Origin of the sequence: Mucilaginibacter polytrichastri (assembly GCF_001911425.1) — a bacterium.
Taxonomy (GTDB): Bacteria; Bacteroidota; Bacteroidia; order Sphingobacteriales; family Sphingobacteriaceae; genus Mucilaginibacter; species Mucilaginibacter polytrichastri.
Genome location: NZ_MPPL01000001.1, coordinates 2,857,882 through 2,915,552, shown reverse-complemented (window position 1 = coordinate 2,915,552; position 57,671 = coordinate 2,857,882). Strand labels below are relative to the sequence as shown.

The 57,671-nt window shown below is 41.9% G+C and carries 54 protein-coding genes (1 of these 54 running past the window's edge); 27 read left to right on the top strand and 27 right to left on the bottom strand.

Annotation, left to right across the window (positions count from 1 at the left end):
- Together RG47T_RS12395 and RG47T_RS12390 are read right to left on the bottom strand one after the other, a co-directional pair.
- A protein-coding gene (locus RG47T_RS12395; protein WP_074489761.1) for a glycosylasparaginase crosses the window boundary here: on the bottom strand, positions 1-700 show its 5' portion. The gene continues 308 nt to the left of window position 1, outside the view; only the first 700 of its 1,008 coding nucleotides appear in the window; it begins with the start codon at positions 698-700; its stop codon lies off the left edge, out of view.
- 70 nt (positions 701-770) lie between these two features.
- A complete protein-coding gene (locus RG47T_RS12390; RefSeq protein WP_074489760.1) occupies positions 771-2,108 on the bottom strand; it encodes a dihydroorotase in 1,338 nt (445 codons plus the stop codon).
- 140 nt (positions 2,109-2,248) lie between these two features.
- Here RG47T_RS12390 and RG47T_RS12385 point away from each other — a divergent pair, with 140 nt between their 5' ends.
- The 7 genes from RG47T_RS12385 (at position 2,249) to RG47T_RS12355 (ending at position 11,129) form a co-directional block, all read left to right on the top strand.
- Positions 2,249-3,589, top strand: a complete 1,341-nt coding sequence (locus tag RG47T_RS12385) for a DEAD/DEAH box helicase (RefSeq protein WP_074489759.1) — start codon at positions 2,249-2,251, stop codon at positions 3,587-3,589.
- Positions 3,590-3,595: 6 nt separating this feature from the next.
- Entirely contained in the window at positions 3,596-3,868 is a 273-nt protein-coding gene (locus tag RG47T_RS12380) for a hypothetical protein (RefSeq protein WP_074489758.1), read from the top strand.
- A gap of 9 nt (positions 3,869-3,877) precedes the next feature.
- Complete coding sequence (gene gldC, locus RG47T_RS12375) at positions 3,878-4,207, top strand: gliding motility protein GldC (RefSeq protein ID WP_074489757.1); 330 nt, start codon at positions 3,878-3,880, stop codon at positions 4,205-4,207.
- 5 nt (positions 4,208-4,212) lie between these two features.
- Positions 4,213-4,629: a hypothetical protein gene (locus RG47T_RS12370; protein WP_074489756.1), complete on the top strand. Its 417-nt coding sequence runs from the start codon at positions 4,213-4,215 to the stop codon at positions 4,627-4,629.
- An 88-nt stretch (positions 4,630-4,717) separates the two neighbouring features.
- Entirely contained in the window at positions 4,718-8,158 is a 3,441-nt protein-coding gene (locus RG47T_RS12365) for a response regulator (RefSeq protein ID WP_074489755.1), read from the top strand.
- A 4-nt stretch (positions 8,159-8,162) separates the two neighbouring features.
- Positions 8,163-8,996 (top strand): CheR family methyltransferase, encoded by an 834-nt coding sequence (locus tag RG47T_RS12360; protein WP_074489754.1) that lies wholly within the window; start codon positions 8,163-8,165, stop codon positions 8,994-8,996.
- 192 nt (positions 8,997-9,188) lie between these two features.
- Positions 9,189-11,129 (top strand): hybrid sensor histidine kinase/response regulator, encoded by a 1,941-nt coding sequence (locus tag RG47T_RS12355; RefSeq protein WP_074489753.1) that lies wholly within the window; start codon positions 9,189-9,191, stop codon positions 11,127-11,129.
- On the opposite strand, the gene RG47T_RS12350 is transcribed toward RG47T_RS12355, so the two are convergent.
- Complete coding sequence (locus tag RG47T_RS12350; protein ID WP_074489752.1) at positions 11,130-11,615, bottom strand: methylated-DNA--[protein]-cysteine S-methyltransferase; 486 nt, start codon at positions 11,613-11,615, stop codon at positions 11,130-11,132.
- A gap of 123 nt (positions 11,616-11,738) precedes the next feature.
- Here RG47T_RS12350 and RG47T_RS12345 point away from each other — a divergent pair, with 123 nt between their 5' ends.
- The 8 genes from RG47T_RS12345 to ccsA all read left to right on the top strand — a co-directional run bounded on the left by RG47T_RS12345 (position 11,739) and on the right by ccsA (position 19,745).
- On the top strand, positions 11,739-12,422 hold the full coding sequence (locus RG47T_RS12345; protein WP_074489751.1) for a heme exporter protein CcmB: 684 nt from the start codon (positions 11,739-11,741) through the stop codon (positions 12,420-12,422).
- Positions 12,423-12,433: 11 nt separating this feature from the next.
- Positions 12,434-12,829 carry a DUF7674 family protein gene (locus RG47T_RS12340; RefSeq protein ID WP_074489750.1) on the top strand — a complete coding sequence of 132 codons (396 nt, stop codon included), beginning with the start codon at positions 12,434-12,436 and terminating at the stop codon, positions 12,827-12,829.
- A gap of 76 nt (positions 12,830-12,905) precedes the next feature.
- Positions 12,906-14,096 carry a carboxypeptidase-like regulatory domain-containing protein gene (locus tag RG47T_RS12335; RefSeq protein ID WP_083627394.1) on the top strand — a complete coding sequence of 397 codons (1,191 nt, stop codon included), beginning with the start codon at positions 12,906-12,908 and terminating at the stop codon, positions 14,094-14,096.
- Between the two features lie 117 nt (positions 14,097-14,213).
- Entirely contained in the window at positions 14,214-14,888 is a 675-nt protein-coding gene (locus RG47T_RS12330) for a cytochrome c biogenesis protein (protein WP_354524829.1), read from the top strand.
- A 1-nt stretch (position 14,889) separates the two neighbouring features.
- Positions 14,890-15,099, top strand: coding sequence for a CcmD family protein (locus RG47T_RS12325; RefSeq protein ID WP_074489748.1), 210 nt, complete (start codon positions 14,890-14,892; stop codon positions 15,097-15,099).
- Positions 15,100-15,142: 43 nt separating this feature from the next.
- Positions 15,143-16,576, top strand: a complete 1,434-nt coding sequence (locus tag RG47T_RS12320; RefSeq protein ID WP_074489747.1) for a Glu/Leu/Phe/Val family dehydrogenase — start codon at positions 15,143-15,145, stop codon at positions 16,574-16,576.
- Between the two features lie 251 nt (positions 16,577-16,827).
- A complete protein-coding gene (locus tag RG47T_RS12315) occupies positions 16,828-17,238 on the top strand; it encodes a cytochrome c maturation protein CcmE domain-containing protein (protein WP_074489746.1) in 411 nt (136 codons plus the stop codon).
- Positions 17,239-17,243: 5 nt separating this feature from the next.
- Positions 17,244-19,745: a cytochrome c biogenesis protein CcsA gene (ccsA, locus tag RG47T_RS12310; RefSeq protein WP_074489745.1), complete on the top strand. Its 2,502-nt coding sequence runs from the start codon at positions 17,244-17,246 to the stop codon at positions 19,743-19,745.
- Positions 19,746-19,799: 54 nt separating this feature from the next.
- Here the strand turns inward: ccsA and RG47T_RS12305 are convergent, their stop codons facing one another.
- Both RG47T_RS12305 and RG47T_RS12300 read right to left on the bottom strand, forming a co-directional pair.
- Complete coding sequence (locus tag RG47T_RS12305) at positions 19,800-20,465, bottom strand: hypothetical protein (RefSeq protein ID WP_074489744.1); 666 nt, start codon at positions 20,463-20,465, stop codon at positions 19,800-19,802.
- Positions 20,465-21,385: an alpha/beta fold hydrolase gene (locus RG47T_RS12300; protein WP_074489743.1), complete on the bottom strand. Its 921-nt coding sequence runs from the start codon at positions 21,383-21,385 to the stop codon at positions 20,465-20,467. The genes RG47T_RS12305 and RG47T_RS12300 overlap by 1 nt, the downstream gene beginning before the upstream one ends.
- A gap of 84 nt (positions 21,386-21,469) precedes the next feature.
- Between RG47T_RS12300 and RG47T_RS12295 the strand changes: the two genes are divergently transcribed.
- The 5 genes from RG47T_RS12295 to RG47T_RS12275 all read left to right on the top strand — a co-directional run bounded on the left by RG47T_RS12295 (position 21,470) and on the right by RG47T_RS12275 (position 24,118).
- Positions 21,470-22,237, top strand: a complete 768-nt coding sequence (locus RG47T_RS12295; protein WP_074489742.1) for a Rossmann-like and DUF2520 domain-containing protein — start codon at positions 21,470-21,472, stop codon at positions 22,235-22,237.
- A 35-nt stretch (positions 22,238-22,272) separates the two neighbouring features.
- A complete protein-coding gene (locus RG47T_RS12290; RefSeq protein WP_074489741.1) occupies positions 22,273-22,605 on the top strand; it encodes a 2Fe-2S iron-sulfur cluster-binding protein in 333 nt (110 codons plus the stop codon).
- Between the two features lie 96 nt (positions 22,606-22,701).
- A complete protein-coding gene (gene iscX, locus RG47T_RS12285) occupies positions 22,702-22,941 on the top strand; it encodes a Fe-S cluster assembly protein IscX (RefSeq protein WP_074489740.1) in 240 nt (79 codons plus the stop codon).
- An 8-nt stretch (positions 22,942-22,949) separates the two neighbouring features.
- Positions 22,950-23,462, top strand: a complete 513-nt coding sequence (locus tag RG47T_RS12280) for a KdsC family phosphatase (protein ID WP_074489739.1) — start codon at positions 22,950-22,952, stop codon at positions 23,460-23,462.
- 74 nt (positions 23,463-23,536) lie between these two features.
- Positions 23,537-24,118: a Maf family nucleotide pyrophosphatase gene (locus RG47T_RS12275; RefSeq protein WP_074489738.1), complete on the top strand. Its 582-nt coding sequence runs from the start codon at positions 23,537-23,539 to the stop codon at positions 24,116-24,118.
- Positions 24,119-24,290: 172 nt separating this feature from the next.
- Here RG47T_RS12275 and RG47T_RS12270 read toward each other — a convergent pair whose 3' ends face one another.
- Positions 24,291-26,276, bottom strand: a complete 1,986-nt coding sequence (locus RG47T_RS12270; protein ID WP_074489737.1) for a M1 family metallopeptidase — start codon at positions 26,274-26,276, stop codon at positions 24,291-24,293.
- A gap of 269 nt (positions 26,277-26,545) precedes the next feature.
- On the opposite strand from RG47T_RS12270, the gene RG47T_RS25555 reads away from it, so the two are divergent.
- On the top strand, positions 26,546-26,950 hold the full coding sequence (locus RG47T_RS25555) for an ABC transporter permease (RefSeq protein WP_083627393.1): 405 nt from the start codon (positions 26,546-26,548) through the stop codon (positions 26,948-26,950).
- A 108-nt stretch (positions 26,951-27,058) separates the two neighbouring features.
- The gene (locus tag RG47T_RS12265; RefSeq protein WP_083627392.1) at positions 27,059-29,005 is read left to right on the top strand and encodes an ABC transporter permease; all 1,947 of its coding nucleotides are present in this window, start codon (positions 27,059-27,061) and stop codon (positions 29,003-29,005) included.
- Positions 29,006-29,075: 70 nt separating this feature from the next.
- Here RG47T_RS12265 and RG47T_RS12260 read toward each other — a convergent pair whose 3' ends face one another.
- The 3 genes from RG47T_RS12260 to RG47T_RS12250 all read right to left on the bottom strand — a co-directional run bounded on the left by RG47T_RS12260 (position 29,076) and on the right by RG47T_RS12250 (position 32,303).
- Complete coding sequence (locus tag RG47T_RS12260) at positions 29,076-30,002, bottom strand: Ppx/GppA phosphatase family protein (protein ID WP_074489736.1); 927 nt, start codon at positions 30,000-30,002, stop codon at positions 29,076-29,078.
- A 138-nt stretch (positions 30,003-30,140) separates the two neighbouring features.
- Complete coding sequence (locus tag RG47T_RS12255) at positions 30,141-31,391, bottom strand: ABC transporter permease (protein ID WP_074489735.1); 1,251 nt, start codon at positions 31,389-31,391, stop codon at positions 30,141-30,143.
- A 3-nt stretch (positions 31,392-31,394) separates the two neighbouring features.
- A complete protein-coding gene (locus RG47T_RS12250) occupies positions 31,395-32,303 on the bottom strand; it encodes an ABC transporter ATP-binding protein (RefSeq protein WP_074489734.1) in 909 nt (302 codons plus the stop codon).
- Between the two features lie 88 nt (positions 32,304-32,391).
- Between RG47T_RS12250 and RG47T_RS12245 the strand changes: the two genes are divergently transcribed.
- Positions 32,392-33,759, top strand: coding sequence for a Fic family protein (locus tag RG47T_RS12245; protein ID WP_074489733.1), 1,368 nt, complete (start codon positions 32,392-32,394; stop codon positions 33,757-33,759).
- Positions 33,760-33,800: 41 nt separating this feature from the next.
- Here the strand turns inward: RG47T_RS12245 and dnaJ are convergent, their stop codons facing one another.
- From dnaJ to RG47T_RS12220, 5 genes are all read right to left on the bottom strand, one after another.
- On the bottom strand, positions 33,801-34,976 hold the full coding sequence (gene dnaJ / locus RG47T_RS12240; protein ID WP_074489732.1) for a molecular chaperone DnaJ: 1,176 nt from the start codon (positions 34,974-34,976) through the stop codon (positions 33,801-33,803).
- 104 nt (positions 34,977-35,080) lie between these two features.
- Positions 35,081-35,701, bottom strand: a complete 621-nt coding sequence (locus RG47T_RS12235) for a nucleotide exchange factor GrpE (protein ID WP_245770814.1) — start codon at positions 35,699-35,701, stop codon at positions 35,081-35,083.
- A 186-nt stretch (positions 35,702-35,887) separates the two neighbouring features.
- Positions 35,888-36,571 (bottom strand): cell division ATP-binding protein FtsE, encoded by a 684-nt coding sequence (locus RG47T_RS12230; protein ID WP_074489731.1) that lies wholly within the window; start codon positions 36,569-36,571, stop codon positions 35,888-35,890.
- 5 nt (positions 36,572-36,576) lie between these two features.
- The gene (locus RG47T_RS12225; RefSeq protein ID WP_074489730.1) at positions 36,577-36,780 is read right to left on the bottom strand and encodes a fructose-6-phosphate aldolase; all 204 of its coding nucleotides are present in this window, start codon (positions 36,778-36,780) and stop codon (positions 36,577-36,579) included.
- Positions 36,781-36,946: 166 nt separating this feature from the next.
- Positions 36,947-37,969 carry an aldehyde dehydrogenase family protein gene (locus tag RG47T_RS12220; protein WP_074489729.1) on the bottom strand — a complete coding sequence of 341 codons (1,023 nt, stop codon included), beginning with the start codon at positions 37,967-37,969 and terminating at the stop codon, positions 36,947-36,949.
- Positions 37,970-38,072: 103 nt separating this feature from the next.
- Between RG47T_RS12220 and RG47T_RS12215 the strand changes: the two genes are divergently transcribed.
- Entirely contained in the window at positions 38,073-38,426 is a 354-nt protein-coding gene (locus RG47T_RS12215) for a 4Fe-4S dicluster domain-containing protein (protein ID WP_074489728.1), read from the top strand.
- Between the two features lie 134 nt (positions 38,427-38,560).
- Positions 38,561-39,319: a C40 family peptidase gene (locus tag RG47T_RS12210; protein WP_074489727.1), complete on the top strand. Its 759-nt coding sequence runs from the start codon at positions 38,561-38,563 to the stop codon at positions 39,317-39,319.
- Here RG47T_RS12210 and RG47T_RS12205 read toward each other — a convergent pair.
- From RG47T_RS12205 to RG47T_RS12150, 12 genes are all read right to left on the bottom strand, one after another.
- Complete coding sequence (locus tag RG47T_RS12205; protein WP_074489726.1) at positions 39,316-40,218, bottom strand: WD40 repeat domain-containing protein; 903 nt, start codon at positions 40,216-40,218, stop codon at positions 39,316-39,318. The two genes, RG47T_RS12210 and RG47T_RS12205, sit on opposite strands and share 4 nt — an antisense overlap.
- A gap of 2 nt (positions 40,219-40,220) precedes the next feature.
- Positions 40,221-41,114: a class A beta-lactamase, subclass A2 gene (gene bla, locus RG47T_RS12200; RefSeq protein WP_074489725.1), complete on the bottom strand. Its 894-nt coding sequence runs from the start codon at positions 41,112-41,114 to the stop codon at positions 40,221-40,223.
- A 15-nt stretch (positions 41,115-41,129) separates the two neighbouring features.
- A complete protein-coding gene (gene hisIE, locus RG47T_RS12195) occupies positions 41,130-41,717 on the bottom strand; it encodes a bifunctional phosphoribosyl-AMP cyclohydrolase/phosphoribosyl-ATP diphosphatase HisIE (protein WP_074489724.1) in 588 nt (195 codons plus the stop codon).
- 64 nt (positions 41,718-41,781) lie between these two features.
- A complete protein-coding gene (gene hisF, locus RG47T_RS12190) occupies positions 41,782-42,534 on the bottom strand; it encodes an imidazole glycerol phosphate synthase subunit HisF (RefSeq protein ID WP_074489723.1) in 753 nt (250 codons plus the stop codon).
- A 210-nt stretch (positions 42,535-42,744) separates the two neighbouring features.
- On the bottom strand, positions 42,745-43,494 hold the full coding sequence (locus RG47T_RS12185) for a 1-(5-phosphoribosyl)-5-[(5-phosphoribosylamino)methylideneamino]imidazole-4-carboxamide isomerase (RefSeq protein WP_074489722.1): 750 nt from the start codon (positions 43,492-43,494) through the stop codon (positions 42,745-42,747).
- Between the two features lie 4 nt (positions 43,495-43,498).
- Positions 43,499-44,089 (bottom strand): imidazole glycerol phosphate synthase subunit HisH, encoded by a 591-nt coding sequence (gene hisH, locus RG47T_RS12180; protein ID WP_074489721.1) that lies wholly within the window; start codon positions 44,087-44,089, stop codon positions 43,499-43,501.
- Between the two features lie 98 nt (positions 44,090-44,187).
- Positions 44,188-45,336 (bottom strand): bifunctional histidinol-phosphatase/imidazoleglycerol-phosphate dehydratase HisB, encoded by a 1,149-nt coding sequence (gene hisB, locus RG47T_RS12175; RefSeq protein WP_074489720.1) that lies wholly within the window; start codon positions 45,334-45,336, stop codon positions 44,188-44,190.
- Positions 45,333-46,379, bottom strand: a complete 1,047-nt coding sequence (gene hisC / locus RG47T_RS12170) for a histidinol-phosphate transaminase (protein WP_074489719.1) — start codon at positions 46,377-46,379, stop codon at positions 45,333-45,335. The genes hisB and hisC overlap by 4 nt, the downstream gene beginning before the upstream one ends.
- A gap of 156 nt (positions 46,380-46,535) precedes the next feature.
- Complete coding sequence (gene hisD / locus RG47T_RS12165) at positions 46,536-47,825, bottom strand: histidinol dehydrogenase (protein WP_074489718.1); 1,290 nt, start codon at positions 47,823-47,825, stop codon at positions 46,536-46,538.
- A gap of 108 nt (positions 47,826-47,933) precedes the next feature.
- Positions 47,934-48,785: an ATP phosphoribosyltransferase gene (hisG, locus tag RG47T_RS12160; protein ID WP_074489717.1), complete on the bottom strand. Its 852-nt coding sequence runs from the start codon at positions 48,783-48,785 to the stop codon at positions 47,934-47,936.
- A gap of 208 nt (positions 48,786-48,993) precedes the next feature.
- Entirely contained in the window at positions 48,994-50,514 is a 1,521-nt protein-coding gene (locus tag RG47T_RS12155; RefSeq protein ID WP_074489716.1) for a hypothetical protein, read from the bottom strand.
- 14 nt (positions 50,515-50,528) lie between these two features.
- Positions 50,529-51,023, bottom strand: a complete 495-nt coding sequence (locus RG47T_RS12150) for a D-glycero-alpha-D-manno-heptose-1,7-bisphosphate 7-phosphatase (protein ID WP_074489715.1) — start codon at positions 51,021-51,023, stop codon at positions 50,529-50,531.
- A 378-nt stretch (positions 51,024-51,401) separates the two neighbouring features.
- Between RG47T_RS12150 and gltB the strand changes: the two genes are divergently transcribed.
- Positions 51,402-55,928 (top strand): glutamate synthase large subunit, encoded by a 4,527-nt coding sequence (gltB, locus tag RG47T_RS12145; RefSeq protein WP_074489714.1) that lies wholly within the window; start codon positions 51,402-51,404, stop codon positions 55,926-55,928.
- A gap of 2 nt (positions 55,929-55,930) precedes the next feature.
- A complete protein-coding gene (locus RG47T_RS12140; RefSeq protein WP_074489713.1) occupies positions 55,931-57,409 on the top strand; it encodes a glutamate synthase subunit beta in 1,479 nt (492 codons plus the stop codon).
- 44 nt (positions 57,410-57,453) lie between these two features.
- Here RG47T_RS12140 and RG47T_RS12135 read toward each other — a convergent pair.
- Positions 57,454-57,671: hypothetical protein (locus RG47T_RS12135; protein WP_216351049.1), on the bottom strand; the 218-nt coding region annotated here is incomplete at its 5' end.

The following is a 57,671-nucleotide window of genomic DNA, read 5'->3' as shown; positions in this document are numbered from 1 at the left end:
ACAAACCCGCACCAATAATCGGGCTGTCGCCTACGCGGCCATGCAGTTTCCAGGCCATGCCGCTGGTGGTACATGCCCCGGATATATTGCCTTTAGCATCCAGTGCCAGCATACCTATGGTATCGTGGTTATATTTATTGCCCAGTTTATAATCTTTGTTTTCGCTATTAATTGTGGGCTCGTATTTCGCGGTCTTCAGCCATTCTTTCCACGCTTTTTCAGATTCGGGAGTTAATAGCTTTTCGTTTTTAAATCCGTTTTCAACAGCAAACTGGGTTGCGCCATCGCCTGCCAGCATTACGTGCGGGGTTTTCTCCATCACCAGCCGGGCTACAGATATCGGGTGTGCAATGTTTTCCATAGCGGCTACAGAACCGCAATTGCCTTGCTCGTCCATAATGCAGGCATCAAGGGTAACGTGGCCATCACGGTCGGGATATCCGGCACGGCCAACGCTGTGGTTTTTCATATCGGCTTCGGGTATTCTGGCCCCGGCTTCAACGGCATCCAGGGCACGGCCACCCTTTTTAAGTATGCTCCAGGCACCCTGATTGGCTGCTACACCAAAATCCCAGGTAGAAATTACTACAGGTAGGGGTGATTTTAAAGGCTCTTTTGTTTTAGCTAAAACTTTGTCAGTGAGTGTAGTTAGATAAGCGCTTGCAGCAGTAAGCGTAATGAATTTACGGCGATTTAACATGTAGCCTAAGTTATAAGTTTACGGTTATAACCTAAAATTATATCACAATAAAGATACGTTGGGTGTTGTATTATCGCTCAAAAGTTAATCGGGTGCCAGATCCAACTTCAACCAGGCTGCCGTTTTGGTAAGCTAACTTGCCCGATACAATGGTATGCACCACTTTAGAATTGAAGGTAGTGCCCTCAAACGGGCTCCAGTTACATTTGTAAAGAATGTTCTCTTTGCTTACTGTCCATGGGTTATTCAGATTTACCAATACCATATCTGCCCAGTAACCTTCGCGAATAAAGCCACGTTTTTCGATCTGGAAACAGGTGGCCACATTGTGTGCCATTTTTTCAGCAATTTGTTCTAGCGTGATCTTGCCCTGGTGGTAAAGTTCCAGCATGGCAGGCAAAGCATGTTGTACTAATGGGCCGCCGGAAGGGGCCTGCATGTAAGTTTGCGCTTTTTCTTCAGTAGTATGTGGGGCATGGTCGGTGGCAATTACATCAATACGCCCATCTAAAACGGCCTTCAGGATACCATCGCGGTCTTCTGCCGATTTTATGGCCGGATTCCATTTAATAAGGTTCCCTTTGGTTTCGTAATCTTCGTCGCTAAACCAAAGGTGATGTACACAGGCCTCGGCGGTGATCCTTTTCTCGCGCAGCGGAATGTTATTACTAAACAGATGCGTTTCTTTTTCGGTAGAGATATGCAGAATATGCAGCCTGGTATTGTGTTTTTTGGCCAGCTCGACTGCCATCGATGATGACAGATAACAAGCGTCTACGTTACGAATCTTTGGATGAAATTTAACCGTTAAATTAGCTTCGCCAATCAGTTGTTTATAATGTTCGAGGTTAGCTTTAATAGTTGCCTCATCCTCGCAATGGGTGGCAATCAGCATGGGAGACTCTGCAAATAAATGCTCCAGCGTTTTGGGGTTATCAACCAGCATGTTACCTGTAGATGAACCCATAAATACTTTAATACCACAAACCTTGCTGGTATCGGTTTTTAGCACCTCGTCGAGATTATCATTAGATGCGCCCATAAAAAACGAGTAGTTGGCTAATGACTTTTGCGCCCCAATCTGGTATTTCTGCTCCAGTAATTCCTGGGTTAGGGTATTGGGCACGGTGTTAGGCATCTCCATAAAAGAGGTAATGCCGCCTGCTACAGCCGCGCGCGATTCGGTATAGATTTCGCCTTTATGGGTTAAACCCGGTTCGCGAAAATGTACCTGGTCATCAATACAACCCGGCAACAGGTGCAGGCCTTCGGCATTAATTTCCTGATCGGCTTTTACATCAATATGTCCGTCAATCCGCTCAATAATGCCGTCTCTGATTAGCAGGTCGGCAGTAAACTGTTTATTTTCGTTAACAATGGTGGCGGATTTGATGAGGATTGATGACATAGTACAAAGATAGTTTAAGAGAGTCAAGAATCGAGAATCAGTAATGAAGATTTTTGAAAAGCTAACATGTTGGATGAGTGATTTGTCCCGACTCTTGATTCCCGATTCCTGACTCCCTATAAAAACCCTATCTTTGCCAAATGGGTGTAGTTTTTGAAGATTTTGATTTTAACCGGCAGATATTGAATGCAATTGCCGATGCCGGTTACACTGAGGCTACGCCTATACAAGAGAAAGCGATCCCGCCGTTGTTGAACGGGCAGGATGTTTTGGGGATAGCGCAAACCGGTACGGGTAAAACCGCGGCTTATGTGCTGCCCATTATTATGAAGCTTAAATATGCACAGGGCGAGCACGCGCGGGCATTAATTATTGCGCCGACACGCGAGCTGGCTATGCAGATAGAAGAGAATGTAAAGGCTTATGCCAAATACACCGATCTGCGCACGGTTATTTTATACGGTGGCCTTGGCCCTAAGCCACAAATTGAGGCGCTAAAAAAAGGTGTTGATATTATTGTAGCCACCCCGGGCCGCTTTATGGATCTGTATTTAGCCGGCCATATTGTTACCGCAGGTTTCAAATTTCTGGTACTGGACGAGGCTGATAAGATGATGGATATGGGCTTTATGCCACAGATCAATCGCATACTAGAGGTGGTACCGCGTAAAAGGCAGAACCTGTTGTTTTCGGCAACCATGTCTGACAGGATTCAGATGCTGGCCGGTAACTTCCTGGAGTTTCCTACAGTTATTGAGGTTACGCCACAGGCTACGGCAGCTACTACGGTAGCGCAAAGCATCTATATGGTGCCGGGTATGAAAACCAAGATCAATTTGCTGCGATACATGCTGGACCATACCGAGAACATCCAAAAGATGATCATCTTTTGTAAAACCCGGGTTTCTGCAGAAGATGTATATAAATTTTTAGTGCGTAAGTTCAGTGAGAAAGAAGTAAAGGTATTGCATGCCAATAAAGGCCAAAATACCCGGATCAACTCTATCAATGCGTTTAAAAATGACGAGGTAAAAATACTGGTAGCTACAGATGTGGCGGCCCGTGGTATTGATGTAAGTAACGTAAGCCACGTTATAAATTTCGATGTCCCCGTAGTTATCGAAGATTATGTACACCGTATTGGCCGTACCGGCAGGGCATATAACCTGGGTGAGGCAATTACCTTTTGTATGCCGTCTGAAGATTATTACATGAAGAAGGTGCAAAGGCTTATTAAGCAAACCATTTTAATTAATGAGTTGCCTGCCGATGTATTTGTTGAGCAGCCCGGTTATGAGGAGCGCCAGGCCCAGGCTAAGGAAATTGATATGCAAAAGCGGAAGGATGACCCTGATTTTAAAGGAGCTTTCCACGAGAAAAAACTATCAAACACCAAAGAAGGTGCCGATGCTAAAAAGTTGTATCTTAAAAAGCTGAAAGACGCTTCGAAAAAGAAATACTATAAGCCAAAAAGAAAATAATAAGCAATGAAATTTAAAATTACGCCGTTAAATTTTTGTACAGCATTTTTTCTGCTGCTGGCAGGTTACGTTTGGGTATATGGCGGCGGCAAGGTAACCGGGGGCGTATATGCCCATTTTACAAATACCATAGCTCTTATATTTTTGCTGTTTGCGTTTGTTGTGTCATTTCTGGATATAATTTTGCGCAATTTCTTTCCCGAGCTTAAAAAATTGTGGATTGTGGAACTAAGCTTTATAACTTTGACTGCAATACTATTTTTAATACTTAAAAAGTAAATACTTTTAATGAAAACTGCTGAGATAAAACTGACCATCGAATTAGACGATAATAACGTACCTGAAAATATTTTATGGGAATCCACCGACTCTGAAAACAAGGAAGCGCTACCTGTAAAATCAATGATGCTGGCCCTTTGGGATAATAGCTATAAAAATACCCTGCGTATTGACCTTTGGACCAAAGATATGCCTGTTGATGAAATGAAACGTTTCTTCTACGAAACCCTGCAAACCATGGGCGATAGCTTTTTACGTGCAACAGGCGAAACCAACATTGTAGAAGACCTGCGCGACTACTGTGTACATTTTGCCGAAAAAATGGAAATTATTAAATAATTAAGATGTTACCCCGCTCTTTTTTATCATTTGCCGGCTTTGTAGCAATTATAGCAGGTACCTTTTGCCCGCTGTTAAGGCCGCTTCGCCTGTTTAACTGGAATATATACGATTTAAATAAACCCTATGGCATCATCGTACTGGTGATAGCCATAGCGGGTTTAATAGCGCTGATTGCAAAAGCCAATACCATTGTAAAAGCAACCGCCTGGACATCATTAATTTTAATGGTGCTGCTGTTGCTTGCCGCTTTTATGAAAGTGCATACCGCCTTTAGTTTTATACCATTTAAAGGTATATCTGCTGCGCTTAGCCGCATGATTAAATTTAAATGGGGTTGGTGGGTTTTATTTGCAGGTGCCGTAGCCGCATTAATTGGCAGCAGAGGCCGCGAAAAAAATGTTCAGTACCAAAAGTTGTAAAGATCGCGATTACATCATACGTAGAGTGGCTATATAGTTAGTAACACTTTACTATATTAGTGCATTATTACAACTCTCAAATTTATCGATGATTAAATTATCCTTTCGTCAGCAGGTGTTCACCGGCTTTGGCTTATCTATATTTTTAGTTTTATTCGTCGGTTTGTTTTCCTACAAAAGCATTAAGCAATTGCAGGAAAACCAAACCGAGATGGAATATAGTCAGCAATTGATTAATACATCAGACCATATCCTGCAATTATTAATTGATGCCGAAACTGGTATGCGGGGCTATGTGGCCACTGATAAGGAAGTATTTTTAGACCCGTACAATGCCGCTTTACCCCGGCTTTCCGTTGATCTGAGCAAGATTAAAGAGCTGGAAGCAGGGAATAAAAGCCAGGTTAAGGATTTAGAATTACTGACTACTTTAACCTACAAGCAGTTAGATTTGCTGAAAACAAACGTTGATAATCGCGATAAAATAGGGTTGGAAGAAATAGTTAAGCGCGATTATTTGCTTAACGGTAAACAGGTGATGGACAACATCCGTAACACCATTATCCGTATTAACACCAGGGAGCAACAAGCGCTCAGCGATCGAAAAACAGCAACAGAAAAAGCTGTTCAGCTTACTATCATTACTATTGTAGGTGGTTCTACCGTGTTTTTCTTCATTATTCTGGGTATGCTATACTATATACTTGGTACGTTTAAAAAGCAAAAAATTATTGAGGATGAGATCAAGGAATCAAATACACAGCTTGAAGTAGTTTTAACAGAAAACAGAGCTCAAAACTGGCAGCTAACAGGTTCTGGCATATTGAATGAGAAGATGCAGGGCCAGCAAACAGAATTAGAACTAACCCAAAATATACTGGCCGAGGTTTGCGATTATACCAAAGCTATTACGGGTACGCTATATCTTTTTGATGATAAAGAAGATGTACTGAAGTTAAGCGCCTGGTATGCATTTCATGATTTGAGCCTGATTAAAAAGAGCATTAAGCTTTCAGAAAGCTGGTTGGGCCAGGTAGCTAAGGATAAGAAAGCAGCCACTATCAAAGGCAGCTTAAACCAAAAGCTGGAACTAGAAACATCGATCATCAGCCAGGAATTGGCCGAAATATTTATTGTTCCGTTATTTTTTGATAAACGCCTGATGGGGGTGATGGAAGTTGCTTACCAGGAAACTATCCATGAAGCGGTTAAGGCCTATATATTAAGTGTAGCTAATGATATTGGCGTAGCCATAAATACAGCCCGAGCCCGTACCATTATGCAGGATCTGTTTGAGGAAACCCAGCAGCAGGCCGAAGAACTGGAAGCACAGCAAGAAGAAATGCGTGTTACCAATGAAGAGCTGCTAAACAAAACCGAAATGCTGCAGGCATCTGAAGAAGAGCTGCGCGTACAGCAGGAAGAACTAAGATCTATTAATGCCGAACTGGAAGAAAAGGCCAGCTTGCTGGAAGAGAAAAACCAGGCGGTAGAAGAAGCCCGCAGAGATATCACCGAAAAGGTTAACCAACTGGAAACCACAGGCCGATATAAGTCTGAGTTTCTGGCCAACATGAGTCACGAACTGCGCACACCGTTAAACAGTATACTGGTGTTGGCGCGTATACTTAAAGATAATAAAGCCGATAACCTGTCAGACGATCAGATTAAATATGCCAGTGTAATATTTAACGCCGGCAATGATCTGCTTACGCTGATCAATGATATTCTCGATCTGGCTAAGATAGAATCGGGCAAAATAGAGTTACAAAATGAGCGTACTTCTGTAGAAGGTATTGTTGGAGACATGGAATTGCTGTTTGCAGAAGTGGCCGGCAATAAAAAGATCAGCTTTAAACGCGAAGTGGGCGATGTGCCAGACTTTATATTGGCCGATAAGATGCGGGTAGAACAGGTACTTAAAAATCTGCTTTCTAACGCATTTAAATTTACGCCCGAGCGTGGCGAGATTATTATTAAAGCCATGCCCGGGGCACTGGAAGATACTATAGCCTTCAGCATTAAAGATTCGGGCATAGGTATACAGCCGGATAAACAGAAACTTATATTTGAAGCATTTCAGCAGGAGGATGGTTCAACCAGCCGCAAATATGGCGGTACTGGTTTAGGCTTGTCCATTAGCCGCGAGCTGGCAGCTTTATTGGGTGGTTCAATTACCTTGGAAAGTGAACCAGGCAAGGGTAGCGAATTTACGTTTAACCTGCCTGTAAAAGGTGTGTTAACATCGGTTATAGACGAGGAGGACGATGTGCCTACCGTACAAAGCTTTACAGCGCCGCTGGAAATGCCGAAGCTGGCCAAAATATTATCTACCGACCCTGATAGGCAACCGCTGGTGGTAATTGTGGAAGACGATCGTAATTTCTCTGAGATATTACAAAACTATGCCAGTGAATATGGTTACCAATCCATACTGGTAAATGAAGGTACAGATGCCGCTGCAATTATTGCCGAAAACAAGCCGGATGCTGTGATATTAGACATTATGCTGCCGGGTAAGGATGGCTGGCAGATATTAAAAGAGCTGAAGCAAAACCCGGAAACAAAGGATATACCGGTACACATGATGTCGGCAGGCGAGGCAGCAGCTAAGCGTGTAAAAAGCGAGGGTGCCATCAGCTTTATGAAAAAACCTATTAACACCGAAGCTCTAAATAAGCTTTTTGCCGATATTATTGAACAAAGCAGCACAGGTGTTAAACAAATATTGCTGGTTGAAGACCATGAGGCCCAAAGTGATGCATTAAAAGAATTAATGCAGAAACAAGGCATTGCTGTAGCACAGGCTTACACAGGTGAGGCTGCCTTTAAAATGCTGCATGAAAATGATTATCAGTGTGTAATATTGGATTTAAACCTGCCCGATATTTCGGGGCTTGATTTGCTCGATAAAATTAAAGCGATTGAGCGGTTTACTTCGTTGCCTATTATTATCAATACCGCAATGGAGCTTGATAAAAATTCAGTAAGCAGGCTTATGCAATATGCTAATGCCATGGTAGTGAAAACAAGTAAATCATCAGACCGGCTAATTGACGAGGTAAACCTGTTTTTACATAAGCTTAATACTGGTACAGCCCAAGCTGCACCGGCTAATAAAGTACGCCAGATAACAACGGGTGGTAAAGCTACGCTAAAGGGCAAAAAGGTGTTGCTGGTAGATGATGATATGCGTAACATATTTGCACTAAGCAGCGCATTGCAGTCATATGATTTGGAGGTTGAAATTGCCAACGATGGTGAAGAAGCATTAACCAAACTGGAAAGTTTAGCACAGGTAGATATTGTGTTAATGGATATTATGATGCCTGTAATGGATGGATATGAAGCCATGAGGCAGATAAGAAAGCAAAACAAATGGGCCAAATTACCCGTAATAGCACTTACGGCCAAGGCTATGAAAGACGACCGGGAGAAGTGTATAGCCGCAGGCGCAAATGATTATATTACAAAACCTGTTGATGTAGACAGGCTGATCTCGCTAATGCAGTTGTGGTTGGATAATTAAAACAATGGATACCCATTTTACAGACAATATAAATACTGCGCAGATCGGTGATCTGGTTGATTTGATTAAAAAGATCCATGGGTTTGATTTTTCACAGTATTCTAAGGCATCTTTTAAACGGAGGGTAGTACGTGTAATGCAGCTTAAAAAGCTGGATTATGTAGATCTGAAACAGTTACTTGTAAATAATGAGGATTTCTTTTATGATTTTTTAAAGGAGATTACGGTGAACGTTACTGAGATGTTTCGCGATCCTTTATTTTATAAATCTGTTTATAAAGATGTAATTCCCTATCTTTCGTCTTATCAGCATATTAAGTTATGGAGTGCAGGGTGTTCAACGGGCGAGGAAGTTTATTCGCTTGCAATTTTATTACAAGCGGCCGGTTTAAAGAATAAATATTTTATTTACGGCACAGACGTTAATGCCGATGTGTTAAATGTAGCCCGCAAGGGGATATATACTTTGCGCAAAATAAAAAGCTTTGCAGAAAGCTATCAGCTTACAGGTTTGCCCGGTTCTGTTACAGATCATTTTACGATGATGTATGATGCTGCCAGTATCCGTACCGAATTGAAGCAGAATACCTTGTTTTCGTTGCATAATCTAATTTCTGACCAGGTATTTAATGAGTTCCAGATGATTAGCTGCCGCAATGTATTCATCTATTTTGAGCAGGAACTACAAGAGAAAATACTTGATCTTTTTTACCGTAGCTTGTGTCCGCTTGGTTTTTTATGTCTTGGGAGCAAAGAAACTATCAGATCTGAAAGTTTTAAGCGTAAATTTAAGGTGATTAATAAAAAAGAAAATATTTATCAAAAAGTAGGGATTTAAAAAAAAAGACGATTTGTGAAAATAATCGTGATTATAGCAAACCATTTTTGATAAAATATCGTACATATAATAGTATATTAAACAAATATTTAAAAATCAAGCTATTACATTAATAATATGGTAATGATTATATCTGCTCATCACTATTTATTATTGCGATTGATGGCTTTTTTTGACCCCAATCACTTTTAAATGTCTTTAATCAACATACTGATCGTTGATGATCGTGAAGAAAATATCGTAGCACTAGAAGCCCTGCTTCAGCGCGACGATATACAGCTATTTACGACCACTTCGCCAAACGAAGCTCTTAAACTGGCGTGGGATAATCAAATCTCCATTGCGCTGGTTGATGTGCAAATGCCAGAAATGGATGGCTTTGAGTTGGTAGAGATGCTTAAATCAAACCCGCGTACTCGTGATATACTGGTGCTTTTTGTAACAGCTATTTCTAAAGAAACCAAATATGCTGTTAAAGGTTTGGGTGCTGGTGCAGTAGATTATTTGTTTAAGCCGCTGGATCCGTACGTAACATCGGCCAAGGTTGATTCATTTATACAATTGGCCCGCAGCCAGAGCGAATTAAAAAGGAAGAACGAAGAATTGCAGAACTATGCCATTGTGGTGAAAAACTCTGCAGATATTATATGTACGGTTAACGCCGAAAGTCTTAAAATTCAATCAATAAATCCGGCTGTAGAGAAAATTACAGGCAGGGTACCCGCATCGCTTATTGGTAAAAATATTACCTCGCTGGTATCTGATGCAGAACGGCCCTCGTTCAGAGATCATTTGATGAATATTATTGCAGACCGCACGGCTTATGGTGTTTTTGAATGTATGTTTGAAGCACTTAACAGAACTTTTAAATGGGTAGAATGCCGGGTAAGTTACCGAGGCCAAACCTTGTTTGTTAATATTAGTGATATTACCAACCAAAAGAATTATCAGTCGGAGTTGATCCGTTCTAAAGAAGTGGCAGAATATGGCCGTAAGGTAAAAGAGAACTTTTTGGCCAACATGAGTCACGAGTTGCGTACACCTGTAAATGGTATAATCGGGCTAACAGATATGCTGCGCAAAACAGAGATGAACGATCAGCAAATGGGCATGATCAGTTTACTCGAAACCACTTCACAGTCTCTGTTAGGTGTAATTAATGATGTGTTAGACATATCAAAAATTGAAGCAGGCAAGTTTAGTATAGTACGTACATCTAACGATGTACACAATATTATTAAATCTGTTTATGCCTTGTTGAAGTATAAAGCAGACGAAAGAAATATTGAGTTTGTATTAGATATAGAAGCAGCTGTACCGCATTTTATTATGGTTGATTCGTTACGTTTGAACCAGATTTTAATGAACCTGCTTAGCAATGCCATTAAGTTTACCGAAAGTGGTTTTGTAAAATTAAGTGTAAAAGTACTGCAAACACACCTGGATAAAACAAAGCTGCAATTTAGTATTGAAGATAGCGGTATTGGTATTTCTAAAGATCGTATTGCGCGTATTTTCGACTCATTTGAGCAGGCCGATGATGATACTGCTGCTAAATATGGTGGTACCGGCTTAGGTTTGGCCATTGTAAAAAAGCTGGTAGAACTTAAAGGTGGCGAACTTGATGTAACCAGTGTACCTGGAAAAGGCAGTACGTTTAGTTTTACAAATTGGTATAATTTAGCTGCACGCCCTAGTGAAGTAAAAACTACCAAACCAAGTGTTAAAAGCTTGCAACCATTTAATAATGTTAAGGTGCTGGTGGCAGAAGATAACCTGGTGAATCAGTTTATGCTTTCTAAAATATTAAAAGACTGGCATGTTACTATAGATTTGGTTGATAATGGCCGTAAAGCCATTGATAAGCTAATGGAGAATGATTACGACCTGATATTAATGGATACACATATGCCTGAAATGGATGGTTATGCAGCAACAAGACATATCCGCAACGAATTTAGCGAACCTAAGAGCAGCATCCCAATCATCTCGTTATCAGCAGCATCTTTCGATCATGAGCAGGAAGAAGCCCTGGCTTCGGGCATGAACGAGGTACTGGCCAAGCCATTTCAGCCCTATCAACTGCACGAAAAAATGCGTAAGTATTTAAACATACTACAGGTAGAGCAATAGTTACAAAGCCAACTTAACCTGGCCTTGCCCACATACTTGGGCTTCATGCTCTAATAGCCATTGCTTGCGCCGCAAGCCGCCTGCATACCCGGTAAGGCTGCCATCAGACCCGATAACCCGATGGCAGGGCACAATGATCCATAACTTATTTTTACCATTGGCGGCAGCAATAGCCCTGATGGCTAAAGGGTTTTCCATTTGTTTGGAAAGCTGTGCATAGCTAATGGTTTTACCGTAGCCTATTTGTAAAAGATGCTGCCATACATCCTGCTGAAAAATGGTTCCTGGTTGTTGCAGCGGCAGGTCAAATACCTTGCGATCGCCGGAAAAATATTCATCCAGTTGCTTAATTGCTAGCTTTAGGAGGCTATGATCTCCTGTGGGCGCATCTGATTTTACGGGGTCAATAATAACTGAAGTTATAAATTCATCATCAGCAGTAATTTGCACTGTTCCCAGGGGAGTAAGATGATGGGCGGTGTACATGTTGCTAAGATAGGTTTATAAAGTAAAAGGTTATTAGTCAATAATCTGGGTTAGTTACTAAATGGAAAAATAAATCCGAAATCGAACATCCGACCTCCGAAATCAAAACAATATCTTTACAGCATGCAACTCCTCAGTCAAACCAAGCATCTGCTTAAAAAGGAAATCCTGCTCGAGTGGCGGTCTAAGTACGCTTTTAACGGGGTACTGTTGTATATTGTATCAACCGTATTTGTATGTTATATCGCGTTTAACTTAAGCGCCGGTTTTGCCCAAAGCCAGGGATACGCAGTAGTTTGGAATGCGCTGTTCTGGATTATTATGCTGTTTGCCGCGGTTAATGCCATGGCTAAAAGTTTTATGCAGGAGAGCAAGAGCAGGTTATTATACTATTATTCTATAGCCAGTCCGCAGGCTATTATCCTTTCTAAGATCATTTACAACGTGTTATTGATGAGCTTGCTGAGTGTGCTGGCGTTAATCGTGTACATGCTCTTTTTTACCAATACTCTTGGCGACGCTTTTTTCTACTTTGTAGTGGTGTTATTAGGCAGCATTAGTTTTGCTACCGTATTTACTATGATCTCGGCTATTGCGGCCAAGGCAGGCAATGGCGGTACGCTGATGGCTGTTTTAAGCTTTCCTGTAATTATCCCGGTGATCCTGCTGTTGATCCGTACCAGCAAAATAGCCATGGACGGCCTGGAACGAAGCTTAAGTTATGGTAACATAGGCATATTATGCGCCATTAACGTAATTGTGGTAGCGGCATCCCTGATATTGTTCCCATATCTTTGGCAGGATTAATCTTTTAATAAATGGATGAAGAAAATTTTATCTCTCAGCTTATAGGAGAGTTTCCTGAGATTAAAGATGATATTCTCGATGAAGATAATTTGGGGCTTATTTCATTGCAAATTATCTCATTCAAAGTATTTACACAAAAAGCTATTGATGCTGAAGATTTAAAATTAGTTAAAAGGTGCTTTTTGTTTGTTGATCGCGTCTTTGATGCCGTGAGTCCATCAACTAACAATTCACTGGTTATTTCTTATTTAGTTAAATTAGTTTTCAAAGAGAATTGTCAAGCAATAAATCTCCTTTCATTTAAATTGTCAAAAGTTATAGTTGAGTACAATCAAGCCTTCTATGTTGGTTCTGAAAATAATAAACTAAATAGGTTTATAAGAAACTTCGATTTAGACCAATCGTAAAATGTTAATATTTCTATTAGGTTCACCAACACTTCATTTTCAATAGCTATACTTGTTGTAAATTCCGGTTAATACTATGCGTTCATTACTAATGCTGTTTATGGGTTTCTTTCTGGTAGTTAATTGCCAGGCCCAAAACGGGACTATTACAGGTAAGGTTACAGTAAAATCCAGCCATGCCCCATTGGCCAAAGCCAGTGTATTTTTAAGTAATGCCACATTTGGCACCGTTACCGGCGAGGATGGTAGCTTTACCCTGAGTGGTGTACGGCCCGGGCAGTACGAACTGGTAGTAACCACCGTAGGTTACGAAGATTATATGCAAACCATATTAGTGGGAGCCAAGCCCGTAACTGTGGAGGCAGAAATGGTTCCTAAAGTTACCGAACTGCGCGAAGTGGTAATTACCAGCGGCGGCAGCTGGAAGAGGAACTACGACAACTTTGTACACGACTTTTTAGGTACTTCTGAGGATGCCAAAAAATGCCGAATCCTTAACCCAAAAGATCTTAACCTGCTGAATCATAAAACTAAGCGTTATTTAGAAGGCTATTCGTATGATTTTTTGGATATTGATAACTATGCCTTGGGTTATAAGGTAAAAATTTTACTAAAGTCATTTAAAACAGATTATCTGAACCATATTATATCTTGGACGGGCAAGGTACTATACCAGGAACTACCCGGCACGGCCGAGCAGAAAAAGAAATGGGCAGCCCGACGGGAAGAACTGTATTATGGTTCTGCTATGCATTTTTACAGATCACTTGCCACCAATACAATGGATAAGGATGGCTTTGTGATCAGGATACTACAGCGTAAGCCCAATCGCAAACGGCCCGAAGAGGAGGTGATACAGCAAAAGATTGATAAATTTAGAATGACTAACCGCGATTCACTCAACTACTGGGTAGGCCTGTCAGAACTTTCTAAATATGATGAAAACTTAATCCGCCAGCCACTTAAGGTAGAAGACGTGTTGCATAAAACAGAAGACCCGGGAGTGTTTGCTATAGCCTTCCCCAAATATCTGTATGTAGTTTATACCCGCAGGCGCGAAACCGTTTATTTTAAAGATCTGTTTCGCCCACTTGATATGGAAAACTTCGAAACCAGTATCATAAACCTGTACGGCAACTATGCATTTTTTGATACCAATGGTATTGTGCTTTCGCCGGATAGTACCATGCTCGAAGGGGCGTGGTCGTTATCAAAAGTGGCCGAAATGTTACCGGTGGATTATGTGCCTGCTGATACCAAAAACTAACTTTTATTATAACTTAACACAGCAATAGGCAGGTAACAATATTACTATTGTAAATCTTCTATGCACGCATAATAAAATTGTGTTATTTGCTTAGCTTTGCTGCGTTTTTCTAAACAAATGAAGTTTATTTATCAAACCTGGTGGAAAGTACTTACCGTACTTGTTATCCTTTACACGTTAGTTGCAGGCCTGCTTTTGGGAGTACCCCGGCTGCCCATTATGCACGAAACCATCCGAAATGTTTATTTTCACGTACCTATGTGGATGGCCATGTTTACAGTCTTTACCATATCGGTGGTTTACAGCATCAAATACCTGATGACAGGCAAACCCGAGCACGATCTTATTGCAGTTGAATGCGCCAATACAGGTGTGTTTTTCTTTGTAGTGGGTTTGGTTACCGGTATGATGTGGGCCAAGTATACCTGGGGCGAATATTGGAGCAACGACCCTAAGCAAAACAGTGCAGCTATTGCCTTTTTGCTTTATTGTGCCTACCTGGTGTTGCGTAACTCTATCGATGAAGAACAAAAACGCGCCAAAATTTCGGCAGTATATAACATATTTGCCTTCCCGGTAATGGTGGTGCTAATTATGATATTACCGCGCATGACAGATTCATTACACCCCGGCAATGGTGGTAACCCTGCCTTTGGTAAGCTGGATCTGGATAACCGCATGCGTGTGGTGCTTTACCCTGCGTTTATAGCATGGAGCTTTATGGGCGTATGGATAGCCTCGGTTCGCTACCGCATCAGCCTGATTGAATACAAAAAAAATGCGATTGAATAATATGAAGAAAATTGCCCTTATAGTACTGCTGCTCATCAGTTTTATACCTGTTTTTGCCCAGCCGGGCCAGGATGTAGAGATGGCAGACACGCTTCGCAGTAGTGGTAGAATATATGTTGTGGTAGCCACCATAACCATTGTTTTTATTGGATTGGCTATCTATTTATTCACAATTGACAGGCGTTTGAAAAAACTTGAAAACGATAAATAGTTTTCACTGTATTTAAACCAATTATATACTCAATATTTTAATTATGGCTAATAATATGAATGCCGCATACGGGGACACCCACTTTTTTGGAGACGTATGTAAAAACTTTGATTACGCAGCCCAATTCACCAAACATGATGCAGGTTTGTTAGATCAGATTAAATCATGTAATAGTGTTTACCGTTTCCGTTTCCCTATCCGTAAAGGAAACGGTTTCGAGGTTATTGATGCATGGCGTGTAGAGCACTCGCACCACCAGTCGCCAACCAAAGGCGGTATCCGCTACAGCGAAATGGTTAATGAGGACGAAGTAATGGCGCTTGCTGCCTTAATGACCTACAAATGTGCCATTGTAAATGTGCCGTTTGGTGGTGCAAAAGGTGGTATCAAAATCAACCCAAAAAACTATACCGTACAAGAGCTTGAAAATATAACCCGCCGTTATACAGTAGAGTTAATTAAAAAGAATTTCATCGGTCCAAGTATCGACGTACCCGCACCAGATTATGGATCGGGCGAACGCGAGATGAGCTGGATTGCCGATACATACGCAACCATGAACCCGGGCCAGCTGGACGCTTTGGGCTGCGTTACCGGTAAACCAATTGCATTGCACGGTATTGCCGGTAGAAGAGAAGCTACCGGTCGTGGTGTGGCGATTGCCATCCGTGAGTGTGTGAGCGTTGGTGAGGATATGCAAAAGATTGGCCTAACCGCTGGTATTGCCGGTAAAAGGGTAATTGTACAGGGTTTAGGTAATGTGGGCTTTTACTCAGCTAAGTTTTTGGCCGAATTTGGTGCCATCATCGTTGGCCTTTGCGAGTTTGAAGGCGCTATCTACAACGATAACGGTTTAGATGTTGAAGCCGTATTTAATCATCGTAAAGAAACCGGATCTATTTTAGGATACCCTGGTGCAAAAGAATTTAAAAACTCAGGAGAAGGCCTAGAGCAACCATGTGATATATTAGTACCTGCAGCGCTGGAGAATCAGATTACTGCTGAAAACGTTGGCCGCCTGCAAACCAAAATTATTGCAGAAGGTGCCAACGGGCCAACCAGCCCCGAAGCGGAGGCTGCATTTTATGAAGCTGGTGGTATGATTATCCCGGATATGTATGCTAACGCCGGTGGTGTTACCGTATCATATTTCGAATGGTTAAAAAACCTTTCGCACGTGGCATTTGGCCGTATGAACCGCCGTTTCGAAGAAAACTCGAATCTTAACCTGGTTAACATGGTTGAGGGTATTACAGGTACTTCATTAACGCCTTTACAACGTACTACGATTATCAAAGGTGCATCTGAGTTAGAGTTGGTAAACTCTGGCTTAGAAGACACCATGATCCGTTCATACCACGAGATCCGCGAGATATTCAAAGGCGAAAGCAAAATTGATACTTTGCGTACCGCTGCATTAGTAGGCTCTATTAATAAAATCGCAGTGTCATACCAAAATTTAGGTATCTGGCCGTGATCTTTTAATAGAATCAAGAAATAAGAATCAAGATAGAAAAGCCGCTTTGCATTGCAGAGTGGCTTTTTTTGATGGATAATTTCACAAATTTGTCAATGCAATGACAAATTTGTCAGGCGCCCCGGTTCTTTACTCGCTTTTGAATTAATTACCAAAGAACGATTCTAAATAAGAGATATGTGCTGTAATAAACATTATTAGCCACACGTTTTGTATTTTTGCAGTTCAGTTTTCAGGAAACCAAATTATTCATGAAAAAAAGTTCAATCATCGGCATCATCGTAATTGCTGTCGCAATAGCGGTTATCATCAGTACATATTCAAGCTCCAGTACATACGGTTCTTTTAAAGATGCTGCAAAAACAACGAGTTCGTTACAGGTTGTTGGCCATTTAGTTAAAGACAAACAACTGTATTACGATGCCCACAAGGATGCCAATTACTTCTCTTTTTACATGACCGATAACAAAGGCCAGGAGTGTAAAATTGTTTTTACGGGTACCAAACCACAAGATTTTGAGCGTTCGGAGCAAATTGTATTAACCGGCCAAATGCAGGGTAATGAGTTCCATGCTTCAAAAATTTTGATGAAGTGCCCGTCTAAATACACGCAGGATAAAGTAGAGATCACAGAAACCAAAGCCAAAACGGCTAATATTTAATTTGAATGGATACAGCTTTTAAAGGCGAACACCTTTTACCGGGCCACTTAGGCCAGTTCTTTATTATTTTAGCATTCGGTTCTGCGCTTTTATCGGCCATCAGCTATTACTTTGCAACTACCTCCACTAATAAGCTCGACAAATCGTGGTTCTTTTTAGGGCGAATAAGCTTTTTTGTGAACAGCCTCTCTGTAGTAAGTATTGGTGCATGTTTATTCTACATCATTTACAATAACCTTTTCGAATACCATTACGCCTGGGCGCACTCATCGCGTAAGTTGCCTGTATATTACATCATTTCCAGTTATTGGGAAGGGCAGGAGGGTAGTTTCTGGCTGTGGGGTTTCTGGCAGGCGGTTTTAGGTAACCTAATGATCTGGAAAGCCAAGACTTTTGAAAAACCGGTGATGACGGTTATTGCCCTATCACAAACCTTACTGGCTTCTATGCTTATAGGTGTGGAGTTATTTGGTACACGCGTAGGTAGCTCGCCGTTCATCCTGTTACGCCAGGCTATTGAAGGGCCAATTTTCAGTCGCCCGGATTATCTTACTTTTATAAAGGATGGTAACGGTTTAAACCCGCTGCTGCAAAATTACTGGATGGTTATCCACCCGCCAACCTTGTTCTTAGGCTTTGCATCAATGGTAATTCCGTTTGCTTATGCTGTAGCAGGTTTATGGCAGCGGAGGTATAAAGAGTGGGTTCAGCCTGCTATATCTTATGCTTTGTTTGCCGTAATGGTATTAGGTACTGGTATTATTATGGGTTCATTCTGGGCTTATGAATCATTAAATTTTGGCGGTTTTTGGGCCTGGGACCCGGTAGAGAATGCTTCGGTTATCCCGTGGTTAACCCTTATTGCTGCCGTACACGTGCTGATTGTTTACAAAAATACTGGTCACTCTTATTTTACAGCTACTTTTTTAGTATTAATCAGCTTTGTGCTGGTACTATATGCATCTTTCCTTACCCGTAGTGGTATTTTGGGCGAAACTTCGGTACACGCTTTTACCGACCTGGGGATGAAATGGCACCTGGTTATAGATGTGCTGATATTTTTGGCTATCTGTATTTACCTGGTGGTATCCCGCTGGAAAGAACTGCCAATTACCAAAAAAGACGAGGAAACTTATTCGCGCGAGTTTTGGATGTTTGTGGGCGCTATATTTTTAGGCCTGTCATGTTTCCACCTAACGCTGGTTACCTCTATCCCCGTTTGGAACTGGATCTTCGGCACTAAACTGGCCCCGCCTACAGAGCCTATTAAACATTACAACGTAATACAAGCCTCGTTTGCAGTAGTAGTAACTCTGCTTACAGGTTTTGCACAGTTTTTAAAGTATAAAAAAACAGATAGCGCAAGGTTTTTTATCACTGCTGTAGTGTACCTGGTATTCTCTGTTTTAGTAGGCGGACTGATTATCTATGTAACCGGTATCTACAAACTCCACTTTGTATTCTCGCTGGTAATGATGGGGGCAGTGTTCACCGTACTGGCAAATGCTAAGGTACTGGCTGATGTATTGAAAGGCAAGGTAAAACTAGCCGGATCTGCCGTGGCGCACATCGGGTTTGGCCTGATACTGGTAGGTGCACTTATTGCTGCAGGTACAAGCACTGTGGTTTCGCAGAATAATAGCGGTATTGGTTACGGTGATGAATTTGCCAAAACATCAAACCCGAAAGAAAACATTATGCTGTACAAAAACCAGCCTATCCAAATGGGTGGTTATACAGTAACTTATTTTGGCGATTCGGTAGTTGCGCCTAACCACTACTTTAAGGTTGATTATAAAAAGATAAATGCGGCCGGTAAAGTGACGGAAGAGTTTGTGTTGAAACCAAATTCGCAGGCTAACAACAAGATGGGATTGGTTTCATCGCCGGACACCAAGCATTACCTGTTTCATGATCTGTACACACACGTTACCATGGCGCCAATTAAGGCCGATCTGGATGGCGAAGATGGCGGCCACAGCGAAACAGATGATGATAAAAACTACGATGCCCCGGTATCGCATGAAGTTGCCGTTGGTGATACCATCCGTTTTAGAGAAGGTTTTATGGTTTTAAAAAGCCTTAATAAAGAAAGCCACGTAGAAAACATCCCGTTAAAAGGTACCGATGTTGCCGTTGGTGCAGCATTCGAGATCTTTTCGCACGAAAAAACTTATAAAGCCGAGCCTGTATTTATGATCAAAGGCGGCAATGCTTTTGACTTTGCCCGTAAGGTTGATGATGCCGGTTTAAAACTGCGTTTCTCTAAAATTATCCCGGAGCAAAACAAAGTTGAGATCCAGGTTTTCCAACAACCGGAGAGCAAGAAACCATATATTGTAATGAAGGCTATTAATTTCCCTTACATTAACTTCTTCTGGTCTGGTACCATTATTATGGTTATTGGCTTCCTGATGTCAATCTTCCGCAGAAATAAAGAGCTGAGAATTGCAGAAGCTAACGCAGAAAGTAAAAGTGCGAAACCAGGTAAGTTGCAAAAAGCATAACGGAGTATAAATTCGTAAACAAAGAAGCCTGATCAATCTAATTGATCAGGCTTCTTAATTTTGTAGTGTCCCGGTTTTAATTCCCAGGCTGATAAAATACTTCTTTAGTATATCATATTTTTGATTGCACAACGTTCCTATGCCTATTCTTTGTGAGAGTGATTTCGCATTTTGGCATTCAAAGCAAATCTCTATGTAATCAAATACTTTTCCATTTCTATCCAAAAAGATAAGAGCGTTTCTTGGCTCAAAGCAAGTTCCCTGCGAAAAACCGGCAATCTCATCTTTTAAACGATAATCGGTATTAAAAATAATATTCGTCAAAGCATTAATTTGCTGCTCATTTAGCGCAATAAATTCGGTTAACGTTCTCGTATCAATTTTTCCTTCTTTGATGTGCAAACCTGTTGGAAGCTGAATTCTCACGGAATCGGGGTTAAACCGTTTCCCATCCTTTCCAATGTATATATTTGGCTCAGGCTCTTCAGCGTGATAAGAAACTACAACTATCTTTGATGCTTCAACAAAGGGATATTTCTTTAAGCGTTGGCTTATGGAATAGCGTTTTGTGAAAACACAATCATCGTAGTAATCTTTATGCCTGTTTTGTAATTCGAACAGTGCTTTGGGAGTTTTATATAGGGACTTATTCTTTACATGGGTTGGATGTTGTAACCATAAATGGCACAATAGTGAAATGAAGCTTAAGGTATTAATCATTACTGTTTTAAAAACGACGTAATCTTAGCATTAACCGTATCAGCTTTTTCAATAGATGGCAGGTGAGCTGCATCAGCAACCGGGAAGAAATCTGTTTTTAATACACTTCGTATCGAGTCGCTGTATTTAAAGGGCACAGTCTGGTCTTCTTTTCCCCAGATTAATAGCACCGGTTTGTTATTAGTGTTAAGGCAAGCGCTGCTTTCAAGTCCGTTATATGGGTAATTATAAAAGGTTGACGCAATGGCCCACCTGAAGTTTTTGTAGCCCATTTGTACTTTATATTGCGTTACCCAATGGGGATGTTTGAGCGGGTATTTAAAATCGCTTAATTGCCCCATTGCACGGTCGTCGGCGGTAATGGCTTCTTCAAATATGGTTACAAACTGGGGTACTGCAGGCCGCACATTCTTATATCCGGGATCAATCAATACCACTTTGTTTACAAGCTCGGGGTGCAGGCAGGCAAAATCGGTAGTAACTTCGCCGCCAAATGAAATACCTGCCAAACTAACGGGTGTACGTAAATGAAGTTTAGTGATCAATTCACTAAGCTGATCCATATACAGGGCTTTATTATAACTGATGTATGGGCGATCGGAGAAACCCCTGCCATACATATCGTAACGAATAACCCTGAATCCTTGCTTAACCAAATATTCAAAGGTGCCATCCCAAATATAATAGGGAACACTAAAGCCATGGATCAGTATAACTGCTTTACCAGTATCGGGCCCGGCTATCTGGTAGTGTGTATAACCGTGGCCCAGCATCACATATTGACCGCCTGCGTTTTTACGGTCAGCATCAGTAATTTTTTTCTTTTCCTGATCTTTTAAGAGGTATAAGCCTCCTATTAAAATACTTATTGTGACCAGCAGAAACAGAATAGTTACGGTAATTACTTTAAATATTTTCATAAGGAAGCAATTAATAACAGATGACCCTAATATAGCACTTTTTAAAAAGTTAATTTTGGTATTTAATATTGTAACAAAAAAAGTATGCGAATTACAATGATAGGCTCGGGCAACGTTAGTACACACTTAGCTGCTGCCCTAAAAAATGCCGGGCATCGTATAGTGCAGGTATATAGCCCTAACATGGGGCATGCATCACTATTAGCTTATCATGTAGGGGCCGAAGCAACTGATGATATCAGCCTGATTATGGCAGATACAGATCTGTTTATCATAGCAGTTAAAGATGATGCCATTGAGGCTGTTGCAAAGCAGCTGGTGCTACATGAACGACTCATTGTGCATACATCAGGCGCTACCGAATTACAGGTTTTAATGCAGGCAACAGCCAATGCAGGCGTTTTTTACCCTTTACAAACCTTTAGCAAGGATAAAGAGCTGGATTTTCGCACTGTACCCTTATGCATTGAGGGGGCAAACGAAGCTATCACCAAACAACTGATTGAACTGGGGCAAACTATCAGCAATAATATTTACCGGGTTGATAGCGCCCAGCGGAAAATATTGCACCTTTCGGCGGTGTTTGCCTGTAATTTCCCTAATTACTTATACTACGTAGCGCAAAAAATATTGGCTCAGCACCAGCTTGATTTTAACCTGTTAAGGCCATTAATTATGGAAACGGCAGTGAAAGTTCAGCAGCAATTTCCGGCAGTGGTGCAAACCGGCCCGGCGGTGCGTAATGACAGGCAAACCATAGCTGCTCACCTGCAATTATTGGATGATAATGTTTTTTTACAAACCCTTTACCAATTACTGAGTGAAGGTGTGATGAAAATGGATAAAAACTGAACCACGGCCTAAGTAATTTTGTTACTTTTGCGCCGATGAATGTTTATAACATTAAAATAAATTTTGAGGAAAAGAACCACGAAGCTGTGGTGCTACCAATAGCCGAAGGAGAATCGGTTTTGGATGTTTGCCTGGAGAACGGAATTGAGCTGCAGCACAATTGCGGAGGTGTTTGCGGTTGCAGTACCTGCCACATATATGTTAACAAGGGAATGGATAACGTGCAGGAGATCTCTGATAAAGAAGAGGACTTTATTGACCGTGCCGTTAACCCGCATATTACATCGAGACTGGGTTGCCAGTGTGTGATGATTGGTGGTGATATTGAAGTTACCCTGCCAGATCAGTCGGCATTTATGGGGCACTAATTTACCTTGACGTTTTACGGTTAAAGTAATACGTTTTGAATGATTACAATTGATAAATAACGTAAACGCACAGCGTTAAGCGTATAACATAAAAATATGCAAGATAAATTTGCCCTACCAATCCATTGGAATGATCACGAAGACATTGCAATGGGACTTTATGAAAAGTTTGGCGATGATTTTGGTGAATCGAAAATATACCGCATCAGGTTTACAGACCTATTAGAATGGGTTTTATCTATACCTGATTTTGCTGGTACCCGCGAGGAAAGTACTGAAGGGCACCTGGAGCAAATTCAGAGTGCCTGGGTTTATGAATGGCGCGATAATCAATAACATATAAAATGCTGGACAAACTTAAAGATATAACCACCTTTATATTTGATGTGGATGGTGTGCTTACAGACGGCTCTGTATATGTAACAGATTCGGGCGAGCAGGGCCGGCAGTTTAATATTAAAGATGGTTATGCCATTCAGCTGGCTGTTAAATGCGGCTATAATGTGTGTGCCATATCGGGCAGCCGTTCTAAAATTGCGCTGCACCGCTTAAATAGTTTAGGTGTGCAGGATGTGCATATTGGCGCACATACCAAAACACTTAACTTTAAAAGTTACGTGGAAGAAAAAGGGATTAACCCGCAAAATGTATTATACATGGGCGATGATATCCCCGACCTGGAAGTAATGAAACTGGTTGGATTACCCGTTTGCCCCGCCGATGCTGCCGAAGAAATCAAAGCTGTAAGTACTTATATTTCGCCAATTGCAGGTGGCCGTGGTTGCGTACGCGATGTGATTGAGAAAGTGCTTAAAATTCAGCAAAAATGGATGGGAGAGCAGGCCTACAGCTGGTAAATCAGTTGTGAGTTGCCAGTTACGAGTTGTGAGTGAAACATACAATGACTAACCAATGTCCAATGACTAAATAAATGAAAGCAATACATCATCTTCCCCCAATTATATTAGCATCTAAATCTCCGCGCAGGCAAGAATTGCTGCGGCTGATGGACGTTGACTTTAAAGTGGTATTGAAAGAGGTAGACGAATCGTACCCGGATAATCTTACCCCCGAAGAAGTAGCTGTTTATATAGCCGAGAAAAAGGCCAAAGCTTATGACGAGGCATTAGGTGATGAAATTGTGCTTACTGCCGATACCATTGTTTGCATTGATGATCTGATACTGGGTAAACCCGAGTCTGCCGAACACGCCGTAGAAATGCTGCAACTGTTATCTGGCCGTGTACACCGCGTAATAACAGGTGTGTGTATCCTATATAAACATCAATACAATAAGTTTTTTGATGTGTCTGAGGTGTTTTTCCGTAAACTAACTGATACAGAGATCATAACCTACGTGGAAAAATACAAGCCATTAGATAAAGCAGGGGCCTATGGCATCCAGGAGTGGATTGGCTTAACCGGCATTGAAAAAATCAATGGTTCATATACCAATGTAGTTGGCCTGCCAACAGAAAAATTATATCAACAGTTAATAAGAGTGATTAAGTAGAGTAAGTACAGACTAGCTTTACGCAATAGTATAAATCCCAGGATAAAAAAGAAACGGCCAGATTATTAATCTGGCCGTTTCTTTTTTATCACCGACCGTCATGCTTAACTTGTTTCAGCATCTCACAGGGCGGGCCTGCTGCTAAGTATGCGACAATAGATAACTTGCAATCTTACTTCACCTTTATTACATTATTGGCCCTGTTAATATCGGGCAGGGCGTGGTCTGGATCTAATTTTATCTCGCTTACTTCCTTGGTAGTTGGTATGCTAATAGTAGTGGTACGGTTTTGCAACCAGGTTTCAACCGGTAATTGCATGCGTGATTGTCCGCCGTTTTTAAAAGTTACTTCTATTGTTAAAGGCATGGCCATTTGCTCCTTATTGGCTATGGTTATCTGGAGACCTTTTTTAGCGTTTTTGTCAATATATTTGGCCTCGATAAGGGCAATGTCCAGTTTGTAGTTATTAAGGTACCAGCCGCGCCAAAACCATGCTAGATCTTCACCTGCACCATTCTCCATCGAGCGGAAAAAATCTTCGGGCTGCGGGTGTTTATAAGCCCATTTCTGGATATAGTTTTTAAAGGCATAGTCAAAGCGGTCTTTACCTAAAATTTGCTCGCGCAGTAATACCAATCCTAAAGCGGGTTTAAAGTAAACAATAGGGTGGCGGTATTTCTCGGGCACGGCATCGGCATTGGTCATAATAACGGGGGCATCCGGGTCGCTGATGATGGGTACAATTTCATCGGCAGGGTAACCGCCGCCGGGCGCATATTCGCCATCACGTTTAGGGGCAAATTCGCCGTGATTTACCACGTCAGAAGCATAGATATCAATAAAGGTGTTAAAGCCTTCATCCATCCAGCCAAAGCGACGCTCGTCCGATCCTACAATCATCGGGAACCAGTTGTGCCCAATCTCGTGCGCGGTGATCCAGAACAAGTCTTTACCACTATCGGTTATGCCATCAAATACAATGCCTGGGTATTCCATACCACCGGCTATACCGGCTTCGTTAATGGCAACTGGATAAGGATATACAAACCATTTTTGCGAAAAGTATTCAATCGATTTTTTGAGGTATTCGGTCGCGCGGTCCCATTTGTCGGTACCGGCGCTTTCTACCGGATAAACAGACATGGCCAATGATGTTTTATTGTTAGGCAAATTAACTTTTGCTGCATCCCAAACATAAGCCGCCGAGGCGCCAAAGGCTACATCGCGGGTGTTTTGCATTTTAAAGTGCCAGGTAAGCTCGGCTTTGGCCGGGCGCGATTTTGGATCGGTTACCTCGGCAACTGTACGAATCATCACTGTTTTATCACTGTTCCTCGCTGCATTTAAACGGCTGATCTGCGCAGGGGTTAATACCTCAGCGGAATTAACCAATTCGCCCGACCCGGCTACGATCATATTACCGGGCACGGTAACCTCGTAATCAAAATCGCCGTACTCACAGTAAAACTCGCCGCTGCCTAAAAATGGAAGTGTATCCCAGCCTTGCGAATCGTCATAAACGCACATACGCGGGTACCACTGTGCAATTTCATAGATCTTGCCATTTTTGGTATCGGTATAATCGGTGCGGTTACCAAATGAGCCGGGTATGGTGTATTTATAAGTGATCAGGATATTGATCTTGCCACCGTTTGCCGCTAGGTCTTTATTTAACCTGATCTGTAAACGGGTGTCTGTTACGGTATAATTTACTTTATCAATCTTGCCATTCTGGCTTACCTGCACAGAGGCCAGCTGGTAGCCGTTGGTATGCTGCGTAGCACCCAAGCCGGTGAAATAGTTAGATCGGGCATCAGATTTGTAAGTATTTTGATCCAGCTGAAGCCACAGGTAGCCCAGGTCTTCTGGGCTGTTATTAGTGTAGGTGATTATCTCTGTTGCGCTTAGTGTTTTATTAGTAGTGTCAATTTTAGCCTTAAGTATATAGTCGGCCCGGTTTTGCCAGTACTTTGGCCCCGGGTTACCGTTTGCCGAATGAAATTCATTCCCTTTTTGTTGGTGAAACAGCGGCTTGAACAAATCGGGTGCGTAATAATTTGAGGTAACGGTATCCGCAGCTGTAGTTTGGTGTTTTTGGGCATTAACAGAAGCGGCAAACAGCAAAATGCTGCAGCATAGGGTCGATGTAATCTTCATGGGGCAGTGTAAAAGATGCAGCAATATACAACGTTTTTAATATTCTGTAAAATGTGCGCATTCAATTGATTCAAATACTTGTTATGATACTGAGAATAGAGATACTTTAACTATATTTTATTCTTTGCCGGCGGTGTATCAAAATCGCACACCTGCTGTTCACAAACGTACGTAGATGAGTTGTTGTTTATTTTTAATTAATTGATTATTAATATTTTATGTATTTGGTACGGTATTGTTAACCAATTTTTCGATTAATCGGTTTTATCATGATTAGAAATTACTTTAAAATAGCATTTCGTAATTTTTGGCGGCATAAGTTATTTACGCTGATTAACATCATTGGCTTAACCATCGGCATTACCGCGGCTTTGGTAATCTATCTTATTGTATATTTTGATTTTACGTTTGATAAGTTGCATCCCGAAGGCGACCGGATTTACCGTGTAGTTTCTTACTATGGTTATAATGGTGAAAGTGGATATAATGATGGAGTAACAGCGGCATTGCCGCTTGCTGTGAAGGGCGAAGTTTCGGGGCTTACGGAGTCTGCACCCTTGCGTACCATGTACCAACCGAACATTTTGGTTCCAGATGGATCTAAGGCACCGGCGAAGTTTAGAAACCAGTCTGACGTGATATTGGCTGACGGAAGATTTTTTAATATTTTCTAGTATCAATGGCTGGCCGGGTCGGCAAAAACTTCATTAAAGGCGCCCTTTCAGGTTGTATTAACCGCTAAACAAGCCAAAATATATTTCCCTAAGCTTAATTACAGTCAGATGCTGGGTAAGCAAATTATTTATGGCGACAGCATTAAAACGTTTGTTAGCGGTATAGTGGCCGATTTAAAGGGAAACACCGACATTACATTTCATGATTTTGTTTCATTCAGCACTATTTATAGGGTGAAGGAATTATATGACGATGTAGCGGAAAAACAATGGGGGTCTACAAGTTCGTCGTCGCAATTTTATATTAAGCTAAACAAGAATGTTACTGCCGAAAATGTGGAACGGCAGATGAATGATCTGATTAAAAAGCGCAATCCCGAAATGAAGCAAAATAGTGTGGATTTTCATAAGTTTATATTGGAGCCATTAAGTGATCTGCACTTTAACGGAAACTTTAATACTTACAGCAACGGCAGGGTTGCAAATAAAAACACACTTTATGGCCTGCTACTTATTGCCCTGTTTTTATTGGTGCTAGGCTGCATTAATTTTATAAACCTTACCACTGCGCAAGCTTCTCAACGGGCTAAAGAAATAGGCATCCGTAAAACAATGGGGAGCAGCCGTGCACAATTGGTTGTTCAGTTACTAAGCGAAACCTTTGTAATTACCCTATTTTCGGTAATTATAGCAATAGGTTTGTCTCCGTTTATATTAAAACTCTTTGCCGATTTTATTCCCAAGGGAGTAGAAGCCGACCTATTACAATTACCGATAATTGCGTTTCTTATTTTGCTTACGCTTACAGTAAGCTTTTTATCCGGTTTTTATCCGGCTATTGTATTATCAAGCTTTAAGCCTGCAGCGGTATTAAAAAATCAGGTAAATACATCTACCAATAAAAGCCGTAATGCCTGGCTGCGAAAATCTTTAACAGTTACGCAGTTTGTAATAGCGCAGTTTTTTATCATGGCAACTGTGCTGGTTAGCAAGCAGATTTACTTTGTATTACATAAAGATCTTGGCTTTAAAAAAGATGCCATTGTTGTAATTGACACGCCTTATAAAAGTATGAATACCAACAAAAGGCAAATTTTGATGGACAAGTTAAACGCCATGCCACAAATTAGGTTGATGAGCTATGGTGATGAACCACCTTCGTCTGATAATACCAACAGTTATGGTAGCAGTTACAAGGACGGAAAAAAAGAGATAAAATCTGATTTACAGGTAAAATACGGAGATCCTAATTATCTAAATGTATATCAGTTTAAATTATTAAGTGGCCGCAACTTAAGATTGGGTGATAGTTCAAAAGCAATTGTGATTAACGCTTCGTACGCCAAACTAATAGGCTTTAAAGATCCAAGTGACGCGGAAGGCACTTACATTAATTTTAATGAGGCCAATACAGAAGTTGTAGGTATAATATCAGATTTTTACCAGCAATCTTTACATAATGGAATTAAGCCCTTGGGTATTATTTTACCCGATAAATATCATAAACGTATTATCCATATTGCCTTAAAACCACAAACCGCCAATGGAAATGAATGGAAAACGGCAATAAGCGGCATGCAAAAAGCTTGGAAAGAAGTATACCCTGAAGATGATTTTGAATATCATTTTTTTGATGAAAAAATTGCTAAGTTTTATGAAAGCGAACAGCATACGTCTACCTTATTAAGTTGGGCTACCGGCTTATGTATTTTTATCAGCTGCCTCGGCCTGTTAGGCTTAGCCATGTACACTACTAACCTGCGTACCAAAGAAATAGGCGTGCGGAAGGTGCTTGGTGCTACAGTAGCGCAAATTGTAACCCTGCTATCGGCCGAATTGGTATGGCTGGTATTGCTGGCTTTTGTGCTGGTAACCCCGATAGCCTGGTTTGCCATGCAAAAATGGATGCAGAATTTTACCTATCGTACTACCATTAGTTGGTGGGTATTTGCGCTAAGCGGGGGAGGGATGTTGCTAACAGCATTCATTACGCTAAGTTTTCAAACAATTAAGGCAGCGATTGCAAACCCCGCAAGGAGTTTAAAAAGCGAATAGGGCAGTTATAGGTCAATGATGATTAATGGAAGCTAATTTGTCTTGATTCCTTGACTCTCGATTCTATTTCCTAAGACATCATTTCGGCTAATACGCCTTCTTTCAAAGAGTAGGCCGACATGCAAACTTTGTTGATATTTAGCTTTTGCATGAGGTATCGGGTAACTATGGATGCAACAACGATCATGTCAACCCGTACCGGAATAATAGATGGATTGTTGAGCCTTTGCTGGTGCGAAGAATGGATAAGGTTGTCGGTTAAGTTAATAAGATCTGCGGTGTCAAACTGGTAACTTTTAAATTTCTTGAGGTCGAATTCGTTGCCTTTCGTTCGTTCGGACAGTTCGGCAAAGGTTTCAAATGCACCCGATGAGCCAATCAGGTTTTCGATATTATAGCGCCCGGCTACCATATAAAAGTCGGGAAGTATGCTATCAATATATTGGTGTATTTCGGTAATAGAATCTGCCGGTATAGGGTCAATCTGATGAAACTTATCCATCAACCGTGCCGCACCAATTTCGAAGCTTTGCTTCCAGAAAATCTGCTTATTATTGGCAATGATAAACTCGATGCTCCCCCCGCCAATATCCAGTATCAGGCTGGTTGCTTCGCTTAATACATCCGATGCCTTAACGCCGTAAAATATATAGCTGGCTTCGCTGTCGCCATTAATGGTTTCTATCCGGATGCCTGTTTCGGCTTTTACCTGGTCTATAAAATCTTTGCCATTGGCGGCACTGCGCATGGCCGAGGTTGCAATGGCCTTAACTTCCTTAACACCATAATATTCGATGTATTGCTGAAAGCTTTTCATGGTTTGCAACCCGCGTTCAAAAGCAGCCGGCTGTATAAGGCCCTTATTAATGCCGCCTTCGCCCAGTTTCACGGCAACGTGGTCATGGCGTAGCTCTTTCAGGTCGTTTGATAGGCCCTCTACTATGAGCAAATGAAAAGTGTTTGTGCCGAGGTCCATTACGGCTACCCGTTTTCGCATAGGTTTGTTCACTTATCCCAAAGGAGAGAATCGACTGTTTTGTTTTTAAATGTAAAAACTAATCGGCATAATTTACACTCATCGCAAAGTGATATTATACTTAAGCTATTTAAAATCTCCTTTAGGGGGCAGAGGGGCTTACTCTTTATAAAAGAACCATTTAACTATTTCTTTATAGCTGGCTTTTTTGCCATACATTAATACGCCAACCCGGTAAATACGCGATGCGACATAAGTTGTAAACAAAAAACCCACCACCATTAAAAACATAGAAAGCTCCAGTTGCCATGCAGGCACACCAAAGGGTAACCGTACCATCATAGCTACAGGCGCGGTAAAAGGTATTATAGATAACCAAACCGCTAAAGGGCTATCTGGTGCTTGAAACAAAATACTTACAGATAGGATATAAGTAAAAAGCAGTGGTAAGGTAATTGGGAACATAAATTGCTGCGTCTCCGTTTCGCTGTCAACTGCCGAACCTACAGCGGCAAATAAGGCGCTATAAAGCAGATAGCCGGTTAAAAAATAAAATATGAAACAGCCAAGTATGTACCCAAATGGGATGGTTTGCAAAACGGCCAAAATACTCATCATAGAACCTTGTGGTGAATGCAAAGCCTGACCTGCAATTTTTGTGGATATAACAGACAGTATGATCCATGCTGCAAATTGCGTAAGCCCAACCAGCCCAACGCCAATGATTTTACCCAGCATTAACTGAAATGGTTTTACTGACGAAATGATCACCTCGATAATACGGCTTGTTTTTTCTTCTATAACCCCACGCATTACCTGTGCGCCATAAATAAATAACGACATGTAAATTAATATAGCGCAGGCAATGCCAACGGTAACATTGGCGCCAACATTGGCATTTTTATCCCCCGTTTCTGTAATTTCAATCGCATTTAATGAGATGCTGCTTTTTATAGAATGCAGAAATGCGGTATCAATATGATGCTCCATTAAGCTCGTATTCACGGCAATATCATTCATTTGCTTCTCAATTTCTCCTGTCAACTTAAACGATGGCTTCTTTTTGGAGAAAATTTCGACACTATTAGGCTTGCTGTTATAATTGGCAGGGATATAGAGTGTTAATACGCTGTCTGTTGTTATGTTCGATTTCGCTTCTTTTAAAGATTGATTGATGGTTTGGAACTTAATTTTTTTAGAGTTGTGAAATTTTCCTTTAAAAATACCGCTTTCGTCAACAACTTTAACGGTTTGTTCGCTCGTTATCTGATCGCTGTTTTTGCTTACCATCGCAATAATGCCGCCCATAGCCAAAATAAGGGCGGGCACCACAAATATCATAATGATAAAAGACTTCTTTCTGACGCGGGTTAGATACTCGCGCTGTATGATGAGTAAAACTTTTTGCATGGCTTAAGGGATTAGGTTTACTTTTTCGATAAATATTTCGTTCATGCTTGGGATTACCTCCTGCAGCATATTTACACGAACGCGTGGAATCATATATTGCAGTACGTGATTAGAGTTATGGCCTTCTTTAAGCTTGATCTTGATGATGTAAGTACTGTCGCCCTCGTTAATTTCCGAATTAACTTCAAAGGGCTGGTTGCCATCAAAATCAATTCTTTCGCCCGCATACTCAATCAAATAGGTATCGTTACGGTACGAGTTGCGGATGTGCTTAACTTTACCATCCAATATTTTGTGCGATTTGTGGATCAGCGCTATCGAGTCGCAGAGTTCTTCGACAGATTCCATACGGTGGGTAGAAAAAAGGATGGTTGCACCTTTACGGTTCAGATCCAGGATTTCATCTTTAATGATCTCGGCATTAACCGGGTCGAAACCACTGAACGGTTCATCCAGGATTATAAGTTCCGGCTCGTGCAATACAGTGGCTACAAACTGGGCTTTTTGCTGCATGCCCTTGGATAGTTCTTCTATCTTCATTTTCCACCAGCTTTCCATGCCGAGCTTTTCGAACCAGAATTTCAGCCTTTTTCTGGCTTCATCGCGGCTTAACCCTTTGAGCCTGGCCAGGTAAATCATCTGTTCGCCAATCTCCATCTTTTTGTACAGGCCACGTTCTTCGGGCAGATACCCGATCTGCTCAATGTGTGATTGATTAAGTTTTACACCGTTAAAAATTACCTCGCCCGAATCTGGTGCGGTAATTTGATTGATGATGCGGATAAGCGAAGTTTTACCGGCGCCATTAGGCCCAAGAAGGCCAAATATTTTGCCCTGTTCAACTTCTAAACTTACATCGCTCAACGCCGTGTGGCCGGCATATTGTTTCACAATGTTGCGAATACTAAGCATGGGATAGTTTGAGGTTAATTAGATTTCTAAATTAGAGAAATGATTGGTGATATTGTTACATAGGTACTCTTATTTCTATATTTATAAAATGAACCTCGATCTGGAAATAGAATTTAGCAAAGCCGATATTATTAAGGACGTTGAAAGTCTGAAAAATCAGATAGATGCTATGCGCCCTTTGCCTGCTGATGTGGAGGGTAGGGTGATGCAAAAACTCCGTTTGGATTGGAATTATAACTCCAATGCAATTGAAGGTAATAAGTTGAATTATGGGGAAACAACAGCTCTGTTAATGCATGGAATTACAGCAAAAGGAAAACCTTTAAAAGATCATTTAGATATACAAGGACATAATGAAGCTATTAATTATTTAATAGGTTTGGTAAAAGATCCGCGACCTATTACTGAAACAGATATTCGCACATTGCATGAAATTATTCTTGGTGAACCTAAGGTGATCCAGGCAGAAACTACAGAAGGGTTGCCAACTACTAAAACAATGATAGTAGGGGATTATAAAAAGCTACCGAACCATGTTAGAACTAAAACCGGAGAGATACATTATTATGCAACTCCTGAAGAAGTCCCTGCTAAGATGGAGGAGTTAATGAATTGGTATTATGAAGCACTAAATAATTCACAAATTAATCCTGTAGTAGTAAGTGCTTTATTTCATCATAAATTCGTTGCTATACATCCATTTGATGATGGGAATGGTAGGATGGCAAGAATTCTAATGAATCTAATTTTGATGAGAAGCGGTTATCCTGTAACAGTAATTAAGACCGATAATAAAGATAATTATTATGCATTATTAAGTAGAGCAGATGTTGGAGATAACTGGCCGTTTATTGAATATATAGTTGAACGAGCAAAAAATTCATTACAGTTATATCTCAAAGCGGCGAGGGGAGGGGACATTGATGAAGATGAGGATATAGACAAAGAAATTGCTTTGTTTAAGATGGAGCTGAAAAATGAAATAACTCTCAAAGAGAAAAAAACAAAAGATATAGTTATTAAGGTGATTACCAATGAATTATTTCCTTTAATAGAAAGTATAATAACTAAAGAAAAAAAAATAAGCGAATTCTTTTTTAGTTCTTCTTTTCAAATAAGAATTTACTATAAAGCGGATTCGAAAGATCAATATGAATATGATAGCTACCCCTTCGCTGATTCATTTATTAAGAAATTAGATCAAAGTTATTCAAAACTTGAATTTGAAAGTCGATACATAGAATTTAAAGATGATAAAAATAGTTTTAACTCAATATTAAAGGTGTATTTCGAGTTTGATACTTACCATTATAGATTCAATGTCGAACAGGAATCAAATATGATAAATAAACTGTATCATGAATCTTTTAGCATTGAAGAGAAAAATTTAATTACTAAGGTTATCATCAATAATATACAAAAACTTATAAAAGATAGTTTAACAAAAAAGGCATAATAATATGCCTTTTTTGTTAAACTATTTTTATTCTTCAACCGTTACTCAAAATATTCCTTCATCCGTTCGAAAAAGCTTTTTTCGTTTTTGCCGGGGTTGGGTTTGAAGTTTGGTGAGCTTTGCAGCTTTTCGAGAGTTTCGCGTTCTTCGCGACTCAGGGCTTTTGGAGTCCAGATGTTGATGTGTACCAGCTGGTCGCCGCGATGGTAGGAGTTAACCTCGGGTACGCCTTTGCCTTTTAATCTTAATATTTTACCACCTTGTGTGCCCGGCTCAATTTTAATTTTGGCTTTGCCATCAATTGTAGGTACTTCAACGCTCGATCCTATTGCGGCATCAACAAAGTTAATATGCAGGTCGTAGATGATGTTGTTACCATCGCGTTTTAAAGTTTCGTGAGGTATTTCTTCAATCAGGATGATCAAATCGCCCGGTACGCCACCACGAGGGGCTGCATTACCTTTACCGCTCATGCTCAACTGCATGCCTTCGCTTACGCCGGCAGGGATGTTGATGCTGATGGTTTCTTCGCCGCGTACAACACCATCGCCGTGGCATACATTACATTTTGAAGTAATTACAGAACCTTCGCCATTACAGGTAGGGCAGGTGCTGGTAGTTTGCATCTGGCCTAAAATGGTATTGGTAACCCGCCTAACCGCGCCCGAACCACCACAAGTAGAACAGGTTTGAAAAGCAGATTTATCTTTAGCGCCGCTACCTTCGCAGGTTTTACAAACTACTTGCTTGTTTACTTTAATTTTCTTTTCGGCTCCGCTGGCAATTTCTTCCAGGGTTAGCTTTACTTTAATGCGTAGGTTGCTGCCACGTGCTACCCTGCGGCCACCTGCACCACCACCCTGGCGACCGCCGCCGCCACCGAAAAAGCCTTCGAATGGGCTGCCACCGCCAAATATGTCGCCAAACTGGCTAAATATGTCGTTCATATCCATACCGCCACCGCCATAGCCGCCGCCTCCGTTTGGAGAGCTTGCGTTAGCTGCGTGGCCGAACTGATCGTACCGCTGGCGTTTTTCAGGGTTGCTTAATACTTCGTAAGCTTCTGCTGCTTCTTTAAAGCTTTCTTCTGCTTCCTTATCGCCCGGGTTTTTATCCGGGTGGTATTTAATGGCCATTTTGCGGTAAGCCTTTTTTACCTCATCCGCAGGTGCACCTTTTGCAACACCCAGTATATCATAATAATCTCTTTTTGCCATAATATTTTGAGTTATTAAGTTATTGGCTTATTAAGTTATTATTTTATCAACAACAACCATTTTACTCAATAACCTAATAGCTTAATAAACTTTAATAACTAAACTTATGCTCCAATTACCACTTTAGCAAAACGTATTACCTTATCATTCAGATAATAGCCTTTTTCCAGTTCGTCAACTACTTTACCTTTAAGGGCATCTGTAGGTGCGGGGATAGTGGTAATGCCTTCGTGTATGTCGGCATCAAAAGTGGTGCCTTTGGTTTCCATTTCTTTAAGGCCTTTAGCAGCCAGGATGCTTTTTAATTTGTTTTGCACTAATGCTACACCTTCTTTAACTGGTATAACATCTGTAGCGGTTTCCATGGCTTTAAGTGCACGTTCAAAATCGTCCAATACCGGCAGCATTGCAACTACGGTATCTTTACCGGCAGCCAGTCTTTCTTCAGCGCGTTCTTTGGTGGTACGTCGGCGGAAGTTATCAAACTCGGCATATAAACGCAGGTATTTATCATTTGCGCTTACCAGGTCGGCTTTCAATTTTTCTTCAACAGATAATCCCGGGGTTTCATCCTGGGCATCTTCAATAACCGGTGCATTCGGGTCAATATTCAATTCGTCTGCAAGCGGGTTTTCGTTTTGTTCGGTGTTTTCTGTAGTCACGTTATTTTTATTTTGAGATGCATTGTCAGTTTTTTTCTTACGCAGCATGTTCTTAAATATCATATTCAATAGGTGCAAAACAAGTATCCTGCCATAGCTGTATGTCAGTCAGCTTGGCAGTTTTTACTATAGTAGCAGTTGCAAAGTGGCAGATGGGGTGTTGTAGTGGCAGTGTTGGCTGGCAGTAGCAGCCAGTTCATAGTTCATGGCCGAAGCTTGTCTATGATCCATGAACTATGATCTATTAGCTTAGGCTATTTGCGCGTCTTCCAAAACTTTGCCGTTTTCGCACTTAATAATGCGCGAAGGGAAGGCTCGGATAATATGGTAATCGTGCGTGGCAATTAATACCGCCGTGCCCGATTGGCTGATCTGTTTCAGCAGCATTACAATTTCTTCTGAAGTATCAGGGTCTAAGTTACCGGTAGGTTCATCGGCCAAAATAATTTCCGGATCGTTTAACAGCGCACGTGCAATAACCACACGTTGCTGCTCGCCGCCCGAAAGTTCATGAGGCATTTTACGAACCTTGGACCGCAAGCCGACTTTTTCAAGCACGTCCATTGTTTTATCGGCAATCAGCTTTTTGTCTTTCCAGCCGGTTGCTTTCATTACAAATTGCAGGTTTTGCTCAACGGTACGGTCTGTTAATAACTGAAAATCCTGAAATACAATGCCCAGTTTACGGCGCAGGTAGGGAACCTCTTTAGATGCCAGGTTTTTTAACTGGTAACCGCATGCAGTACCTTCGCCGGCCGAAATTCCAAGGTCGCCGTAGATGATTTTTAGCAAGCTGCTTTTGCCCGAACCTGTTTGCCCGATAAGCCAAACAAAATCACCTTTATCAACATGCAGGTTAACGTTTGACAGTACCAGGTGTTTTTGCTGAAAAATGTCAACGTTTTGAAGTTTTATAATGGAGTTTCCAATCATCTTAATTAGAGTTCGAGTTTTAAAATTTGTCCAAAAGGCAGTTCATTAACCAGGTTCATAATGTATTCGGCTTTATCGGCCAATCCTACCTTATCAAGCGATTTCTCGGGCCTGTCTACACGGAAATAGGCCAGCAGTGTAAACTTTTCGTCGCGCAGCTGTACATAGTCTGGTATTTTGGCTACGCCTTTTACTTTTATAATGTACATTTTTTTAGCCCTTGCTTAGTGGTTAATAGTTAATATATTATGGTTCATAAGATCATAGTAGGAAATATAAACCAGACTCTTAATACCCACATACCAAAGGTATCGTTATTTTAAAGATTTGGCAAGAGTAGCTTACTATCAACTATGATCTATTAACTATCATCTATTAAAGATTTGACAAGAAATGCATCGTATCGATCCCATCTGCATAATCCCATAATTGGGGGTACTGGCTTTGGCCAAATGGTACCACCTGGCTGTTAATTTCCAGCCTCATCTGGCTTACTACGCATTGTATCTCCTGGCTGCGGTTGTTCAAGGTTTCAATGGCAGCATCAAGCGTGTCGTAATATTGATAAAACGTTACGGCAAGGGGCGAGGCTAAACGCTCATCTTCTTTAATCAACAAAAAGCCGTTGTCTAGATGCTTGTCGCGGTTTACCAGATAGATGGCCTTGTTATAATCGTAATTGTTATGGAACTTGTGATGATCGCCAACCGGGTTATACTCTTCTATCGCCTCAAAAAACGGAATAAAATCATAATCGCGCGGTACCAGCATGCTCGATACATTACGGCAACCCAGGCCGTAGTAATCAAAAATATCATGCCCAAGGCGGGTTAACTCTTCCGGGGTTTCGTACCCGCTGATCATGGCTACGCTGTTGCGGTTTTTGCGGATGATGTTGGGCACCTTGCCAAAATAGTAATCGAAATAGCGGGATGTATTATTGCTGCCGGTTGCTATTACGGCATCAAATTCTATCAAACGTTCTGTAAATACAAGCTGATTTGCCAAGGCCGGCTCAATTTCTACCAGCATTTGTAATATATGGGTAATTAGCCGCGAATCTTGAGTGGATAGCTTAATCAGTGCAATATTACCGGTAGCAAGCACGCAGATAATATCATGAAAACCAACCATGGGGATATTGCCGGCCAATATTAATCCAACCCGTTTTGGAGTAGCAGGATGATTGGGGTATTTATCCAGCCAGGTATGCAGGTCGGCATCGTTTAGCATGTTGCCTGCGGCTTTAACAGCTTGCATAACACTGGCTTGTGTAAACCATGCATTATGATAATGTTCATTGTTAATTACAGCCGATAAGGTTTCATCCGGTGCAGATAAGCGTTGCCCTAGTGTGTTAAATACGTTTATTATGTAATTTTTATCTTTTTGCGTCATATAGGATAAGGTTTTTTAAACCCTCGAAAAGCTTTTTTGTTATATTTGCAGTTGTATTTCCGAAAATACAAAGGTAACTCAGATATATAAGATTATAATAATTATGGCGATCAAAATCACCGACGAATGTATAAACTGCGGGGCATGTGAACCGGAATGTCCAAATAACGCTATTTACGACGCTGGCGCAGCATGGCGCTTTTCGGACGGTACAGGTTTGCGTGGGGTTATAGATTTTGGCGAAGGCAATACGCTGAATGCTGAAGAAACCCAGGCGGCTCTGTCTGACGATATATACTACATTGTACCCGATAAATGTACCGAGTGTGTGGGTTTCCACGACGAGCCTCAGTGTGCAGCCGTTTGCCCGGTTGATTGTTGTGTGGATGACGAAGATATCCGCGAAAGCGAAGAAGAATTATTAGCTAAAAAAGAGTGGCTTCACCTGGGTGAATAAGCATTCGTTTTGTTTAGTTTAAAAAAGGGTTCCGGTATTAACGGAACCTTTTTTATTGCCATTTATTGTAAAGAGTTTAAAATCTTTCTCCCTTGTTTGTTGGCTTTAATTCTAAATAAATATATTCGCCCTATATGGAATACGGTATTAGTAACCTGGCAATTATCCCTATGCGGAAAGAAGCCCGCGAACAAAGTGAAATGGTTTCGCAGCTTTTGTTTGGCGAGGTTTATGAAATAATGGAACGTACCGAAAAATGGGCCCGCATTATTGCTGCGCATGATGGGTATGAGGGCTGGATGAGTGTTAACCAAATTACCGCCATTACAGAAAGCGAGTACCTGCAATTTGCAGCAGATACTTTATTAACCAACAAAGCTATCAGTGCTATTGTAAAGCAATCAGACAGTACATTGGTGTACATTCCCTTCGGCAGTTTGTTACCCGGGGTTACCAATGGCTTATTGAAAATTGGTGAAGAACGTTACGAGGTGAGCAATACCACAGCCACTGGTGTTGACCTGCTGGCGCTGGCCCAATCATTTTTAAACACTCCTTATCTTTGGGGTGGCCGCACACACTTTGGCATTGATTGCTCCGGTTTGGTGCAGGCAGTTTTTCGCCAGCGTGGGCTAACTTTAAAGCGTGATGCCTATTTGCAGGCAGAAGAAGGTACCGTGGTTGACTTTTTGCCAGAAGTTAAGCCGGGCGATGTGGCATTTTTTGACAATGACGAAGGCCGTATTGTACACGTGGGCATCATGATGAATAATGAGCAAATTATCCATGCATCTGGCAGGGTGAAAATAGAGCGAATGGACGGTCAAGGCATTTATTCTGAAGAGTTTAAACGCTATACCCACAAACTGCGCATCATTAAGCGGTTTACTTAAAATTCAATATCCCAGCCCAGTACACGTTTATCATCACTTACGGAGATCAGCTGATCGCCAACCCAAGCCAGCTTATTGATAGAAAGCAGGTGGCATGCATAACCCTTTTCGCGGCTGATGATTTTGTACAGCTTAAAATCATCGGCACCCCAAATTTTAATGCTTTTATCCATACTTGCCGTAGCAAAATAGGGCAGGGTAGGGTGTGCTAAAATATGGTTCACTGCAAATAAATGTGCAGGTATGCTTTTTACTAATTCGAATGTAGTGGTATCCCAAATTTTAACCTGGGCATCGCGCCCGCCTGATAAAATGTAGCGCCCATCATTGGTATATTGTGTGGTAAATACAGCCATAGTATGGCCATACAACGTACTGAGCGGTGCATAATCATCGGTATGGTAAACCTGTACATTATTATCCCTGCAGCCAATAGCCATTTGTTTTTGGTTGGGCGATATGGCAATGGAACGGATGGTATCTGTTGATATTTTAATGGTGTGCAAAAGGTTCAGATCTTTTAAGTTCCAAACTGAAACTGAGCCGTCTTCTGATGCTATTAACAATTCGCCCTTATCTGCGATAGATTTAATGTCAAAAATCGGCTTGGTGTGCTGTTTAAGTGTAGTAATGATTTTTTGTTCGATAAAATTAAAAACTAAAACCTGCCCGTTACGCAAACCTACAAACATTAATGGTAAACCGACAGGGCAGTGTATAGCATAAACTGAACCGGGCACCTGGAACATTACTTTAATAAATTCCTGCTTTGTTAAGCTCCATTCTACCACCCCCTTATCGTTACCGCCGGTAAACAGCAGCCCCGGTTTTTGCGATAGTTCGGCAGAAAATATGGGGTTTTGGTGGCCTGTTAGTTCAAATGCTTGTTCTGCTTTCATGGTTACTGTTTAACTGCATTGTCGTAAGCTGCTTTAGCTATACGGGCAATTACAGATTCGCGGGTTGGCATATCAACAGATGAATTACTTAAAAGTATGGCAATTGCTAAATGAATTCCATCGGGCAAAGTAATAATACCAACATCATTAGTAGCAGCACTGATGCCCTGCGCATTGGTACCCGATCTGCCGGTTTTATGATATACTATTGTACCCTCAGGCAACAAGCCTTTAATTTGCTTTGGCCCGGTAGATGTAGCCTGCATAATTTTCCATAAATAAGCATAGCTTGGCGGAGAAAGGAAGTCGGGTTTAAAAGAAATTTTAAGAAGTCGGGTAAGTTCTTTGGGTTGTACCCAGTTAGTAAATTGCACATCCCATGCTTGGGCCATCTGGTATTCGGATGCTTTAATAGCTATATTATTAATGCCGATGGTATGCATGTAGGCATCAACTTTATCCGTGCCGCCAAGTGTTTTAAGCAGCACATCGCAGGCGATGTTATCACTTAATGAAACCATGTAGCTCAACAATTCTTTGATAGAGACATTAATGTTCCCTTCGGGATATTTATCTTTAAGGGGGCTGTAGGTATCGTAATAGTCACTTTTATCAACATGGATGGGTTGATCAATGGTAAACTTACCCTTATCAATCTCATGCAGCACGGTAATTGCAATAGGGTACTTCATCACACTTTGCATCGGGAAATGTTTATACCCGTTATAAGATAAAGTATCACCGGTTTCGATGTTCAAAACAGAAACGCCTACTATACCCTTGGCCTCCTTTGCAATTTCGGCGATGTGGTTTCTTAAAGTTTCTGACTGCGCACTGCAGTTAAAGATACCGAGAGCGCAAATAAGCAAAGTATTGAGAAATATCTTCGTCAACATAACTTAAGCAATAAACTATTTATGTCTCGCCTCCAGGTTTTTAGCTATTGTTTCAAGCGATAAGCCTTTTTCGCGCAGCAGAACCAAGAGGTGAAAAACGAGGTCTGATGATTCATTGATCATATCGGTCTCTGTTTCTGCCAGGGCAGCAATAACGGTTTCAACAGCTTCTTCGCCAACCTTTTGTGCTATTTTGTTAAGGCCTTTATTGCGCAGTTTGTTAACGTACGATCCTTCCTGTGGGTCTTCATAACGGTTGCGGATAATGTTTTCCAGTTCCAGTATAAAGTTTTGATTGTAAGCGGTATCAAAACAGCTTCGCGCGCCCGTATGGCAGGTAGCTCCTTGCGGCCTAACCATAATCAGGATTGTGTCTTTATCGCAATCGATATGTACGCTTTTTACATGTAAGAAATTGCCACTGGTTTCGCCCTTGGTCCATAAGCGATTTTTAGAACGGGAGAAAAACGTAACTATATTTTCTTTGATGGTTTTTTGATAAGCCTCGGCATTCATATAGCCCAGCATCAATACCTCAAGTGTTTGTACATCCTGTATCACAACCGGAACCAGTCCGTCGGTTTTATCGAAATCTATTTCCATTATTCTTTGGTAAAAAACCACCTTACAAGCGGTTCGCAAATATAGCCGTTAAGCTAAGTATCAATTATCTTACGTTAATGTTTTGGTTTTTTAAAGCCAATTTTAAATCGGGTATTAAAATTTGCCCGTAATGAAATACCGATGCAGCCAAAGCGGCATCCACATTGGTTTTCTGAAACACATCTACAAAATGCTGTACACTCCCCGCACCACCAGAGGCAATAACCGGGATGTTGACCACATCATTAACTATCTTCAGGAGGTTGTTATCAAATCCGGCTTTGGTACCGTCATGATCCATCGAGGTCAATAGTATTTCGCCTGCACCACGGCTTTCTGCTTCTGTAATCCAATCTAAAGTTTCCTTTTCAGTTGGTATCCGTCCGCCATTTAGATGAACTATATTGGCATTACCATCGTAACGTGTATCAACAGCAACGACAACAAATTGTACACCGAAGGCTTTAGCTAATTCGTCAATAAAACCAGGGTTTCGTACCGCGGCAGAATTGATCGAAATTTTATCGGCTCCGGCATTTAACAGTGCATCAGCATCTGCAATCTCCATAATACCACCACCAATGGTAAATGGGATATTGATTTGCCTGGCTACTGCTTTAACCATCTCGATCATGGTTTTGCGGCGCTCGTGCGTAGCGGTGATGTCCAGAAACACCAATTCGTCGGCACCCTGGCGCGAATAGTTCCAGGCCAGCTCTACCGGGTCGCCGGCATCACGTAGGTCTACAAAGTTTACGCCTTTAACCGTACGGCCGTCTTTTACATCAAGGCAGGGGATGATTCGTTTTGCGAGCATGGGGTTTTAACTTGTCATTGCGAGGTACGAATCAATCTCGTAGCTGTGCAGAGCGACCCTGTAAGTAGGGGATTGCTTCGTACCTCGCAATGACGATATTATTTAATCTACTTGTCATGCCGAACTTGTTTCGGCAACCCACGTGCTAAGTATAACGTATACCTGTACTGTAGGATCCTGAAACAAGTTCAGGATGACGGGTGGAAAGGTTTAAATAGAGATCAGCGACTGTAAATTCCAGTCTTTGATCTCTTCAATAGTAACCAGACCTTCATAAATGGCTTTACCTACTACAACAGATTCTACCTTAATTTTGCTGAGCTGTTCTATATCTTTCATGGAACTTACACCACCTGAGGCGATCAGTTTGATGAAAGGAGAGTGATCCAGCAGTTTTTCATATAGTTCGATGCCTGCGCCGCCCAGTTTACCGTCTTTATTGATATCGGTACACAGGAAGCGGAAGAAACCTAAAGCCAGGCATTTATCAACATAGTCCATTAACTTAATAGGCGAACTTTCCATCCAGCCGGAGTATTTGATTACTTCGTCGAGTACGTCAATAGCCACCACAACCTGGTCTGAGCAGCGTTCTTTACCGCAAAGGGCTTTGCTCAGGTCTTCCAGAAAGCTGGGATTGGTGATGGCCTGTGTACCTACAATAACGCGGTGGATGCCAGCGTCTATCAGTTCTTTAACCTTTTCAATACTGCGAACGCCGCCGCCGTATTGTACTTTCATATCCGTTTTTTTGATCACGTTGAACAGATACTCCTGATTAGAGAAATCATTTTTGGCGCCATTCAAATCAATAACATGAATGAAATTTGTGCCGTTGGATTGATACCTTTCGATCATCTCTTCCAGTGTAACATCGTAATGAGTTACCTGTTCGTAGTTACCTTCACGAAGGCGAACTACTTTTTTATCGAGTATGTCGATGGCAGGGATTATATACATGCCTTTAAAGTTTTGAAAAGTTTTTAAGTAAAGTTTCGCCGTACTCACCTGATTTTTCAGGATGGAATTGCACGCCGAAAAAATTATTATGCCAAATTGATGCCGAAAAATTATTGATATAATTGGTTGACGCTAAAGTGTATGCCCCATCATATTCAATATAGTATGAATGTACAAAGTAAAAATGAGCGTCAGCAGGAATATTTTCAAAAAGTGGATTTCCGGCTTGTGGATATACGTTGTTCCAGCCGGTGTGTGGCACCTTAAAACCGGGCTCATCCTTAAATTTTAAGGTTTTTACCGGGATGATATTGAGCAGATCGGCGTCGCCTTCTTCAGAATGTGCGGTTAGCAGCTGCATACCCACACAGATACCCAAGGTTGGTTTGTTTAACGCCTTGATCTTTGGCACCAGCCCTGTATTTTCAAGCTTAGCCATGGCCGCACCTGCATGCCCTACACCGGGGATAATATAGCGGTCAAACTGTTCAAAATCAGCTTCATTATTGATCATGCCGTAGGTAATGCCCAGCCTGTCTAAAGCCGAAGTTAGTGAGAAAATGTTCCCTGCGCCGTAACGTACTATTCCTATCATATTCTATCTAGAGACAAGAGCCGAGAAACAAGAGACAAGATAAAAAACAAAATGTACAGTGCTATCTTGTTTCTTGGCTCTGGTTTCTTTCATCTCTCTTAAAGCATCCCTTTAGTGCTTGGTAAAACCATATTATTTGCGTCCCTTCTTACAGCCATTTTAATGGCTTTGGCAAAGGCTTTAAATATTGCTTCTATTTTGTGATGTTCGTTTTGGCCTTCGGCTTTGATGTTGAGGTTTGATTTCGAAGCGTCTGAGAACGATTTAAAGAAATGTAAAAACATTTCTGTAGGTACATCGCCCACTTTTTCGCGTTTAAAATCTGCATCCCAAACCAGCCAGTTGCGGCCGCCAAAGTCTATCGCTGCCTGTGCCAGGCAATCGTCCATTGGCAGGCAGAAACCGTAACGTTCAATCCCACGTTTATCGCCTAAAGCTGTTGCAAAAACCTCGCCTAAAGCAATTGCGGTATCTTCTATGGTGTGATGCTCATCTATATGCAAATCGCCTTTGGCCTCAACCACCAAATCAATACTGCCGTGACGGGCAATCTGATCCAGCATATGATCAAAGAAATGCAGGCCTGTATTTACTTTCGCTTCACCTGTACCATCTAAATTAATTTTAATAAAAACATCAGTTTCTTTGGTGGTACGGCGGCGTTCTGCAACGCGTTCGCCTAGTTTTAAAAACTCGTAGATCTTTTGCCAGTCGGTACTTTCTAAGGCAACAACGTCTTTAATGGCTGCGTTTTCTTCTTCAGTAAATTCTTTTGCGCCTAATCCCGAATTATTGTTTAGCCAAATGGCTTTTGCTCCTAAGTTTTTGGCAAGCAGTACATCGTTTTTACGATCGCCGATTACGAATGAGCCTTGCAGATCATACTTTTCAGTATCTAAATATTCGGTAAGCATACCGGTACCCGGTTTGCGGGTAGGGGCATGCTGGTATGGAAATGTGCGGTCGATGTGTACGGCAGAAAATACTACACCTTCGTTAGCGAAGGTTTTAAGCACCATGTCTTGTACCGGGAAAAAGTTTTCGTCAGGGTGGCTGATGGTTCCCAAGCCATCCTGGTTAGTTACCATTACCAGCTTAAAATCAAGCTCGGCAGCTATACGTGGCAGGTATTGCAGGGCTTTGTTATAAAACTCTAGCTTGTAGAAAGAGTCTATCTGCTCGTCGGCACATTCTTTAATTAATGTACCATCTCTGTCTATAAACAATATTTTCTGGGGACCGATCATTTGTATAGCTGTAAAGTTTCTAATAATTTTTGGTTTTCGTCCGGTGTTCCAACAGTTATTCTTAACGAACCCTGGCAAAGCTCTACTTTAGAACGATCGCGAACGATGATTCCATATCCAACCAGGAAGTTGTAGATGCCCTTTGCATCGGTAGTTTTAACCAGGATAAAGTTGGCGTCAGACGGATAAATATCCAGCACGAAATCAAAATCCTTCAGTTTCAAAACTAGTTTATCGCGCTCGGCCAATAGCTCTTTGATCCAAAGGTTTACCAGATCGGTATTTTGCAAAGCCTGTAATGCTAATTGCTGCGAAGCTTCGTTGATGTTGTAAGGTGGTTTAACCTTGTTCATCACCTCAATAATTTCTTCACTGGCAAATGCCATACCTACACGTAAGCCAGCTAAGCCCCATGCTTTTGACAGCGTTTGCATTACCACCAAATTGGCGTACTCTGTCAGTTCCTGAATAAAAGTTTTTTGACGGCTGAAGTTGATATAAGCTTCATCAACCACAATTATACCGCTAAAATTGGCCAGCAGGGTTTCAATATCATCACGATTGATAGAATTACCTGTAGGGTTATTAGGCGAGCAGATGAAAATCAGTTTAGTGTTTTTGTCAATAGCTTCGGAAATCCCTTCAACGTTCAACTGATACTCTTCTGTCAGCGGAACTTTACGGGCTTCCACGTCATTAATGTTAGCCGAAACTTCGTACATGCCATAAGTAGGCGGTACCAAAATTACGTTATCAACCCCCGGGTTGCAGAAACTGCGGAACAGAATATCGATAGCCTCATCGCTGCCATTACCTAAAAAGATGTTTCGGGCAGGTACGCCTTTAATTTCGCTCAGGCGCATTTTAACCTGGTACTGCATCGGGTCGGGGTAGCGGTTGTACGCTTTATCCAACGGCGAACCAAATGCATTCTCGTTAGCATCCAGGTATATGCTGGCTTCACCCTTAAATTCATCACGTGCGGATGAGTAGGGAACCAGGTTTTTTATATTTTCTCTGAGTATGTTATTAATGTCGAACATCTCTTTTTTGTTATGTTGTCATTGTAGAAGCCTCACCCAACTCTCTCCGGAGCAGAGGGCTTTAAAAAGTCTCTCCTTTTGGAGTAGAGTTAGGAGGGGATACCTCATGATGCCGGTTAAAATTTTGTCTTGTTTCTTGATTCTTGTCTCTTACTTCTATTTTTGTAGTCGCACTGTCACCGCGTTCTTGTGCGCATGCAATCCTTCCAACTCGGCCAAAATCTCCACAGTTGGGCCAATGTTATTAATACCTTGCGGACTAATGTGCTGAAACGTGATCTTCTTTACAAAAGAATCAACCGAAACACCTGAATACGCCCGTGCATAAGTGCTGGTAGGCAGGGTATGGTTAGTACCCGATGCATAATCGCCCACGCTCTCGGGCGTTAAGTTGCCTAAGAAAACAGAACCTGCGTTGATAATATCACCGGTGATCTGTTCCCAGCTTTCTGTTGCCAGGATCAAGTGTTCCGGTGCATACAGGTTACTGAATTGCATGGCCTGGTTAAGGCTGTTTACAATAACTGCGTATGAGTTGGCAATTGCTTGCCCGGCAATTTCGGCGCGTGGTAATGTAGGTAACTGTTTGGCAAGTTCTGCAATAACAGCTTCGGCCATTTGCTCTGATGTGGTTACCAGAACAGCCTGGCTATCACTCCCATGTTCTGCCTGCGCCAGTAAATCCGCAGCTACAAAAATTGGGTTGGCGGTTTCATCAGCAATTACTAAAACTTCTGACGGGCCGGCAGGCATATCGATGGCCGTTGTGGTGGTAGATTGAATGATGGTCTTCGCCTTGGTTACAAACTGGTTGCCGGGGCCAAAGATCTTGTCAACCTTGGCAATGCTTTCTGTGCCATAAGCCATGGCTGCAATAGCCTGCGCGCCTCCGGCAAAGTAAATACGGTCGATGTCAAGCAGTTCGGCAACGTAAGCAATAAAGGCGTTAACCTTGCCGCTTTTTTGCGGCGGCGAGCATACAACAATCTCTTTACAGCCTGCTATGCGAGCGGGGATACCCAGCATTAAAAATGTACTGGGCAAAACCGCGCTACCACCGGGAATGTACAAGCCAACTTTTTCAATCGGCCTTAATTCGCGCCAGCAGGTTACGCCAGGCATGGTTTCAATTTTGTCTTCTTTAACTAATTGAGCCTTGTGAAATTTGTAGATATTATTGTATGCCGTTTTAAGTGCTTCTTTTTGCTCTGGTTGCAGGGCATTAGCCAATTCGGATAGCTCGGCTTTATCGAGGTAAAGCTTGTCGAGTTTAACTTTGTCAAACTTGTGTGCATAATCCAACAGGGCATTATCGCCATGCTCGCGCACGGTGTCGATAATCGTTTCCACAATCGAGCGGATCTCGTTGGCCGGGTCAACATTACGTTGAACCAGTTGCTGCAGGTCATCAGTATTTAAATCCTGATAATTATATATTCTTAACATGTTGCCTCACCTCAGCCCTCTCTAAATGAGAGGGAGTTTTTTAATGTGAAATTCTGTTAATTGTAAAATTCGGTAATTCTGAGAATTCCCAAATTCAGTAAATTCTGATTAAAGAATTATCTTCTCTATCGGCATCACTACAATACCTTCTGCACCGGCTTGCTTCATGCTGCTAATACGGTCCCAAAAATCGCGTTCAGGGATTACGGTATGTACAGCAACCCAATCTGCCTCGGCCAATGGTACTATTGTAGGGCTTTTAACACCGGGTAGTAAACTCATTATTTTAGGCAAATTATCGCGGTGGATATTTAATACAACGTATTTAGTTTCTTTTGCGCGTAATACAGATTGAATACGTTGAATTAATTCCTGGATCAGGATGTTATCCTCGTCACCTTTACGACCAATTAAAACTGCTTCAGACGACATGACATCGGCAAAAGGTTTCAAGCCATTGCTTTTCAGCGTTCCGCCTGTTGATACCAGATCGCAAATGGCATCAGCCAATCCCAAACCCGGCGCAATTTCTACCGAACCGGAAATGTTACGAATATCAGACTGAATGTTGTTCTCTTTTAAAAACTTACCCAAAATAGCAGGGTAGGTGGTAGCGATTGATTTACCGTTTAGATGTTGCAAATCGGTGATATCACTGTTATTAGTAATGGCAATTTTTAATGCGCATTTACCAAAGCCTAACCTTTGCAGGTAGTTAACTTCAACCTCAGTTTCTTGAATTACGTTTTCGCCAACAATACCCAAATCGGCAATGCCGTCTTGTACGTATTCTGGGATATCGTCATCACGAAGAAAAAGGATTTCCAATGGGAAATTTGACACCGGCGAGATCAATGAACTTTTGTAGTTCTCGAAATTAAGGCCACAATTTTTAAGCAGTTCAACGGACTTTTCGTTGAGCCGACCCGATTTTTGGATCGCTATTTTTAATGTTTTCAAAGCTGGAATTGATTATACTATAAGATAAACGGAGGTTTAATATTTCACGTAGAAACATCATTATTTGATCGCCACATGGTGGCGATGGTGCAGGTGCAAATGATGTAAAGTGAAAACCTTCATTTTTATAGCTAACTTTTGGTGAGCAGTGCAAATATATAATTTATTTAGAAAATCAAAAATCAATTTCTATGAAATGAGTAGTTTATCATTTCGCAGGTTGATCAGACTCGCTGTATTCATAAATGCTTCCGTCGGCAAATTGTTGTAATTTTTTCAGGGTTTTTTTCTGCTGAATATATTTCAGGTTAATCAGCTCGGGATTATCGAGGTTATCAAACCAGATGAGGTAATAATGTTTTTGATCCAAAAATTTCTCTACTGTTTTAGGGAAATAGCGGTGTGGCAGCAACCTGGTGCCGGTGTGCCCGCCCAGAAAGTAAACAGCTTCGGGCGCATCAGAGTAGATAGGCGCATTGGTTTTAAAGAAAGCCCCGTTGCTACGCATATACTTAACCAGGCCCGAATCTTTCCAATCGTCGTCGGCATAGCCGGGGTTGCCATATTCGCGCTGATCGTCCCAGCGCTGGTAGTCCACTTTATATAAACGATATTCAATCACCAAAGCACAAATACCCAAAAAAACATAGACAGGAATTTTAGCAGCTTGCGACCATCTTTTAGGCATGTGTATAATCCACCAGGTTAAAGCCCATATGGTTGGGATATACATAGGGGCCAGCAGCCTGTCGTTAATGCGCTCATAGCGCGAAAACGTGGACGATAGCACAATAAACAAACCGTAGATCAGCGAAAATGTAATGGATATAATGAGATAGTTATTCAGGTTTCTTCTGAAGGCGTGGAACCACAAGGCAACCATTAATGCCACTATAGTAATAATACCTACGACTAAAGCTACAGAATCAGCCTCGCTTGGTATGGTAATCCAATCTACAATGGTGCCACCAAAATAGATCATGTTTTGCCAAAAGCCTGTGATTGACGCCTCGCGGGGGCCTGTGCCCGTACCGCTCATAATGCGGTTACGAATGAGGTTGGCAATTAATAACGAGCAAGATATAGCGCCGAAGATGAAAATCCGCTTCCACCGTTCTTTAAAAGGCAATGCGTTCTCAATCAAAAGTAATAAGCAGCCTGTACCAATTACAGTTATACCGGCGTAGCGGGTTATACAACTAATACCTGCAACCAAGGCGGCAACGACTAACGTTATATAGGTATGCGTTTTTAAATATTGAGAGAAGGTGATAAAGAAAGCAAACACCAGGAATATAAACAGCGTCTCCGACCATAAATAGGTATAGATCTGCAACAATGCCGGGCTTAATATTATCGCACCCAAAACCAACCATTTATAGATAGTGCTTTTAGCCGCAAAATGCTGCATTAGTAACCCGCTGATTAATATCACTCCCGCAAAAAGCAAACCATTAATAACAGGCCCGGCAACAACAGGGTCGATGCCGCTAATAAAGAAAGTCAGCCCTAAGAAAATAGGGTAGAAAACCGGGAAGTCAACAATGGGATGTCCGTTGAAGGTTGTTAAGGCACCATCAGCATGGAGGCTTCGTGCTGCACTGGTATACATAATAGAATCTGGCGATATGCCGATGCCATTATATTTGGTAAAAAGATAAATAGCATAATAACCAATAGCCGCTGCAATAACCGAATCGATATTTTTTAAGTAGGCGCTTAGTTTCATGCTATATATTAAGGTTAAGCTATCTGATCAAGTACTTCGCTGATAGGCTGATCGCTGTTTATCAATATGCCTTTTACACCGGCTGCCGTACCCGCTTCTACATCACGCTCGCGGTCGCCAATAAAATAAGATTGGGCAGGGTCTATATTATATGCTGCAATCCCCCTTAATAATAAACCCGGTTTAGGTTTGCGGCAATCACAATCGCCGGTAAAATTGGGGTGGTGCGGGCAATAGTATATATCTGTAAACTCAACACCATGCTCGGCGTAAAGTTTTTTGAGGTGTGCATGCATTTCGGCCAGCTGATCTTCAGTGTACCAGCTTTTGGCAATGCCGCCCTGGTTGGTAGCTACAATTAACAGGTAACCACGGTCTTGCAGCTCTTTTAGTGTACCAAAGTTATGTTCAAGTACGTGGAAGTCTTCCAGCTTGCACACGTAATCGCCCATTTCCTGGTTTAAAACCCCGTCTCTATCTAAAAAAACAGCTTTATTCTTTTCCGACATGCTTTTTACAATTAAGCTGCAAAAATAGACTAATCATTTAATGCCGCAAAAGTAAATGAGCAGGTTGCCAAATACACCATTCTTAACATTATCATAATTTTAGGTAGGCATTGAGTTTTTATACACTTATAGCCGTTTGTTGCCTAAGCAACAAAAAATGCCACAATGTGCAGTTACGGTATTAGCAGATATGAGCCTTGTAAGCTATTTTAATTAAGATATTTTTATAGAAGTGTAATAAATATTAAGAAATTTTCATTAATTGTAGCCGATGAATAGATTTTGTTGCGACCTTTTTAAAAATTTAAGCACTATTTAAAATGTTTTCTAAAAATAGTAATTTCGTTGTTACACCTTTTTCAAATTGGTTCTTTTAATATGGATTTAACTGATTGCCCCCAGCAGGGTTTGTACCGGCCCGAATTTGAACATGACTCCTGTGGTACAGGATTTATAACTAACATTAACGGACATAAATCTAACCAGATCGTTCGTGATGCCCTTACTATTCTCGAAAACATGGAGCACCGCGGTGCTTGCGGCTGTGACCCTGATAGCGGTGACGGTGCAGGTATCCTGATTCAACTGCCCCATGAATTTTTGATGGAAGAATGCTCGAACCTGGAAATGAGCTTACCCGAGGCCGGAGATTACGGCGTAGGGATGATCTTTTTTCCTAAAGATTCTGTGCTCAAGAAGGCTTGCCGTAATATTATCAGCAGCGCTGCCGAGAAATTAGGACTGCATATTTTAGGTTACCGCAAGGTACCAGTAGATAATACCGTTATAGGCGAAACGGCCCGCCAGGCAGAACCCGATGCCGAGCAACTGTTTATTTTAAAGCCGCATAGCATTACCACTGCAGATGTTTTTGAACGTAAACTTTTTGTATTACGAAGATATATTAACAAAACAGTTTTAGAAACTGTGCCGCAGGCAGGTGAGCATTTTTACTTTACCTCACTATCCAGCAAAACCATTATTTATAAAGGCCAGCTAACTACTTACCAGTTACGCCAGTATTACACAGACCTTGCAGATCCACGTGTGGCTTCGGGCTTTGCCATGATCCACTCGCGTTTCTCAACCAATACATTCCCTTCGTGGAAACTTGCTCAGCCATTCCGTTTAATTGCCCATAATGGAGAGATTAACACGCTGACAGGTAACCTAAACTGGTTTTATGCCGGTGTTAAATCATTAGCATCATCATACTTCACCAGCGAAGAAATGGATATGCTGTTGCCGGTTATTGATAATAATCAGTCAGATTCTGCTTGTTTGGATAACATTATCGAAGTGTTATTGCACTCTGGCCGTTCATTACCGCACGTAATGATGATGCTGATCCCAGAGGCCTGGGATGGTAACGAGCAAATGGACCCGATAAAAAAGGCGTTCTATGAGTATCACGCCACCATTATGGAGCCTTGGGATGGCCCCGCCGCTATCTCATTTACAGATGGCAGACTGGTTGGTGCTTTGTTAGATCGTAATGGCCTGCGCCCGCTGCGTTATGTAATTACCAATGACAACCGTGTTATTGCAGCATCAGAAGCCGGTGTATTAACCATCGACGAAAGTACGGTGATTAGCAAAGGCCGCCTGCAGCCGGGTAAAATGTTATTGATCGATACCGTAAAAGGTAAGATCATTAAAGACGAAGAAATTAAACAGCAAATAGCTTCACAACAGCCTTATGGCCGTTGGTTAGATAATTATCAGATCCGTATGGAAGAACTGGCCGAGCCGCGTTTGGCTTTCGCCAGCCTTACACCTGATTCTGTTTTTCGTTACCAGCAGGTGTTTGGTTATAGCCGTGAGGATATCGAGGTAATCATTAAACCGATGGCGGTTGATGGTAAAGAACCAATTGGCTCCATGGGTACAGATGTGCCTTTGGCTGTATTGTCTGATAAACCTCAGCATTTATCGAGCTACTTTAAGCAGTTTTTCGCACAGGTAACCAACCCGCCGATAGATCCTATCCGTGAGCGTTTGGTAATGAGTTTGGCTACTTTTATCGGTAACAACGGTAACCTGTTGGATGAAGATAAAATGCATTGCCATTGCGTAAAGCTGAAACACCCTATATTGAATAACCACGAAGTTGAAAAACTGAGGAGTATTGATACCGGCTTATTCCACGCCAAAACATTACAAACATACTTTAAGGCCGATGGACAGCCGGGCTCGCTGGAAAAAGGTATAGCAAGGCTTTGCCGTTATGCCGAAGATGCGGTTGAAGATGGTTTCGAAGTATTGATCCTTTCAGACCGTGCTATCGATTCTGAGCATGCGCCCATTCCGTCATTATTGGCGGTATCTGCGGTGCATCACCACTTGATTAAAAAAGGCTGCCGTGGTTCGGTAGGTTTGGTTGTTGAAGCTGGCGACGCTTGGGAAGTACATCACTTTGCTGCTTTACTAGCGTTTGGTGCAAGTGCTATTAACCCATATCTGGCACTGTCTACCATAGAAAATTTAAAAATTAGCGGTGACCTGGAAACTACGCTGGAAACCGATAAACTTTTTTATAACTACGTTAAATCAATTTGCGATGGCTTGTTGAAGATCTTTTCTAAAATGGGGATTTCTACACTTCAATCGTACCATGGTTCTCAGGTGTTTGAGATCCTGGGTTTGAATAAAGCAGTTGTCGATAAATATTTTTGCGGTGCTGTTACCCGTATAGAAGGTTTGGGACTCGACGAAATTGCCCGCGAAGCATTGGGTAAACACAGCATGGGCTTTAACCACTCTAAAGGCGAAACCCGTTTATTGCAAGAAGGTGGTATTTACCAGTGGAAACGCCGCGGCGAGCAGCACTTGTTTAATCCGCAAACGGTTCACTTACTGCAACATGCAACCCGTACCAATGATTTTGCTGTTTATAAAAGCTACGCAAAACTGGTTAACGAGCAAACCGAAAAGCACTTTACCATCCGCGGTCTGTTAGATTTTACACACCACCGCGAAGCGATCTCGATAGAAGAAGTTGAACCGGTAGAAAGCATCATGAAGCGTTTCGCTACAGGTGCCATGTCGTTCGGTTCAATATCGCACGAGGCGCATAGCACACTGGCTATTGCTATGAACCGCATTGGCGGCAAAAGCAATACCGGCGAGGGTGGAGAAGACGAAATGCGTTACGAAACCATGCCTAACGGCGATTCGATGCGTTCGGCCATTAAGCAAATTGCCTCGGCACGTTTTGGGGTAACTTCAAACTACCTGACTAATGCTGATGAGTTGCAGATTAAAATGGCGCAAGGTGCAAAACCGGGCGAAGGTGGGCAACTGCCGGGCCACAAGGTTGATGATTGGATTGCGAAAACCCGTCACTCAACGCCTGGCGTAGGCTTAATTTCTCCGCCACCGCATCACGATATTTATTCTATCGAAGATTTAGCACAGCTTATCTTCGACCTTAAAAACGCTAACCGTGCCGCACGTATCAACGTTAAGTTGGTATCAAAAGCAGGCGTTGGTACTATTGCAGCAGGTGTGGCTAAAGCACATGCCGATGTAATCCTGATTGCCGGCTATGATGGTGGTACAGGTGCATCGCCAATGAGTTCTATTAAACATGCAGGTTTACCATGGGAACTTGGCTTGGCAGAAGCACACCAGACCCTGGTGCGTAACAAACTGCGCAGCCGCGTAGTGTTACAGGCTGACGGGCAGATGAAAACCGGTCGTGATTTGGTTATTGCTGCATTAATGGGTGCCGAAGAATGGGGGGTTGCAACTGCAGCACTTGTTGTAGGTGGCTGTATCATGATGCGTAAATGCCATTTAAATACTTGCCCTGTTGGCGTGGCCACACAAGATCCTGAACTGCGTAAACTGTTCAGCGGTAAGCCGGAGCATATCGTTAACCTGTTCCGTTTCCTGGCTGAGGACATGCGCGAAATTATGGCCGAGCTTGGTTTCCGTACCATACAAGAGATGGTTGGCCGTGTACAGTTTTTAAGAGTAAGAGACAATATACAAAGCTGGAAAGCTAAAAAGGTAGACTTATCGGGCATATTACACCCGGTTACTAACCAAAAAGGCTTAACACTTTACAATAGCGAAAGCCAGGATCACGGCATGGCCGATATCATTGACTGGAAGCTGTTAGAAACAGCCCAGCAGGCATTGGCTGATAAAACACCGGTTTTTGCTACGTTTGATGTTAAAAACATTGACCGTACCATCGGTACCCTGTTATCAAACGAGATCTCTAAAAAATACGGCTCTGTTGGTTTGCCGGATAATACCATCAATTACAAATTCAAAGGTTCGGCCGGACAAAGCTTTGGTGCTTTTGCCGCAAAAGGGATCTCTTTTGAATTAGAAGGTGAAGCCAATGATTATGTAGGTAAAGGTTTATCTGGCGCTCAGCTGGCTATTTACCCGGCTGCGAACTCAACGTTTACACCAGAAAATAACATTATCATTGGTAACGTAGCCATGTATGGTGCAACATCGGGCGAGTTATTTGCGCGTGGTATGGCCGGCGAGCGTTTCGCCGTACGTAACTCTGGTGCAACTGCGGTTGTAGAGGGTGTGGGCGATCACGGTTGTGAGTACATGACTGGTGGCCGTGCGCTGATACTTGGCAAAACAGGCCGCAACTTTGCAGCCGGCATGAGCGGTGGTTTAGCCTGGATCTACGACCAGGACCATACGTTTGCCGAAAACTGTAACCCGGAAATGGTTGATCTGGACCCACTTTCACCAAAGGATGAAGAGCAGATTCTCACCTTGCTTAAAAAGCATGCTAACCTTACCCAGAGCGAAGTAGCAAAAAGACTGTTAAGCAACTGGGCCGAAGCCAAATTGGATTTTGTTAAAGTATTTCCGAAAGAGTACAAAAGAGTTTTACAAGAAAAAGAATATCAAGCTGTCAGCAAATAAATATGGGAAAGCCTACCGGATTTCAGGAGTTTAACAGAGAACTTCCTGGTAAAACAGCACCCGATACAAGGGTGAAAAACTATAACGAGTTTGTTGGCCTGTACACTGCTGATAAACTAAACGAACAATCGGCACGGTGCATGAATTGTGGCATACCTTTTTGCCACTCGGGTTGCCCGCTCGGTAATATTATCCCCGAGTTTAACGATGCCGTTTACCGTAAAAACTGGGTTGAAGCCTATGAAATACTATCTTCAACCAATAATTTCCCCGAGTTTACAGGCCGTATTTGCCCTGCACCCTGCGAATCTGCATGTGTGTTAGGCATTAACAAGCCGCCTGTAGCCATTGAGGAAATTGAGAAACACATTATCGAGATTGCCTATGAAAAGAACCTCGTTAAACCTGTTGCGCCGTTAATTAAAACGGGTAAAAAGGTGGCTGTTGTAGGTTCTGGCCCTGCGGGTTTAGCTGCTGCAGCACAATTGAGCAAAGCAGGCCACACTGTAACTGTTTACGAACGCGACGACAAGCCGGGAGGTTTATTACGTTATGGCATCCCCGATTTTAAATTAGAGAAATGGGTAATAGACCGCCGTATCCAGGTTCTGGAAGCAGATGGTATTGAATTTATCTGCAATACAGAAATTGGCAAAGACCTGGCAGCCGATGAACTGGTTCGTGGTTACGATGCCGTTGTTATGGCGGGTGGCTCAACCATACCGCGTGATTTACCTATCCCGGGCCGTGAGTTTAAGGGCGTTTATTTTGCAATGGACTTCCTGAAACAACAAAATAAGCGGGTTGGCAACAGCGCATTTACTGCCGAAGATATTTTAGCTACAGATAAAGATGTAGTGGTAATAGGCGGTGGTGATACCGGATCAGACTGTGTGGGTACTTCAAACCGTCATGGTGCAAAATCTATCCTGCAATTTGAGTTTATGCCGCAGCCGCCAACAGCGCGTACTGCTGCTATGCCTTGGCCAAGCTACCCAATGGTGCTAAAAACAACCAGCTCGCACGAGGAAGGTTGCCAGCGCCATTTCGGTATCAATACCAAAGCGTTTTTGGGTGACGATGAAGGTAACCTGCGTGCCCTTAAGGTAACCGACGTAAGCTGGGAAACTGACTTTTTAGGTCGCCCTACCAAGTTTGCCGAGATTGAAGGATCAGAGCGCGAGCTACCTTGCCAGCGTGTGTTCTTAGCCATGGGCTTTGTAAACCCGCAATACAATGGCATGCTGGAAAGCCTGGGCATTGAAATAGATGAGCGCAAAAACGTAAAAGCCAAAGAAGGCGTTTATCGTACCAACATCAGTAAGGTATTTGCCTGCGGCGATATGCGCCGCGGACAATCACTGGTGGTTTGGGCCATATCTGAAGGCCGCGAAGCTGCCCGCAAAGTCGATGAGTTTTTAATGGGACATACCCTGTTAGAAAGCAAAGACGCTGTTAATTTCTACGAACAAGCTTTTTAGAACATCACTCTAAATAGATCAGACCCTGCGATAGGCCGTCCCGGTTATCGTAGGGTTACTTTTATCCAGTCCTGGAGCATCTGCCTCAACTCCTCATACGTTTCTTTCACGGTTATGTACGAATCTTTATCGCCAATCAGGTAAATTCTTACTTCCTCCTCCGGGTCTTTATAAATTACAACAGAAGTTATATTGTCCACATTAATTAATGTGTTACGGTCGTTTTTGTCAAGTAGTTCTATGAAGTTTGCCATGGGAGTAT

What these genes read in the sequence shown, in the direction of transcription:
- RG47T_RS12390 (WP_074489760.1), bottom strand. Translation starts at nt 2,108, where the DNA reads ATGTCATCAATCCTCATCAAATCCGCCACCATTGTTAACGAAAATAAA.
- RG47T_RS12385 (WP_074489759.1), top strand. Translation starts at nt 2,249, where the DNA reads ATGGGTGTAGTTTTTGAAGATTTTGATTTTAACCGGCAGATATTGAAT.
- RG47T_RS12380 (WP_074489758.1), top strand. Translation starts at nt 3,596, where the DNA reads ATGAAATTTAAAATTACGCCGTTAAATTTTTGTACAGCATTTTTTCTG.
- gldC (WP_074489757.1), top strand. Translation starts at nt 3,878, where the DNA reads ATGAAAACTGCTGAGATAAAACTGACCATCGAATTAGACGATAATAAC.
- RG47T_RS12370 (WP_074489756.1), top strand. Translation starts at nt 4,213, where the DNA reads ATGTTACCCCGCTCTTTTTTATCATTTGCCGGCTTTGTAGCAATTATA.
- RG47T_RS12365 (WP_074489755.1), top strand. Translation starts at nt 4,718, where the DNA reads ATGATTAAATTATCCTTTCGTCAGCAGGTGTTCACCGGCTTTGGCTTA.
- RG47T_RS12360 (WP_074489754.1), top strand. Translation starts at nt 8,163, where the DNA reads ATGGATACCCATTTTACAGACAATATAAATACTGCGCAGATCGGTGAT.
- RG47T_RS12355 (WP_074489753.1), top strand. Translation starts at nt 9,189, where the DNA reads ATGTCTTTAATCAACATACTGATCGTTGATGATCGTGAAGAAAATATC.
- RG47T_RS12350 (WP_074489752.1), bottom strand. Translation starts at nt 11,615, where the DNA reads ATGTACACCGCCCATCATCTTACTCCCCTGGGAACAGTGCAAATTACT.
- RG47T_RS12345 (WP_074489751.1), top strand. Translation starts at nt 11,739, where the DNA reads ATGCAACTCCTCAGTCAAACCAAGCATCTGCTTAAAAAGGAAATCCTG.
- RG47T_RS12340 (WP_074489750.1), top strand. Translation starts at nt 12,434, where the DNA reads ATGGATGAAGAAAATTTTATCTCTCAGCTTATAGGAGAGTTTCCTGAG.
- RG47T_RS12335 (WP_083627394.1), top strand. Translation starts at nt 12,906, where the DNA reads ATGCGTTCATTACTAATGCTGTTTATGGGTTTCTTTCTGGTAGTTAAT.
- RG47T_RS12330 (WP_354524829.1), top strand. Translation starts at nt 14,214, where the DNA reads ATGAAGTTTATTTATCAAACCTGGTGGAAAGTACTTACCGTACTTGTT.
- RG47T_RS12325 (WP_074489748.1), top strand. Translation starts at nt 14,890, where the DNA reads ATGAAGAAAATTGCCCTTATAGTACTGCTGCTCATCAGTTTTATACCT.
- RG47T_RS12320 (WP_074489747.1), top strand. Translation starts at nt 15,143, where the DNA reads ATGGCTAATAATATGAATGCCGCATACGGGGACACCCACTTTTTTGGA.
- RG47T_RS12315 (WP_074489746.1), top strand. Translation starts at nt 16,828, where the DNA reads ATGAAAAAAAGTTCAATCATCGGCATCATCGTAATTGCTGTCGCAATA.
- ccsA (WP_074489745.1), top strand. Translation starts at nt 17,244, where the DNA reads ATGGATACAGCTTTTAAAGGCGAACACCTTTTACCGGGCCACTTAGGC.
- RG47T_RS12305 (WP_074489744.1), bottom strand. Translation starts at nt 20,465, where the DNA reads ATGATTAATACCTTAAGCTTCATTTCACTATTGTGCCATTTATGGTTA.
- RG47T_RS12300 (WP_074489743.1), bottom strand. Translation starts at nt 21,385, where the DNA reads ATGAAAATATTTAAAGTAATTACCGTAACTATTCTGTTTCTGCTGGTC.
- RG47T_RS12295 (WP_074489742.1), top strand. Translation starts at nt 21,470, where the DNA reads ATGCGAATTACAATGATAGGCTCGGGCAACGTTAGTACACACTTAGCT.
- RG47T_RS12290 (WP_074489741.1), top strand. Translation starts at nt 22,273, where the DNA reads ATGAATGTTTATAACATTAAAATAAATTTTGAGGAAAAGAACCACGAA.
- iscX (WP_074489740.1), top strand. Translation starts at nt 22,702, where the DNA reads ATGCAAGATAAATTTGCCCTACCAATCCATTGGAATGATCACGAAGAC.
- RG47T_RS12280 (WP_074489739.1), top strand. Translation starts at nt 22,950, where the DNA reads ATGCTGGACAAACTTAAAGATATAACCACCTTTATATTTGATGTGGAT.
- RG47T_RS12275 (WP_074489738.1), top strand. Translation starts at nt 23,537, where the DNA reads ATGAAAGCAATACATCATCTTCCCCCAATTATATTAGCATCTAAATCT.
- RG47T_RS12270 (WP_074489737.1), bottom strand. Translation starts at nt 26,276, where the DNA reads ATGAAGATTACATCGACCCTATGCTGCAGCATTTTGCTGTTTGCCGCT.
- RG47T_RS25555 (WP_083627393.1), top strand. Translation starts at nt 26,546, where the DNA reads ATGATTAGAAATTACTTTAAAATAGCATTTCGTAATTTTTGGCGGCAT.
- RG47T_RS12265 (WP_083627392.1), top strand. Translation starts at nt 27,059, where the DNA reads ATGCTGGGTAAGCAAATTATTTATGGCGACAGCATTAAAACGTTTGTT.
- RG47T_RS12260 (WP_074489736.1), bottom strand. Translation starts at nt 30,002, where the DNA reads ATGCGAAAACGGGTAGCCGTAATGGACCTCGGCACAAACACTTTTCAT.
- RG47T_RS12255 (WP_074489735.1), bottom strand. Translation starts at nt 31,391, where the DNA reads ATGCAAAAAGTTTTACTCATCATACAGCGCGAGTATCTAACCCGCGTC.
- RG47T_RS12250 (WP_074489734.1), bottom strand. Translation starts at nt 32,303, where the DNA reads ATGCTTAGTATTCGCAACATTGTGAAACAATATGCCGGCCACACGGCG.
- RG47T_RS12245 (WP_074489733.1), top strand. Translation starts at nt 32,392, where the DNA reads ATGAACCTCGATCTGGAAATAGAATTTAGCAAAGCCGATATTATTAAG.
- dnaJ (WP_074489732.1), bottom strand. Translation starts at nt 34,976, where the DNA reads ATGGCAAAAAGAGATTATTATGATATACTGGGTGTTGCAAAAGGTGCA.
- RG47T_RS12235 (WP_245770814.1), bottom strand. Translation starts at nt 35,701, where the DNA reads ATGATATTTAAGAACATGCTGCGTAAGAAAAAAACTGACAATGCATCT.
- RG47T_RS12230 (WP_074489731.1), bottom strand. Translation starts at nt 36,571, where the DNA reads ATGATTGGAAACTCCATTATAAAACTTCAAAACGTTGACATTTTTCAG.
- RG47T_RS12225 (WP_074489730.1), bottom strand. Translation starts at nt 36,780, where the DNA reads ATGTACATTATAAAAGTAAAAGGCGTAGCCAAAATACCAGACTATGTA.
- RG47T_RS12220 (WP_074489729.1), bottom strand. Translation starts at nt 37,969, where the DNA reads ATGACGCAAAAAGATAAAAATTACATAATAAACGTATTTAACACACTA.
- RG47T_RS12215 (WP_074489728.1), top strand. Translation starts at nt 38,073, where the DNA reads ATGGCGATCAAAATCACCGACGAATGTATAAACTGCGGGGCATGTGAA.
- RG47T_RS12210 (WP_074489727.1), top strand. Translation starts at nt 38,561, where the DNA reads ATGGAATACGGTATTAGTAACCTGGCAATTATCCCTATGCGGAAAGAA.
- RG47T_RS12205 (WP_074489726.1), bottom strand. Translation starts at nt 40,218, where the DNA reads ATGAAAGCAGAACAAGCATTTGAACTAACAGGCCACCAAAACCCCATA.
- bla (WP_074489725.1), bottom strand. Translation starts at nt 41,114, where the DNA reads ATGTTGACGAAGATATTTCTCAATACTTTGCTTATTTGCGCTCTCGGT.
- hisIE (WP_074489724.1), bottom strand. Translation starts at nt 41,717, where the DNA reads ATGGAAATAGATTTCGATAAAACCGACGGACTGGTTCCGGTTGTGATA.
- hisF (WP_074489723.1), bottom strand. Translation starts at nt 42,534, where the DNA reads ATGCTCGCAAAACGAATCATCCCCTGCCTTGATGTAAAAGACGGCCGT.
- RG47T_RS12185 (WP_074489722.1), bottom strand. Translation starts at nt 43,494, where the DNA reads ATGTATATAATCCCTGCCATCGACATACTCGATAAAAAAGTAGTTCGC.
- hisH (WP_074489721.1), bottom strand. Translation starts at nt 44,089, where the DNA reads ATGATAGGAATAGTACGTTACGGCGCAGGGAACATTTTCTCACTAACT.
- hisB (WP_074489720.1), bottom strand. Translation starts at nt 45,336, where the DNA reads ATGATCGGTCCCCAGAAAATATTGTTTATAGACAGAGATGGTACATTA.
- hisC (WP_074489719.1), bottom strand. Translation starts at nt 46,379, where the DNA reads ATGTTCGACATTAATAACATACTCAGAGAAAATATAAAAAACCTGGTT.
- hisD (WP_074489718.1), bottom strand. Translation starts at nt 47,825, where the DNA reads ATGTTAAGAATATATAATTATCAGGATTTAAATACTGATGACCTGCAG.
- RG47T_RS12155 (WP_074489716.1), bottom strand. Translation starts at nt 50,514, where the DNA reads ATGAAACTAAGCGCCTACTTAAAAAATATCGATTCGGTTATTGCAGCG.
- RG47T_RS12150 (WP_074489715.1), bottom strand. Translation starts at nt 51,023, where the DNA reads ATGTCGGAAAAGAATAAAGCTGTTTTTTTAGATAGAGACGGGGTTTTA.
- gltB (WP_074489714.1), top strand. Translation starts at nt 51,402, where the DNA reads ATGGATTTAACTGATTGCCCCCAGCAGGGTTTGTACCGGCCCGAATTT.
- RG47T_RS12140 (WP_074489713.1), top strand. Translation starts at nt 55,931, where the DNA reads ATGGGAAAGCCTACCGGATTTCAGGAGTTTAACAGAGAACTTCCTGGT.